The organism is Hyalangium versicolor (assembly GCF_020103695.1).
Classification (GTDB): Bacteria; Myxococcota; Myxococcia; order Myxococcales; family Myxococcaceae; genus Hyalangium; species Hyalangium versicolor.
In genome coordinates this window covers 125,790-183,460 of record NZ_JAHXBF010000016.1, presented here as the reverse complement: position 1 = coordinate 183,460, position 57,671 = coordinate 125,790, and the positions used below count along the sequence as shown (strand labels likewise).

Below are 57,671 nucleotides of genomic sequence, written 5' to 3'. Positions count from 1 at the left end.
CAGACGCTGCGGCAGTGGTGTCTACCGGGGCGGCCGTGGCGCGAGGTGCTGGGGATGTTCGTGGCGGCGGCGCGCGGGTTGGCCGCGGCGCATACGGCGGGGCTGGTGCACCGGGACTTCAAGCCGGAGAACGTGCTGGTGGGCAAGGATGGGCGCCCCCGCGTGACGGACTTCGGTCTGGCTCGAGCGGCCGCTCCTCCGCGCCTGGAGCCGGGGGCGGTGGTGCCGCAGAACACCGGCTCGGACACGGATCACGGGCTGATGGTGGGCACGCCCGCGTACATGGCGCCCGAGGTGTTGTCGGGCCAGCCGGTGGACGCGCGCAGCGATCTGTTCTCCTTCTGCGTGGCGCTCTACGAGGCGCTCTATCAGAAGCCCGCGTTCCCGGGCGACAGCATCGCCGAGCGCTGGGAGGCACAGCGTCAGGGGCACCTCAATCCTCCGCCCGAGACGTCGCCTGTTCCGGCTTGGGTCGCCGCGGTACTGCGGCGGGGCCTGAGCGTGGATCCGACGCAGCGGCATGCCTCCATGCAGGAGCTCATCACCGCGCTGGAGGCGGATCCCGAGCAGAAGCGGCGGGCCTTGCTGCGCGCGGTGGGGTTGGTGCTTGGGATGGGCGCGTTGGTGGCGCTGGCATTCACGTGGGGCACGCAGGAGCGGGTGGACTGTCAGCAGATGGAGCGGCGGTTGGCGGGAGTCTGGGACGCTCCGCTCCGGCAGCAGCTGCGCAAGGCGCTGCTGGCCACGGGGCTCTCGTATGCGGAGAGCACGGCGGAGCGCGTGCAGGCAGCACTGGATGGCTATGCCGGCGAGTGGAGCCGGCTGCGCACCGAGGTGTGCGAGGCCAGCCGGGGGAGTGACGAGGGGCAGCGCGATCTGATCACCTTGCAGGTGTCCTGCCTGGAGCGTCGGCGGGCCCAGCTCGGCTCGGTGGTGAAGTTGCTGTCGGCGGACTCCAGCCCGGAGATGTTGTCGCAGGCGGCGCAGGCGGTGCAGTTGCTGCCTCCGCTGGAGGAGTGCGCGAACGCGCAGGCGCTCACTACGGCGGTGCCCATGCCTCGCGAGCCTGAGGCGCGGGCTCGGGCCGAGGAGCTGCAGGCGAAGGTGGACCGGCTCGAGTCCATGTGGATGGCGGGCAAGTTCCAGGAGGGCTTGGAGTTGGGGCGGGAGGTGCTGCCCGAGGTGGAGGCGCTGGACCACGCGCCGCTGCGAGCCCAGGCCCTGTACCACCTGGGGCGGCTGCAGGGGGCGGGAGGCCACTTCGAGCAGGCGGACGCTCTGCTTCGGCAGGCGCTGGTGCAGGCCGCGCGCGCGAAGGATGACGTGCTGCTGGCGCGGCTGTGGAACATGCTGATCTGGAACTCCGAGGTCCGCATGTCGCGCAGCCCGAACGTGCTGGACACGGAGACGGTGCTGCTGGAGACGGCGGTGGAGCGCGCGGGGGACGATCTGGCGCGGGCCGAGTCGCTGCACATCCTGGGAGGCGTGCTCTACAAGGTGGGGCGGCTCGAGGATGCGCTCGGGCGGTTCCAGCAGGCGGCGGTGCTGATGGAGAAGGTGCTGGGGCCGGAGCACCCGTTCGTGGCCGCCATGCACAACAACGCGGGGGTGGTGCTGACGGAGTTGGGGCGCTTCGAGGAGGCACGTGCCAGCTACGATCGCGCCCTGCAGATGACGCAGAAGGCACTGGGACGGGATCACCCGGAGGTGGGCAATACGCTCACGGGCCTGGGCCGTGCGCTGGTGCGAGTGGGGCAGTTGGACGAGGCCGAGCAGCACCTTCGCAGGGGACTGAGCATCTCGGAGAAAGCGCTGGGGCCCCGGCATCCTCAGGTCGCCGAGGCCTTGTTGGGCCTGGGTGAGGTGGCCGTGGCGCGAGGCCGCCCCGCCGATGCGCTGGCGCCCCTGAGGCGGGCGCTGGATGAGGTGAATCCTCCCGAGCGGGCGGAACTCCAGTTCATGCTGGCGCGCGCATTGGAGGCGGCGGGGCAGGAGTCGGATCGGGCCCGGAGCCTGGCCAACGAGGCGTTGGCTCACTACCGCGCCATCGGGAACAAGCCTCGGAGCGAGGAGGTGTCTCGCTGGCTGGAAGAGCATTCCCGTATCAGCCTCCGGCGTCCGTGAGGCTCCATGAGCCGAGTTCCCTCCAGCCATCTCCTGGCGGCGCGGCATCGCTCGGCGGCGCGGCACAACCGCGCCATGATCTGGGCCTCGCTGGCGCTGAGCGTCATGGTTGTCTGGTGGATCATCATCCTGTCGAGCGGGCTCTACCGGCGCTTCACGTTGGGGGGCTGGCTGCTGTCACCTGGGCTGACGGCGTACGTGCTCTGGAGCCTCGTTCGAGGGATGCGTGCGGTGGTGCACCCGTCCATCGATGACTTCGAAGTGGGCGGGGATGCTTCGTCGGAGCTCGCCGCCGCGGGGAAGGCCAACAAGGACTCGCTCGAGGGGATCAATCGTGGACTGGAGTGGATCATGTCCGGTCCCCTGGGCATGGCACCGGCCTTTGCGCTGGTCCTCTTCGGCATCGTTTCTCTCTGCGTGCCCCTTGGGGTGCTGTTTGTCCTGTCGACGGAGGAGCAGCCGCTTCGTGTCCTCTGGCGGCTTGCGCGCGAGATTGTCCGGCTCGAGATCCCAGCCGTGTGGGGATTCCTGTTCGTGGGAGTGGGGATGCCGATGTTCGCGCTCGGAGTGGGAGGTGTCCTCTGGGGGCTCAACGACCTCTGGGAGCGAGCGCATCGTCGAGCCTCGCCCCGGTGGCGGGAGTGGCTCGTCGGGGCGCGTGAGGATGCGGGCAGGGCGCTCGTTTTCAGCACTTCGTGTCTGCTCCTCGTTGTTCTTCCCTGCGGGGTGCTGCTCTTCGCCGGCTTCGACTCCATCTCCGTTGCCATGCTCCTGAGCCTGGGGCTGATCCTGGGAGTCGGTGGGCTGGTCTGGGCGACACTCCGCCTGGGCTTCGGCACCGTGCGCCGGAGACTGAAGCGTGGCTGAGGGCGAGCTGGCGGTGCGAGACGCTTGCCGCTGCGTTCTCCCTCCCAGGGCGTTGGATTCTCCTATGCTGCTGGCGGGAGGTGTCGCATGCCGTTCTCCATCCGCGTGCAGGTGAGCCCGCAGGACCTCGATGAGCTCCAGCATGTGAGCAACGTGGTCTACATCCGCTGGCTCCAGGATGTGGCCCTGGCGCATTCGGCGTCGGTGGGGTTGAGCTTGGAGGCGTACCGGCAGTTGGGAGCCGTCTTCGTGGTGCGCCGACACGAGGTGGACTACCTGCGGCCCGCGCTCCTGGGGGACACGGTGGAGGTGGAGACGCGGGTGGTGGAACGGAGTGCGGTGACGGCGACGCGGCAGAACTTCATCCGTCGGGTGGCGGACGGGCAGGTGTTGGTGCAGGCGCGGACGCAGTGGGCGTACGTGTCCACGACGAACGGGAGGCCGGTGCGCATCCCTCCCGAGGTGGTGCAGCGCTTCGCGATAGAGCCCTTGTGAGCGGATGCTGTTCGGAGTTTCGCGGGAGGCTTCGCGGCCGGATGCATTCTCTTGGTGGAGTTCACGCTGGCGGCTACTTACGGAATGAGCCCTCGCGATATGCGAGGGGCCGCAAGGGGAGAGCGCATGGACAAGGTTGTCGTGATCACGGGAGCGAGTGGGGGAATCGGTGCGGAGCTGGCGCTCCAACTCGGAGCGAAGGGCGCGAAGCTGGTGCTGTCGGCGCGCCGGAAGCCAGAGCTGGAGGCGGTCGCGGCCCGCGCGGGGAGCGAGTCGCTCGTGGTCGTCGCGGATGCGACGGTGCGAGGGGACATGGAGAAGCTGCGCGATGCGGCGCTCCAGCGCTTCGGCCGGATCGACGTGTGGGTGAACAACGCTGGGCGAGGCATCACCCGCTCGGTGGCGGAGCTCACGGACGAGGACATCGACGTGATGATGCGCGACAACGTGAAGAGCGCGCTCTACGGGATCCAAGCCGTGCTGCCGCACTTCAAATCGCGCAACGCGGGGCAGATCGTGAACATCTCCAGTGGGCTGGCGCGATTGCCCCTGGCGGCGTTCCGTTCCGCGTACAGCGCGGCCAAGCATGCGCTCAACGCGCTCAGCGCGTGCCTTCGCCTGGAGTTGAAGCAGTCCCATCCTGGAATCACGGTGACGGTGGTGATGCCGGGCGTGGTGGCCACGGAGTTCGGTATCAACGCGTTGGGAGGTGGGCCTGACTCGCGCACGTTGCCGGGGGCGCAGAGCGTTGAGGACGCCACGAAGGCGATCGTCGATGTCATTGAGAGCCCACGGGCCGAGGCATACACGAACCCCGCCACGAAGGCGGATGTCGAGCGCTACTACCGGGACGTCGAGGCGTTCGAAACGGAAGTCGCCGCTCGTTTCCGGCGCTGAGAGGGAAGGGAACCCAAAAGATTGGAAGGGGCCAGAGGACCCAGGAGGTCCCCACACGGACTGAATGGCCGGTGGCATGGCTGATCCACTCCGAGCGTGGCTTCTCGGCTGTCAGAGGCTCGGGCTAGACCTGATGCTGCATGGGTCGCATGAAGCCACGTCCTCCGATGGATCTGCCCGCCACCGAAGCCGAGCAGGCGCTCTTCGAAGAGCGCGCCGCGATCCGGGAGTTCCTGGGCGGGATGTCGCGAGCAGAGGCGGAGGAGGCGGCTCGAGAGGATGTGAAGCGCATCCTGGCAGTGGAGCGAGAGCTCGACTCCGGCTGGCGGTCACGCATCAAGCCCTGACCCGTTCGCTGGCGGGGGGACCCGCGCCGAGACGAGGGGCCCGCGACCTGTCAGCCGAACGTCACCGTGGTTTCCTGGGCATTCCCATGGCGTGCTGCGTATATCCTCGCGGCTCCCATGGCCTACGACGACTTCAAGAGCCGGATCCGTGAAGGCTGGCAGGACACCCTGCACACCATCCTAGAGAAGGCCCGCTCGCTCGGTGCGGGAGCCGTGCTGGCCTTCGATCTGGACTCCACCCTGTTCGACAACCGCCCGCGCCAGGCGCGAATCCTTCGGGAATTCGGCGCGGCGCGCGGGCTGACACCACTCGGGGTGTGCATGGCCTCTCACTGGAACACTGGGTGGGACATGAAGAAGGCCATGCTCAATTGTGGCCTGGCGCCCGAGCAGGTGGAGGCCGTCTATGACGATGCCCGAGCCTTCTGGCTGGAGCGCTTCTTCACCAGTGAGTACTGCGTGGACGACGTGGCCATCGACGGAGCTGCCGCCTTCACCCACTCCGTGGCGGGCACCGGCGCCCAACTCGTCTACGTGACGGGCCGGCACGAGGGCATGCGGGATGGCACCATGGAGTGCATGCGCCGCCACGGCCTGGCGCTGCCGGGCGAGGGCTCCACCCAACTCCTCATGAAGCCCACGCCGCGCGAGAACGATGACGCCTTCAAGCGCGAGGCCCATGCGCGCCTGGGGCAGATGGGCCGGGTGATCGCTGCCTTCGACAACGAGCCCACCCACGTCAATGACTACCAGCACCGCTTCCCCGAGGCGACTGTCATTCATCTCGCCACCGATCACTCCGGCCGCCCCGTGCAGTTGCTGGAGGCCGTCATCTCCATTCCTCACTTCAACGGCGGAACTTGACGCGGTGCGTCCAATTGTCAGTTTGGCTTTGAACTCCACCTGCCGCGCGCTATGAGGCGCACGGCGTTTGGATTGCCCCAGTCGGGATTGGGGCAACGTCTTCAGGAGGCAGCTCTCGGTGGCCAGCCAGTACTCGAAGGACCTGCTGTTGACGATGTACCGGAAGATGTACCTCATCCGCCGCTTCGAGGAGCGCACGGACCAGCAATACAAGCAAGGCAAGATCGCCGGCTTCTGCCACCTCTATATCGGGCAAGAGGCCGTCGCCGTGGGTGTCACCGAGGCCATCCGCCCCGATGACTACATGCTCTCCGCCTACCGCGATCACGGCCAGCCCCTGGCGCGTGGCTCGGACGCGGGCATGGTGATGGCGGAGCTGTTCGGCCGCGGCACCGGCTACAGCAAGGGCAAGGGCGGCTCGATGCACATCTTCGACATCGAGCACCACTTCTACGGTGGCTACGGCATCGTCGGCGCGCAGATCCCCCTGGCCGCCGGCATGGCCTTCGCCAGCCGCTACCGCAACGAGGACCGCGTCACGGTCTGCTACTTCGGCGACGCGGCGGCCAACCAGGGCTCCTTCCACGAGACCTTCAACATGGCCGCCAAGTGGAAGCTCCCGGTCATCTACATCTGCGAGAACAACCGCTATGGCATGGGCACGGCCATCGGCCGCGTATCCGCCGAGCCGGAGATCCACAAGCGCGCCGCCGCCTACAACATGCGCGGCGAGGCCGTGGACGGCATGGACGTGCTGAAGATGTACGAGGCCATCAAGTCCGCCGCCGAGGACTGCCGCGCGGGCAAGGGCCCCGTGCTGCTCGAGGCCAACACCTACCGCTTCCGCGGTCACTCCGTCGTCGACCCCGCCACCTACCGCTCCAAGGAAGAGGTCGAGGAGGAGCGCAAGACGAACGACCCCATCCTCAAGGTCAAGGACTACACCCTCAAGAAGAAGCTGGCGACCGAGGCGGAGTTCGAGTCCATCGACGAGGAGATCAAGGCCCAGGTCGACGCGGCGGTGAAGTTCGCCGACGAGTCCCCCGAGCCCAGCCTGGACGAGCTGTGGCGCGACACCATCGTCGAGCCGGGTGAGGAGGACGTGCGCCCCCGCGAGCGCGTGCTGGGCCAGAAGGTGAAGTGGCCCTCGTACCCCTCCGGCCAGGAGCTGAAGGTGACGTGGGATCTGGAGCCGCGCGAGAAGGCCGAGCGCGAGGACAAGAAGGCGGGCCTGGCCCGCTAGCACGCCGTCTCCCAACCCTTTACTGAATACGAGCCCAGAGTCGGAGCCAACAACATGGCCGAGTTGATGTACCGCGAGGCGCTGAACCAGGCACTCGCCGAGGAGATGCAGCGCGACGCCAACGTCTTCCTGATTGGTGAGGAAGTCGGCCGCTACAACGGCGCATTCAAGGTGTCGCAAGGGCTTCTGGACAAGTTCGGCAGCGCTCGCATCATCGACGCGCCCATCTCCGAGCTGGGCTTCGCCGGCCTCGGCGTGGGCGCGGCGATGGTGGGCCTGCGGCCCATCGTGGAGATGATGACCTGGAACTTCGCCATCCTCGCGATGGACCAGATCGTCAACAACGCGGCCAAGCTGCGGCACATGTCCGGCGGCCAGCTGCGCTGCCCCATCGTGTTCCGCGGCCCGGGCGGCGCTGGCGGCCGGCTCTCCAGCCAGCACAGCCAGGCGCTCGAGGCCAACTACGCCCACTTCCCGGGCCTCAAGGTGATTGCCCCCGCTACCCCCGCGGACGCCAAGGGCCTGCTCAAGTCCGCCATCCGCGACGACAACCCCGTCATCATGTTCGAGGGCGAGCGCCTCTATGCCATCAAGGGTGAGGTGCCCGAGGGTGAGCACGTCGTCCCCATCGGCAAGGCGGACGTGAAGCGCGAGGGCAAGGACGTCTCCATCATCACCTGGAGCCGCATGTACTACTTCGCCGAGGAGGCCGCGAAGCAGCTCGAACAGGAGGGCATCTCCGCGGAGATCCTCGACCTGCGCACGCTGCGGCCGCTCGATGAGGAGGCCATCCTGGCCACGGTGCGCAAGACGAACCGCGTCGTCATCGTGGAGGAGGGCTGGGCCCTGGCCGGTGTCGGCGCCTCCGTGGTGGACATCATCCAGTCCAAGGCGTTCGACGACCTGGACGCGCCGATCGTGCGCGTGACGGGGCTCGATGTGAACATGTCCTATGCGGCGAACCTCGAGAACGCGACCCAGCCGGACGCGCCGAAGATCATCGCCGCCGTGAAGAAGGTCCTCTACCGAGAGGGAGCCTGAGAGGTATGTCCAACCCCATCCCGATGCCCTCGCTCTCCCCGACGATGAAGGAGGGGAAGATCGTCAAGTGGCTCAAGAAGGTAGGGGACAAGGTCTCGTCCGGTGAGGCAATCGCCGAGGTCGAGACCGACAAGTCCAACCTCGAGATCGAGGCCTACGACGACGGCGTGCTCCTGCAGATCGTCGTGGGCGAGGGAGAGATGGCCCTGGTGGGCGCTCCCATCGCCTACGTCGGCGCCAAGGGCGAGAAGGTCGAGGCCGGCAAGGCCCCCGCACCGGCTCCGTCCGCTCCCAAGGCCGCGACGCCCGCTCCCGCACCCGCCGCGGCGCCTGCTCCTGCTCCCGCCGCTGCTCCGGCGGGTGGAGGCGAGGGGATTCCGATCCCGATGCCTTCGCTCTCCCCGACGATGAAGGAAGGCAAGATCGTCAAGTGGGCGAAGAAGGTGGGCGACAAGGTCGCGTCCGGCGAGATCATCGCCGAGATCGAGACCGACAAGTCCAACCTCGAGATCGAGGCCTACGACGACGGCGTGCTGTCGAAGATCGTCGTGGGTGAAGGCCAGATGGCGCAGGTGGGCGCTCCCATCGCGTACATCACTGGCAAGGGCGGCAAGGCTCCGGCCGCGCCTGCTCCGTCCGCCCCGCAGGCTTCGGCTCCCAAGGCCGCTGCCCCCGCTCCGGCGGCTCCGCAGGCTCAGGCTCCCAAGGCCCCTGCTCCCGCTGGAGGCCGTCTCCGGGCCAGCCCGCTCGCCAGGAGGATGGCGAAGGACCGTGGCCTGGATCTCGCGGCGCTGCACGGCTCCGGTCCGCTGGGCCGCGTCGTCAAGCGCGACGTCGAGGCGGCGCTGGCCCAGGGCGCTCCGGCGGCCCAGAAGCCCGCGAAGGCTCCTGCCGCGGCAGCGCGCGCGGGCGTCCGTCCCGAGCCCCAGTCGGTGCCGATCTCGTCCATGCGCAAGGTCATTGCCCAGCGCATGAACGAGGTGAAGCCGGGCGTGCCCCACTTCTACCTGACGGTGGACGTGGAGATGGACGCGGCGATGAAGATCCGCGAGGAGGCCAAGGCGCTCGAGTCCAAGGTCTCCGTCAACGACATCATCGTGAAGGCGGCGGCCATCGCGCTGAAGCGCTACCCGAAGATCAACGTCTCGCTGCAGGGCGATCACGTCCTCCAGTTCGGGACGGCGGACGTGGGGATCGCCGTGGCGCTGGAGGAGGGGCTCATCACGCCCATCATCCGGGACGCGGATCAGAAGGGCCTGTCGGCGATCTCGGCCGAGTCCCGCGAGCTGGCCGAGCGTGCCCGCAAGCGCGCGCTCAAGCCGGACGAGTACACGGGCGGTTCGATCACCGTGTCCAACCTGGGCATGTACGGCATCGACCAGTTCGTCGCCGTGATCAACCCGCCGCAGTCGGCCATCCTCGCGGTGGGCGCGGTGGCGGACAAGGCGGTGGTGCGCGACGGGCAGATCGTCGTGCGCAAGATCCTCACGGTGACGCTGTCGGGTGACCACCGCGTCATCGACGGCGCCACCGGCGCGGAGTACCTGCGCGAGCTGAAGGCGCTGCTCGAGCACCCGATGCGGTTGCTGTTCTAGCCTCCACGAAGAGCCGCGCCTCGCTCCAGTGCACGGAGCGAGGCGGCGGCCCGCGGGTGGTTCAGGGGACCTCGGAAGTGCTCAGCTCCGGGGCTCCTTCTTCTCGTCCATCTCGTCCTCGAGCTTGCGCTGGGCCTCGGTGACGCCAGCCTGCGCCTCGCGCGGGGTACCGGTGGGCAGATCCTCCTCGTGATCCTTCGATCGGCCTGGAATGCCAGGCCACGGCTTCGGCCGGGTCGCCTCCGCGTGCCGGATGTGCTCCACGTAGCCCTTCTCCTTCTTCGCCATATCCGCCTCCTCTCGTGTCCGTGGAGATACGGTGAGGTGTGGAGGTGGAGGTAGCCATGAGTCAGCCAGCGCGGAGCCTGTTCACTTGCTTGCTTGGCAGGCGATGAAAAAAGCCCGCAAGAAGCCCGTCGCCTGCTTAACTTCCCTCCAAATGAACGACGACATGACACGGGCCCGGTCCATCGCTGGTGAAGGTGGGTCGGAGGCGCGTGCGAAGCCGCTTCCCTCGCTCGCATCCCTGGTGCGACAGGCGCTCCAAGGCGCGGTGTACCCGCTCTCCACGGAGCAGTTGAGCTGTGTGGCCCGGGAGAACGCTGCCCCTGCGGAGCTCCTCTCGCTGCTGGGTGCACTGCCTCGCGGAGAGTTCCGTTCGATCGACGCCGTGGAGTTCGCCCTCGAGGCCGAGGCGCAAGAGCGGTCCCGCGATCGATAGCGGGGTATGCCGGTCTTGAGACGCGGCGCGTCACGTCCAGGCCCGCTCGCTGAGCAGCTTCCCTTGGGATGAAGATGCGATGGCGCCGTGTGGCGTTATCCTGTCGGTATTCCAGGCCGCCTCCCTCCTCGGTCCGGAACCCTTGCCATGAGCCCGTACGATCTTCCTGCAGTGCTCTACTGTGACGACGACGCCCTCAACCTCCGGGTGTTCGACGCCAACTTCGGGCAGCGCTTCCGAATCTTCCGTTGCTCCTCGCCCAATGAAGCGCTGACGCTGCTGGAGCAGCGGCGCGGGGAGATCGGCGTCGTCATCTCCGACCAGCGCATGCCCGGCATGAGCGGCGTGGAGCTGCTGGAGCGCGCTCGCACGCTGGCGCCGGATGCCAAGCGCATGCTCGTCACCGCCTACGCGGATCTCCAGGCGGTGGTGGACGCCGTCAACCGCGGCCAGGTGACGCGCTACTTCGTCAAGCCGTGGGATCGCGCGGAGATGCTCGCCGCGCTCGAGGATGCGCTGAAGATCGCGCGCCTCGAGCTGAAGATCCGCGAGGTGGAGAGCCGGATGATGAAGGCCGAGCGTCTGGCCACCCTGGGCCAGGTGACGGCGGGCATCGCCCACGAGCTGATGGGCCCGGTGGGTTACCTCTCGCAGAACGTGGCCGCGCTGCGCCGGGACATCGAGGGCGTCATCGCCTACGTGAACAAGCACCTGGCGACGGATCCGGATCGGAACGTCAGCGAGACGGTGAAGGATCTGCCCGCGCTCATTGGAGACCTGGGCACGGGCACCGAGCACCTGCGGCAGGTGGCGCACGGGCTGAAGGCGCAGGCGCGCGGCGACGAGACGGAGCAGGCGGCGGAAGTCTCCGAAGTGGTGTCCTTCGCGGTGAAGCTGGCTCGCGCCGAGGTGCGTGACAGGGCGCGGCTCACCAGCAACGGCGATCCGGTGCGGGTGCTGTTCGGCCCGGTGAAGCTCTGCCAGGTGGTGCTCAACCTCGTCGTGAACGCGGCGCAGGCCATGGAGGGCATCGGCCGGCAGGGGAAGATCGACGTGCGCTGGACGACGAAGGACCACAACGTGGTGCTCACCGTCTCGGACAACGGCTGCGGCATTCCCGTGGAGCTGCAGGAGAAGGTGTTCCAGCCGCTCTTCACCACCAAGCCGGTGGGCATCGGCACGGGGCTGGGGCTGTCCATCTGCAAGGAGCTGGTGACGCAGTACGGCGGCAAGCTCAAGCTGACCTCCGTCCCCGGCGAGGGCACGGACATCGAGATCAGCCTGATTCGGGCGCCGATGCCTTGAGCCCGAAGGCGTTGTGGAGCATGCGCCACACGCGGTGGAGCGTCTCCGCCTCGTGGGGGCGGACCTGCTCCACCACCGCGGCGCGGCGCTCCTCCCGGTGCTCCGGGGGGCCCGCCTGCCAGGTGACGATGATGGCGTAGTGCCCGGAAGGGCGTTGGATCACCTGTACAGCCGTCACGTCGTTGAAGGAGATGGTCTCCGTCCGGGTGGCCGAGGGGGCCCAGCTCAGGCGCTCCAGCCGGAGCGTCTCCGTGGCGAAGTGCAGGACGAAGCGCCTGCGTCCCAGGTGGGCCTCCTGCCGCAGCGCGTACCCGACCAGGGCGGCCGCCGCCAGCGCCAGGACCGCTGGGGTCCCATAGTGACTGGGAGTGAGGATCAGCAGGGCGAGGCTGCCCACGCCACAGGCCGCCGCCAGCAGCAGGCACAGCTCCGGGATCAGGCGCTGGCCCAGGGCGGGGGGTAGGGACTCCCCGACCATGCGGCCCTCGTCGTACCTCAGGCGCACGTCTCCAACCCGCGGGGGGATGCGGTTCTCCACCAGGGCGTCGGCGAAGCTCACAGCCTACAGCATAGGCCGGCTCTTATCGTCCCTCGAAGTTACCTTCGAGCTGTGAGATCCTCCCCCCAAATGGATCTGCCGTTCGAGACCGAGGAGGGTGAGGAAGGAACGGGGGGGACGCTCGCCTCGACCCTATTGGTTGTGGATGACGAGCCCGTTGTCCTCGACGTGTGTGGCCGTTTGTTGGCGCGAGAGCCGGATCTCGTCGTCACCCAGGCCACCAGCGCCGAGGAGGCTCTGCCGTTGTTGCAGAACCAGCGCATCGACGTGCTCATCACGGACAAGAACCTGCCGCAGATGAGCGGCATCGAGCTCATCGCCGAGGCGCGGCGCCTGCAACCCGCGCTCGAGGCGATGATGATCACCGGCTACGCCAGCTCGGAGTCCGTGATCGCCGCCTTCGCGGCGGGGGCCAGCGACTACATCCTCAAGCCGTTCGATGATCTGCGCGTGCTCCGAGCCAAGGTGAGGGCCGCGCTGGAGCGGCGCTCCGGACGCATCAAGGGCCGCGAGCAGGCTCGGGATGTGGCCCGCCAGGCCGCCGCGCTGCTGGAGAGCGGACAGGATGCACCGGAGCCGGCTCACCAGGCGCTGGAAGACGAGCTGCGCAACTACGAGCAGACGGTGAAGAGCGGGGCGATGGCGGGACGCGTCGCCGTGGTCGGCAGCCCCGAGGCCGTGCAGGTGATGACGGCCGAGGGCTTCCAGGCCGTGGAGCTCCCGGCCACCTCACCGGAGCTGGAGCACTGCGACGTCGTCATCCTCGAGACGGGCGAGCCCCGCTGGCGGATGCTGGCGGAGATCCTCCAGGCCCGCTCGCCGGACGTGCTGCTGCTGGCCAACCCGCAGGCGGATCTCGCGGATCTGCTGGAGGCCATCGGCCTGAGGCTGGATCTCGTCGGCTTCGGATCGACTTCGGGAACCCAGGCGCTGCCGGAGCGGGTGCGGATGCTGCTGGCGAGCCGGAGCATCCAGCGGGCGCAGACGCGGCTGGCCAACGCGCTGCTGCTCTTCCACCGGAGCATCACCCGCCGCTGAGGCGGGGAGGGCCGTGGGCTTGGAGCCGACTCCGAGCCCGCAAAAGCGAAACGCCCGCTCTCTTTCGAGAGCGGGCGCCTCAGTGACCCTGCCGGGATTCGAACCCGAGTTTGTGCCGTGAGAGGGCACCGTCCTAACCGCTAGACGACAGGGCCGTTGCAACCGCGCTTCAAGTATCGCTTCGGGTGTCTCACGTCAACCGAAGTTTTTCAGCTGGGGAACTAGGATTCGAACCTAGATAAGCAGAGTCAGAGTCTGCTGTCCTGCCGTTAGACGATTCCCCAAGGACTGCGGTGCTGCGTGCTGCCGACTGCGTGACTTCTACTACCACAACTTCGCGGGGCTCGTGAACTACCGAGTTTTCTTCCCCGGCTTGGGCTCCGGTGCCTTCTTGTTGACAGGCTTGGCCGCGGGAGGCGGCGGTACCGGGACGATGTAGATGCGAACCTCTTCGTTCGCTTCATAAATGTTCAGCCCCTCGAAGTTCTTCCCCGAGGGGTTGACGATGTGCACGGCCTTCACGCCCGGCTGGTTGACGATCGGCTTCCGAGGATACGCCTGCGACGGATACACCGTCCGGTAGTACTTCAGCGTCTCCTCTAAGTCGCGCGGCGCCCGATACCGGTTCTCGCCCACCTTCTGTGCACCATCAGGCAGCTGTGCTCCGCTGGCCTGCTCTGCCCCCGCCGCCGTCCCCAACAGGACCGCCACCGCCGCCCAGAGCGGGCGCGCCTTATAGAAATGGCCTCTCTGGCTGTCAAGCGCTCGCGTCATGGGGCGACAAGATAGGGCCCGCGCTGGGAGCCGTCCACCGACTTCGCGTGGGCCCCGCCGAGGTGTCATCGCCGGGGTGTCAGCCACGAGCAAGAGCCGCATCCAGACGGCGCAGTGCCTCGTCCTTGCCCACCAGCAGGAGCGTCTCGCCGATGCCCGGGCTCGTCGTGTTCCCGGTGATGGCGACCCGGACGGGCTGGGCCACCTTGCCCATGCCCACGCCTGCCCGCTCGCTCACCGTCTTGATGACGGTGTCCAGGGCGGGCACGGTCCACTCGGGCAGGGCGGCCGCGTCGTCGCGCACCTGCCGGACGAGCTTGAGGGAGTCCGCGGTGAGGTGCTTGGCGGCGGCCTTCTCGTCAATCGCCACGCCCTGCTTGAGGTAGGGAACGGCCATGGCGGCCATCTCCACCAGCGTCTTGGCGCGCTCGCGGAAGGCGACGACGATGTGCTCCAGGCGCGGATCCTGGGCGGGGAGCGGAGAGCCCTGCTCGGCGAGGAAGGGCGCCAGCCGCGCGGCGATGTCCGAGGCCGGCAGCGTCTTGAGGTAGTGCTGGTTGAGCCACAGCAGCTTCTCGGGGTTCCACACGCCGGAGGTGCTGCCCACGTCCTTGAAGTCGAACCACTCGATCATCTGCTGGCGGGAGATGACTTCGTCGTTGCCGTGGCTCCAGCCCAGGCGGATGACGAAGTTGAGCAGGGCCTCCGGGAGGATCCCGTTGGCCTTGTGCAGCATGACGTCCGCCTCCTTGTGTTTGCGCTTGGACAGCTTCTCGCGGTCCGGGCCGAGGATGAGCGGCAGGTGGGCGAAGCGGGGCGGTTCCCAGCCGAACGCCTGGTAGAGCATCAGCTGCGGGAAGGTGGAGTTGACGTGCTCCTGGCCGCGCGCCACCAGGCTGATGTCCATCAGGTGGTCGTCGATGACGCAGCCGAAGTTGTAGAGGGGAATGCCGTCCGCGCGGAGCATGACCCAGTCATCCAGGTCCGAGTACTCCTTGGTGATCTTCCCCAGCACGAAGTCGTCGAAGGAGACCGAGCCCTCCTGGGAGGGCATCTTGAAGCGCACGACGGAGTGCTGGCCGGCGGGGACGTCCTTCCGGTCGCGGCAGGTGCCCTCGTACTTGTAGACGCCCGTGACTCCCGCCTCCTTCTCGGCGCGAGCGCGGCGCTCCTTGATCTCTTCTGGAGTGCAGTAGCAGCGGTAGGCCTTGCCGGCGGCGATGAGCTGCTCGGCATGCTGGCGGTATGTGTCCAGGCGCTGCGTCTGGAAGTAGGGCGGGTAGGGGCCACCTTTTTCAGGGCCCTCGTCCCAGCCGATGTCCAGCCACTTCAGGCCGTCGAGGATGGCCTGCAGCGAGGCCTCCGTGGAGCGCTCCTGGTCCGTGTCCTCGATGCGCAGAATGAAGGTGCCGCCGAAGCGGCGCGCATAGAGGTAGTTGAAGAGGGCGGTCCGGGCGCCTCCGATGTGGAGGTAGCCGGTAGGAGAGGGTGCGAAACGTACTCGGGGGGCAGAGGCCATGGACAGGGCGCGGGATAGCAAGGGGTGGATGGGTGGTCAACGCGAGTCGCGCACGAGCTTGGAGCGTCATCCAGGTCCGTGGGCTAGACTGACGGCAACCGAGGTGAACCGAATGATGTTGCGCTCCGCGCTCTCCGCAGTTCTGGCCGCTGCCCTCCTGATCGGGCTGCCGGCCGCCGCCACGACGATGCTCAAGATCGACCTGACCGGCCTGTCCCAGACCGCCGACGTCGTGGTGCACGGCACCGTGCGACGCACGGAGAGTCGCTGGAGCAGTGACCGCCGCCGCATCGTCACCGATGTGGAGATCGAGGTGACCGAGACGCTCAAGGGGCAGGCGGGCAGCACGGTGCTCATTACTCAACCGGGAGGCCGAGTGGACGGTATCGGACAGATCGTCCACGGGATGGCCACCTTCGCGACGGGCGAGGAAGTCGTCGTCTTCCTGGACCACCACGGGCCGCGCGCCTTCCACGTGACGGGGATGGCGCAGGGCAAGTATCAGGTGCGCCGCTCGGAGGACAGCCGGTCGGTGATGGCCGTCCCCGAGAGCACGGGGGATGCGCTCCTGCTGGATCCCACCACGCGCCAGCCCACGGGCTCCGGGCAGAAGGCGCTCACGCTGGATGAGCTGAAGGCCGCGATCCGCACGGCGCTCCAGCAGTCGGAGCAGGAGAAGCGCCAGTGAACATCGCGGCGTTGATGTTGGCCCTCACGCTGGGCCAGAGCTCGGCCCCCTATGTGCGCAGCCGGGTCGATGTGGAGGATTCCGGGAGCCAGTGCCTCTTCTGGACGGTTCCGAAGATCACCTGGTACCAGAGCAGCGCTGGCAACCCCGCGACGAAGCCGGCGGGCTCCGAGTTCGAGGCTGTCCGCCGCTCCTTCCAGAGCTGGCAGAACATCTTCTCCGAGTGCGGCAACCTCTCCTTCGAGGACGGTGGCCTCGTGGACGAGCGCTCGGTGGGCTACGAGGTCAACGGCACCAACCGCAACGTGGTGCTCTTCCGGACGCGGAGCTGCATGGCGGTCGTCCCGAACGGATCCAACAACGCGTGCATGACCGACGAGTCGTGCGAGAACGTCTATGACTGCTGGGACGACATCCCCAAGAAGAATGGCGGGAGCAAGTCAGGGACCATCGCCGTCACCCTGACCACGTACGACGAGAAGTCCGGGATCATCTACGACTCGGACATCGAGCTGAACTCGGTCTATTTCACCTTCACGACCGCGGATAGCCCCCCGTGCGGCCCGCTGGTGACCACCAACTGCGTGTCCACGGACGTGCAGAACACCATGACGCACGAGATCGGCCACTTCGTCGGGCTCGATCACACGGATGCCATCGGCTCGACGATGAACCCGAGGGCCAACACCGGCGAGGTGAGCAAGCGGACCATCGACTCGGGCTCGAGCGACTTCGTGTGCAACACGTATCCCAAGGGGGATGTCAGCAAGGCCTGCATCCACACCGCGGCGGATCCGGATCTCGGCAAGAAGGGCAAGTCCGGGTGTGCCACCGCGGGTGCCGAGGCCTGGCTGCCCGCGCTGGCCGGGTGGGCGCTCCTGCTGGCCCGTCGCAGGCGCGGAGAGCGTTCGTGAGCCACCGCGGGCTGCTCCTGCTGGCCGTTCTGTGCGTGGCGCCCACCGCGGGCGCCCAGAGCTATCGCCGCACCGTCGTGCCCGGGCAGCCCCTGTGTCTGAACTGGCTCAACCGCGATTTCGTCTACCACGTCAACGCGGCGGGCAGTCTCCGGACGCCTCGGGACACCGAGTTCTCCGCCATCGACGCCTCCTTCGACTCGTGGAGGACGCTGTCCGCCACGTGCAGCGACTTCACCTTCGTCCGCGGTGAGGACGTGAGCAACCCCACCGTGGGCTACAAGGTGGGGGAGGAGAACCAGAACATCGTCACCTTTCGGGAGAAGGCCTGCTCGGACGTGGTCCCCTATGAGGACCCCTGCATCGAAGCCGAGACGTGCGGCAACGACTACTCCTGTTGGGAGCATGGGGACCTGACGATCGGGCTGACCACGACGACGTTCAGCTTCAAGACTGGCGTCATCCTGGATGCGGACATCGAGCTCAACGCCTCGCAGCCCGGAGGCAACCTGGGCTTCCTCTTCACCACCGTCAGCTCGCCCATCTGCGAGGGGCTGCCCAGCCCCGAGTGTGTGGCCACGGACGTCCAGAACACGATGACGCACGAGATCGGCCACGCCATCGGGCTGGACCACGTGTTCGAGCCGTTCTCCACCATGGAGGCCTCCGCGCCCCTCGGAGAGACGCAGAAGCGCATCATCGACGCGGGCAGCGCCGCGGGCTTCTGTGACACGTACCCCCGAGGCCTGCCGCCCACCCAGTGCACCGAGGCCCTCGTGCCCAACCGGACCCTGTCCGGCCAGAATGCGGGAACGCGCTGCGCGGTGGCTCCGGGTTCACTCCTGCCCGGTGTGCTGGCGGCCCTGTGGCTGCTCCGGGCCCGGCGCGCTCGCCAGAGCCGCGTGTGAGGGAAACATGAGCGTCGCGTTCTTCGATCTCGATAAGACGCTCCTCGCGGTGAACTCCGGGACGCTGTGGGTCCGCCGCGAACTGGCCCTGGGCCACATCACCCGGGTTCAGGCGCTCCGCGCGAGCCTGTGGATCGCCCGCTACCACCTGGGCTTCGTGTCCATGCAGGACGCGGTGCTCGCGGCCATCGCCCACCTGGCGGGCACTTCCTCCCAGGCCATCCAGGAGCGGACCCATGCCTTCTATGAGGCGCAGGTTCGCCCTCTGTACCGCCCAGGAGCCCTGCGTGCGCTCGAGGAGCACCGCACCGCCGGGGAGCGGCTGGTGCTCCTCACGTCCTCCTCGGGCTATCTCTCCGAATTGGTGGCCCGGGATCTGCGCCTGGATGCCATCCTCTGCAACCGCTTCGAGGTGGATGCAGGGGGGCTGCACACCGGCCGCCCTCTGGGCGAGGTGTGTTTCGGGTTGGGCAAGCGGACCCATGCGGAGGGCTACGCGCGCGCGGCGGGCGTGTCTTTGTCCGCGTGCTCCTTCTACACGGACTCCTATTCGGATCTGCCCGTGATGGAGGTGGTGGGCCGGCCTGTGGCCGTGCACCCGGACTACCGCCTGCGCCGCGAGGCGGTGCGGCGTGGCTGGCCGGTAGTGGATTGGGGAGTGCCCTCGGCGGGCGCTCCGGCCGCCGGGTCGCCCGCGGCTCCCTGACTCAGGAGGCAGGCCCCGGCGCCGGAGGTGCGGCGCTCAGCGCCGCGGCAACTGCAGCTTGATGTTGAACACGTAGTCCACCGCGACGACCTGCCCCTTATAGAGGATGGGCTTGTAGCGGCGCGACTGCAGCGCCTCCACGACGGCCGACTCCATGTGCGGCAGCGGCTTGAGGATGCGGCAGTTCTCCACGCGGCCATCCTTGGTGATGGTGCACCGCACGAGCATCGTGCCCTGGATCTTGGCCGCCAGCGCCTCGCGGGTATAGGCGATCTCCTTGCCCTCGAGCTGCTCCGGCCGGCTCATGCCCTGGCCGTACGCCAGGGGCTTGCCCGCGGCGGCGATCACACCCACTGGCACCACCGGGACGGCGATGCTCCCTCCTGAGTCGGCGCCATCGTCCGCGGCCGCCGCTTTGGCCGCCGGCGGAGGAGAGGGCTCCAGGGACTCGGCAGGGTCGAACGACACGGACATGGAGGAGGCGGGCTCCAGGCGGCCATTGCGTGCGCTGGTGATCTCCACCTTTCCACCTCCGGGAGATCCGGGCCGGCGCTTCTGGAGCTTCTGCGAGAGCACCACGTCTCCCGAGCCACCCGTCATCACGGTCTCGGTCTGGTAGCCCTCGAGCGCGAAGGTGAGCTCCGCCGTCACGGTGCCGTCTCCGCCGGCGGGGATCTCCAGCAGGAACGGCGTCACGCCGCGCTCCTTGCCCTGGTAGTAGACGTGGGCGCCCGTGGGCTCGCTCATCAGCCGGAGGCGGACCATCTGCGGCGCGGCCTGCGCGGGCTCGGGCGCGGGAGGAGGAGGCGTCGCGGGCACCGGAGCCACGGTGGCCGTCTCGACCTTCACGGGGGCGGCGGGCGGCACCTCGCGCGAGCGCATCATGAAGACGGTGGCCACCAGTCCGACGACCACCGCGCCGGCCGCCAGTCCGCCCATCACCATCACCTTGCGGCGGCGCGTCTTGGCCACGGCCTCGGGCACCTCCACGCTGATGTCCAGCGCGAGGGTGGAGGCGTTGGTGTCGGGAGCTCCGGCCGTCGCGAAGGGGGGTGAGGCGTGAGGGCCCGTCGTGCCGCCACCGGGGCGCTTGAAGATGCCGCTGTGGCCGCCGGCCGCCATGTTGGCCGAGCGCATCGCCTCCAGCATCTCGTCCATCGACTGGAAGCGGCGCGCGGGATCCTTCTCCAGGCAGCGCATCACCACCGCCTCGATGTCGTGCGGCACGGGGATGTGCGGCCGCAGCGAGTTGAAGGGCGGAGGCGGCTCCTTGCAGTGCGAGAAGATCAGCTCCAGGTGATCCCGCGCGATGAAGGGCGGGCGCCCCTGCAGCATCTGGTACATCACCACGCCCAGCGAGTAGATGTCGCTGCGCGCGTCCGCCACGTTGCGCGCCTGCTCCGGCGCCATGTACTGCGGCGAACCCAGGAACGTGCCGCTCTGGGTGATCTCCGGGCTGAGCGGGGCCTCGCCCTCGTTCACCGGCGCAATGGACTTCACGAGGCCGAAGTCGAGGACCTTCACCAGATCCTGATCCGACTCGTTGAGCAGCATGATGTTGGCCGGCTTCAGGTCTCGGTGGACGATGCCCATCGCATGGGCTTCACGCAGAGAGCGGCACACCTGCTGGACGATCGAGATTACCCGGCTCCAGGGCAGGGGACCGGATTGGGCGAGCACCTGGGCCAGCGTCCTACCCTCCAGGTACTCCATGGCGATGTAGTAGATGCCATCGTCGGTCTGCCCGTAGTCGATCACCGTCACGGTGCTGGGGTGGCGGAGCTTGGACGTGAGCGAGGCCTCGCGCAGGAAGCGCTGCTGGAAGCCCGGGTCCTTGGTGCTGGGGAAGCTGGGATTGAGGACCTTCAGGGCCACCACGCGATCCAGCGGGGCCTGCATGGCGCGGTACACCTTGCCCATGCCTCCCACGCCGATCGGTTCGACGATGCTGAATCGGCCATTGAGATTGCGGCCGATAAGGGGGTCCCCCCCGGGGGTCCCAGATGCCTCAGGGCTCGGAGCATCGCTCTTGATCATTCCATTCCCCTGACTGCAAACGACATCCACGCCTCCATCCACATTCCCAGAGTGCATCAAACCACAACCAGAGAAAGTGAGCGATCGGAGCTGTGGACCCACCGTGTCAGGTCGGGCAGGCTTGTTCTCAGCAGGCGAGGAAGCAGCAAGGCACGTTCGCCCGCATTGACGGTCCTCCTTCGGAAAGATTACGGTTCCATCCAACCCGAGCGTGTGCGCCGGGGGGTCTCCCCGATGGCAGAAACTCCTACAACTCCGGCGGAAGCCCTGGCGCGTCGTGCGTCTGTCCAGCAGCGGCTGCTGACGCTGGAAAACGAACTGACGCGCCTGCGGCGTGAGCTGGTCCACCTGGGCGGTGAACACCGCCTGCCCGGGCTCTTCCTCACCGTGGAGGTGGCTGGCACACAAGTGCTGTTGCCCTCCGACTCGGTGCAGGAAGTGGTCCGGTTGGTCGAGATGCAGTTACTACCGAGCTCGCCTCCGCATGTCATGGGCGCCTTCACCTACCGAGGCGTGTCCGCCCTGGCGGTGGATCTGGCCGCGCTGATGGGCGTGCGCCGCGAACCTTCGCTGGACGCGCACCTGGTCGTCTGCGTGGGCAATCGCACCGTGGCGCTGCTGGTGGATCATGTGCAGGACATCGTCGAGTCGCCGCTCCTGGTGGATCGGGTGGGCGAGGGTGAGGAGCGCTCGCCCTGGGACAAGACGGGTCTGATGGCGGGCTTGTGCAAGACGCCGGACGGGGCGCTGCGGCCCCTGCTGCGCACCTCGGCCATCCTGGCGCTGTCGATCTCGGAGGAGACGTGAGCGAGGTCGCGCGAGCGGATGCGCTCGATGAAGCCACGCTCAGCCGGGTCGAGAACGTGCTGCGCGAGGCCAGCGGCATGACGCTCGCCTCGAGCGTGCGGCGCTCGTTGAGCACCGCGCTCACCCGGGCCGCCGAGGCTCGGGGTATGGAGATCCCCGCGTTCCTCCAGAAGTTGCTGGCGCGGGACGCGGCCACCGTCGAGCTGTTCATCGAGTACGCCGTCATTGGCGAGACGTACTTCTTCCGCCACCCCGAGCACCTGCGGGAGCTGGCTCGCGCGGCCACCCAGAAGGAAGAGGGGCTGATCCGCGTGTGGAGCGCGGGCTGCGCCACCGGCGAGGAGGCCTACAGCATCGCGATGACGCTGCTGGCCGCGGGAGTTCCGGTGGAGCGCGTCCGGGTGACGGCCAGTGACATCTCCGCCCGCTCGCTCCAGCGGGCCCGCGCCGCCACCTATGGTCCCTGGTCGGTGCGGCGCATCGAGCCGTCCATGGAGCGGCGCTTCCTCACCCCGCAGGGCGATCTGGTGATGGTCAACTCCCAGGCGCGAAGGCCGGTGGAGTTCCTGCGGCACAACCTGGTGATGGACGCGGCCCCGGTGGCCGATCTGGACGCCGTCTTCTGCCGCAACGTGCTCATCTACTTCCCGCCCGAGCTGGTGCGGCAGGTGCTCGCCAAGCTCGTCGCGGCCATCACTCCAGGTGGGTTGCTGTTCCTGGCGCCTGCGGAGATTCCCCTCACCAACGGGATGGGCCTGGAGCAGATCGACGTGCAGGGCTCGCCCGTGCTGCGCGTGCCTCGCGTGAAGCCGGCTCCGCCTCCGGAGCTGCCCGCCGAGCCGAAGACGGATCCGAACGCGGAGCTGCTGCGCAAGCTGAAGAGCGTCCCGCCTCCCCGCAAGCCCGCACCTCCACCGCCTCCTCGCGCGCCCGCGCCGCCCGCAGAAACCACGCCGCCTGCGGCTCCTCCGCCCAGTGCGAATTCTTCCAGTCCCACGGGCAATGATGACGTGTTGCGTCAGGCGCTGACGGCGGCGCGGGAGGGCAAGTTCGACAAGGCCGAGGAGTTGGGGCGGGAAGCGGCTCGGAAACTCTTCCCGGAGGCCTACCTGCTGCTGGCCATGGTGGCCGAGGCGCGGGGCAACATCAACGGGGCGGTGGATTTGGTCCGCAAGGCGCTGTATCTGGATCCCCAGATGGCGCTCGGCCACGCCACCCTGGTGACGCTCTATTCGCGGTTGAATCGGCGGGAAGAGGCGGAGCGTGCCCGGCAGAATGCGCTACGCGCACTCGATGGATTGGATGACGAGCATCAACTCCGGGGTGTGGAAACGATGACGGCGGGAGGCCTGAGACAGGCCCTGTCCGCGAGAAACCGGACGGGTTAGGGGCGCGGTAGGGAGCGCTCGCGATAGCTGGGAGGCAATGTGGAAGTCCAAGGCATCAAGCCGGCCGTGCCGGGGCGTCGGTCGGTGGGACGGCTCAGCCTGCGCACCAAGATCCTGTTGATCACAGGGCTGACGGGCGCCGTGGTGGCCGGCCTGCTGATCGCCGTGTTCACGGTGCAGATGCGCACTGCCCTGCGTGACGAATTGGCGTCGCGGGCGCGCGTGGTCAGCATCCAACTGGCCACGAACCTGGCGGCTCACACCGCCGCCAACTCCCAGGTCACCCTGCAGCAGGCGGCGGACGCCACGCTGCGGGACGTGCCGGAGGTGGCCTACGTCGTCGTCCGCGATCGCCAGGGAGAGGTGTTGGCGCTGGCCGCCGACAAGTCCTACACCGGGTCCGACAAGGTGGCCCCTTCCAAGTCGGCCCAGGCCGAGGGGCGCGAGCTGAGCGTGAGCGGCCGGCGGGTGCTGGAGACCTCGGCGCCCATCTACTTTGGCCGCGCCGAGGATCCTCGCCAGCCCGCGTCCGCCGACAAGCCGGCCCAGGTGGGCACGGTGCAGGTGGGCATCCAGTTGGAGCCCCTGGCCGCCGCGGTGCGTGAGAGTGCCATGCGAGGCGTGGGGATCGGCGTGGTGGCGCTGCTCGTCTGCATGATCGCCGCGGCCCTGCTGTCCCGGTTGGTGACGGTGCCGCTGGAGCGGCTGGCGCAGGCGGCCGCGGGCATCGCCGCCGGAGATCTCCGCCAGCAGATCGATGTGCGCTCCTCCGATGAGATTGGCGAGGTGGCGCTGAGCTTCGGGCAGATGGCGAAGACGGTGACGCACCTGGTGGCGGACTTGCGCGCCGCCGCGGCGGACATCGAGCGCGAGGCCAACAGCGCGCTGACCACCTCCTCGCAGCAGTCCGCCATGGCGCACGAGCAGGCCTCGGCCATCAGCGAGACGAGCACCACGGTGGCGGAGATCGCCCAGACGGCCAAGCAGGCCACCAGCTACGCGGACTCGGTGATCAGCGGCACCCAGCGCTCCGAGGCGCTGTCCACGGAAGGCCAGAAGGTGGTGGCCGAGAGCGTGGCCGGCATGGAGAAGCTGGGCGAGCAGGTGCGCGCCATCGCGGTGGCCATCACCGAGCTGAACGAGCGCACCCTGCAGATCAGCGACATCATCACCACGGTGCGCGACGTGGCCGAGCAGTCCAACCTGCTGGCGCTCAACGCCTCCATCGAGGCGGCCAAGGCCGGCGAGCACGGACGCGGCTTCGCGGTGGTGGCCATGGAGATGCGCGCCCTGGCCGAGCAGTCCAAGGTGGCCGCCAATCAGGTGCGCGGCCTGCTGGGTGAAGTGCAGAAGGGCACCAAGGCGGCGGTGGCGGCCACGGACGAGGGCAGCCGCAGAGCCCAGGCCGCCATGGCGCTGGCCCAGAGCGCGGGCTCGGCGATCCTCGGCCTGGCCGAGGTCATCAAGGAGTCCTCCGCCGCGGCCCGGCAGATCGCCGGCAACACGCGGCAGCAGACGATCGGCGTCGAACAGATCGCTACGGCAATGAGCGAGCTGTCGGTGGCCATGGCTGACAGCGTCAATGGGACGCGTCAGATTGAACAGGTCGCGGGTAACCTCTCGAACCTCTCCAAGAAGTTCTCGGAGCTCGTAGGTAGATATCAGCTATGAACACGGCCGGGACAAAGGGAGCGCCGTTGAAGGTCTTGATCGTCGAGGACACCAAGACGATCACGAACCTGCTACAGGTGTACCTGATGGGGTGGGGGCTCCAGTTCTTCGAAGCCGGCAACGGCGTTCAGGGGCTGGCCAAGGCGCGCGAGATCAAGCCCGACCTGGTCATCTCCGACGTGCAGATGCCGGAGATGGACGGATTCGCCCTCTGCGCGGCGGTGCGAGCGGACTCCACGCTCCACGCTACGCCCTTCCTGCTGCTGACCTCGCTCAAGGACGAGGCCAGTCGGCAGCGCGGGCGCTTGGTGGGCGCCAGCGCCTTCCTCAACAAGCCCGTCTCCGTGGACGAGCTGCGTGAGCGGGTGCGCGAGCTGCTCAAACTCCCTGTGAAGAGCCCCACGGGGCGCTGAGCATCGGATGGCCACGGAAGACGCCAAGGTCGAGATCGACTACTCCGGCCTGTTCCAGCGGCTCGATGATGCGCGGGCGTTGATCGAGAACGCGCAGGTCAGCCCGGAGAAGCGCCGCGAGGTGCTCTCCACGCGTGCGCGCGCGCTGGCTGGATCTCGTGAAGAGGTCCGTCCCGCGGTGATCACCGTGCTGACCTTTCGCGTGGGTGGCGAGCGCTATGCCGTCCCCATCGAGCAGGTGGACCACGTGCTGGAGTCTCGTGGGCTGTGCTCGCTGCCCGGGGCGCCGCGCCATGTGATGGGCGCGTTGGTGTCCCGCTCGCGCGTGGTTCCGGTGCTGGACCTGCGCCAGCTGCTGGGGCTCGAGGGCGGCGGCATGTCCGACCTGGGCAAGGTCGTCGTGGTCGATCTGCTGGGAGATGCCTTTGGGATCGCGGCCGAGCAGGTGGACGGGCGGCAGGAACTGCTGCGCGCCACCCTGTCTTCGCCACCGGCGGGCCCCTTCCTGCACCTGACGCCGGACCGGCTGACGGTGCTCGATGTGGCTCAGCTGGGCACTCCGTCCGCCGAGAGGCGAGGGTAGGCCGGGCGTATGGATCCGCAGCTGTTCCGCAGCATCTGGCCCATCTTCTCCGCGGAGACGCGAGAGCAAATCCAGGCCATCGGCACCAAGGTGCTCAGCCTGGAGGAAGAGCCCAACGGGCGGGACCCGGATCTGCTCCCGTCGCTGAAGCGGCTGGTGCACAGCCTGAAGGGCTCCGCCGCCAGCCTCGGGCTCTCGGAGATCGAGCAGGTCGTCCACGCCATCGAGGATGGGCTCGCGCGCTACCAGCCCCAGGATCGGCTGCCGCGCGAGGTGGTGGAGGTGACCCTGCGGGGCCTGTCCTCCATCGAGCTCGCGCTGGGGCTGGGAGATGCGGGCGAGGAGCCCGCCATCGAAGGGCTGGCCGGGCTGCTGGCGGCGCTCGGGCACAGCGAGGGGGCCGTCAAGGAGAAGCCTCGCCAGAGCGAGCGCTTCCGCAAGGACGCGCTGCAGGCGCTGGAGAAGCTCGAGGCGGCGCTGGTTTCGCTGGTCTCGCCGAACGTGCCGGAGCGCGAGAACACCGTGCGCACGGCGGTGGCGCTGGCGCGCTCGATCAAGATCGCGGCCGAGGCGGCCCAGGAGAACTCCGTCGCTCCGATCGCGGAGCGGACGGCGGTGGGCTTCTCGAAGATGGAGCAGCCAGGCGATGCCGCGAGCATTGCCGCATCAGAGCTCGCGGGGCTGCTGGTGGATCTCCGGGGAGCGCTCGCTCCCAAGACTCCCGTGGTCGAGGAGGAGGCGGAGGCTCACGCTCCGGCGCCCGCGGCTCCCGCAAAGGCACCTGTGCCCGAGTCGCCCCCCATGGCGACGAAGCAGGCCGCCCAGGCGCTGCGTGCGGCCAGCGAGGCGGCAGGAGCCCCCGCGGCCGCCGCCGAGCCCGTGGCAGGCGCCAGGGGTGGCGTCGATCAGGCGGTGCGCGTCTCGGTGAAGACGCTGGAGTCCCTGGGGCTCCAGGTGGAGCACCTGATCGCGGGCCGCTCCCAGCAGGCGCGCCGCACGGACGCGCTGAGGGATCTGCTCGACAGCACCCACGACACCATCGTCCACCTGGAGCGCTCCTCGTCGCAGCTGTCGCTGACGGGGGCCGGTGAGGCGCTGGAGTCGCTGCGGGCCGGAGTCACTGTCCTGCGCTCGATGCAGAAGCGCATCGTGGAGCTGCTGAAGGACTCCACCCGCGAGGGCGAGCAGCTCAACCTGGTGGCCCAGGTGGTGCGCGACGACCTGCGCGATCTGCGCATGGTGCCGGCGCTCCAGGTGCTCGAACCGCTCAAGCGCACGGTGCGCGAGGTGGGCGCCCGCCTCAGCAAGCAGGTGGACCTCTTCGTCATGGGCGGAGACGTGCGGCTGGATCGCCGCATCCTCGATGCACTGAAGGATCCGCTGCTGCACCTGGTGCGCAACGCCATCGACCACGGCATCGAGTCTCCGCAGGCCCGCCGCGAGGCTGGCAAGTCCGAGAGGGGCAAGCTCTGGGTGCGCGTGGAGTCCCGAGGCACCCGCATCGCCGTCATCGTGGAGGATGACGGTGGAGGCCTGTCACCCGCGAAGGTCCGCGCTACGGCCATCAAGCGCGGCCTGCTGTCGGCGGAGGCGGCGGCCAAGCTCTCGGATGCGCAGGCGGCGCGGCTCATCTTCCAGCCCGGCTTCTCCACCCGCGATCAGGTGACGGAGACCTCCGGGCGCGGCGTGGGCCTGGACGTGGTGCTCGCCACTGCCCAGCGGCTCCAGGGTGCGGTGGATGTGACGTACACGGAGGGGCAGGGGACGCGGTTCGTCATCGACCTGCCGCTGACGCTCGCCTCCGCGCTGGGGCTGCTGGTGCGCGTAGGCACTGCGGTCGTCGCCGTGCCCTCGGACATGGTGGAGCGCGTGTTCCGCCTCGCTCCGGCTGACGTGGGCACCGTGGCGGGCCGCGTGGTGGCCCGGGTGGATGACGAGCAGATCGTCTTCCTCTCGCTGGCGGAGGCCATTGGCCTGCCCCGGCTGCCGCTGGCGCTCGAGAACGGGAAGATGCAGACGGTGATGCTGCTCACGCTCGGCAAGGACCGGGTGTTGTTCGCCATCGACGAGGTGGTGGGGCAGCAGGAGATCGTCGTCCGCTCGCTGGGCCCGCACCTGAAGGGTGTGGCTCACCTGGCTGGCGCGGCCGTGCTGGATGACGGCCGCCTGGTGCCGGTGCTCAACGCGCCCGAGTTGCTGCGTGCCGCCTCGCCGAGCACGCGCTCCGTGGGTGGAGAGATCCGTCGGCCGCGCATCCTCGTGTGCGACGACGCGCTCACCACCCGCTTCGCCATGAAGTCGCTGCTGGAGATCGCCGGCTACCCGGTAGTCACCGCCTCGGACGGCGAAGAGGCCTGGGAGGTGCTGGAGCGCACGCCTTGCCAGCTCGTGGTCAGCGACTGGCAGATGCCTCGGCTGGATGGTGTGGGGCTCACGCGACGCATCCGCTCGCACCCCACGCTCAACCGGACGCCCGTCATCCTCGTCACCTCGCTCGACAGCCCCGAGGAGCGGGCCGAGGGCCTCGAGGCCGGCGCGGACGGCTACATCGTGAAGCGCGAAGTGGAGCGCGGCAAGCTGCTGGATCTCGTTCGCCAGCTGCTGCCCGGCTAATCAGATCGCCTCGACCGCCGTTGCCTGAACCCGAGGCTGCGAACGGTGGCTCGGGGCGAAGCTCACGGCGGGCAGGTGCACCCGCAGCTCGAATGGAGACTCGTCCTGGATGGACAGGGTGCCTCCCAGGCGGAGCACGAGGTGCTCCAGCCGAGCCACCTTGCGAGCCGGCAACGTGCGGTGCTTGTCCGTGGAGACGCGCAGCCTCCACATGCCCACCTTCTCATGAGCGTCGATGCTCAGGTTCACCTCGTGGGCCCGCGTGGCGCTCACGTCCCGAGCCAGCATCCGCGCCAATTGAGCCAGCACGGGCCCCGGGCCTCGCACCGGCACCGACTGCACCTCGCACTTCACGTTCAAGGTGACATGCTGGCTGCGCGCCAGCGGCTCGAAGGCATCCGTCAGCAGGCAGAGGAGATCCTCGGGAGCCCCACCGCGCGAGAGCTGCTGCACGATGAGCTCGTTCATGTCCTGGGCGGAGCGAGTCATTCGCTCCACGTAGCGCTCCATCGTGGGCGTGAGCGGACCTGTCATGCCCTTGCGCATCATCTCCAGGTATCCCTTGATGACGAGCAGGGGCGTCCGGAGATCGTGAGACGCCCGAGAGCGAGCGCACTCCCGATAGTTCAGCTCCCGCTCCAGTCGCTGCCGCTGCCTGACGAGTTGGACCTGACGGGCCTGCTGGGAGACCTCACGCCTGCGCGCCACGAGGAGCGTATTCGCCATGCGAGCGATCCGAGCGAGCAGCTCCTGCTGCTCCGCACCGGTCCGCTCCGAGAGAATCACGAGCGTCGCGCGCCCATCTCCCACGGGGTACACCTGCGAAGCGCGTGACTTGGAAGGAGGAGGAGGCCGCAGGCCCGCCTCCGCGATCCGCACACGCCCCTCATGCAGGGCAATGCCCGCCGCACCCGTGAGCTTCAGCGCTTCCTTGAGAAGCGCCTCCAGCCCCGCGCGTGCACCATTCCTGAGAGCATGCTCGGCCACAGCCGCCATCGCCCGCTCCGCCTCTGCGACCCCGAGCCCCTCGGGTCGCCGTCCAATCAACGCTCCGCCATGCACGCGGAGAGGAATGATCATGGATGGGGATTGGCGCAATGCTTCCCATTCAATGAATTGATCTGCACTTCACAACGAAGGAGGTTTCCCAAAGGAAACGCAGGCCCTGGATTTTTTACCGTCACCCAGCACCCCAGGGTGATCCAAGCCCAATGACTTCAACGGTTTTGCCGTGGCCGAGCGATTGCTAACGGGTGGGCAGGACGGTGGAAGGGGCGGATGGGGACTTTCGATTATTACTCGGCGCTGGTTCGGATGGCGCCGGCTGCGGTGGCTCGGAGCGCGGTGCGGCGGGTGCAGGGTGTGGCCCGCCAGGCACTGTACCGGCGCCGCTACCCGGTGGATGAGCTGAGGCTCCTCCAGGCGTATGGCGCCACCTCGGCGTCGGAGCTGGCCCGTCGGTTCCTGGACACTCGCAACACGGGTGTGTGGTGCGAGGGCCAGCATCGCCGCTCCGTGCTCCAGGCGCTCGCCTCCGTGCCCGGTGCGCGGGAGCGGGCCCGCGAGCGTGCTCGGACCGCGCTCCTTCAAGAGTTCATTGTCTTCGGAACACGCGTGGCCTTCGGTGAGGGGCGGCCGGTGGACTGGTCGCTGGATCCACTGAGCGGCTACCGCTACCCGCTGGAGCCGGTGGAGCAGCTCCGGCTGCTGCGGCCTGGCTCGGACCCGAAGTATCCATGGGTCCTCGGCCGGCTCGACAGCCTCGTGGCGCTCGGGCAGGGCTATTGGGTGGAGGAGGAGCCCGAGGCGCGTGCTCGCTTCGCGCGGGGCTTCGTCCTTCAGACGCTCGACTTCCTCCAGGCCAACCCGCTGGGGATGGGAGTGCACTGGGCGTGTCCCATGGAGGTGGCCCTGCGTGCGGCGAACCTCGCGCAGGCGCTCGCCATGTTCGCCGAGGCGCCCGAAGTCCAGCGGCCCGAGTTCCTCGTGCCCGTGCTGAGCGCGCTCGCCGAGCACTCCGAGTTCGTGGAGGCGCACCTCGAGGACAAGGGTGCTGTTCCCAACAACCACCTGGTCTCCAATTATGTGGGCCTGTTGGTGGTGGGCGTGCTGTTCCCGGAGTTGCCGGGCTCGCCGCGCCAGGTGGCGCTCGCGGTGAAGGGCCTTCGCGCGGAGATGGAGGCGCAGGTCCACCCGGAGGGCACCTCCTTCGAGGGCTCCACGCCATACCACCGGCTCGCGGTGGAGCTGTTCACCCTGGCTCACGTGGCGGCGCTCGGGGCGGGCGTAGAGCTGGGCAAGGCCTACGAGGAGCGGCTGGTCCGGATGTTCCAGGCCACGCACGCGTGGTGCTCGGAGCAGGGGTTGGCTCCGCAGATTGGAGACAATGACTCCGGCCGCGTCTTCCCGCTGCGGGACCGTGCGGATCTGGACCATGGCTATCTGTCGCCCCTGGGGGCTGCGCTCTTCGGTGAGCCTTCCCTGGCTGGTAGCGAGTTCCCCGATGAGGCGGCATGGCTGCTGGGCCAGCCGGGCTTGGAGAGTTTCCAGGCGTTGGGGCCTGCGTCGTCTCCTGGTTCAACAAGTTTCCAAGAAGGTGGCTTCCACGTGTTGCGCGGAGCCGAGGCCGTCATCACTGTCAGCGCGGGCCGGCAAGGCCAGCGGGGCGTGGGCGGTCACAGCCACAACGACAAGCTCTCATTCGAGCTGCACCTCAAGGGACAGCCTCTCATCGTGGACTCGGGGACGGGCACATACACGCGGGACGCGGCGGTGCGGAACGCCTTCCGGTCCACCGCGGCGCACAACACGCTCGAGCTGGATGGGGCAGAGCAGGTGGCCTTTGCCCAGGAGCGGCTCTTCGCGCTGCCCGAGGATGCGCGGGCCCGGGTGGAGGTGTTCCAGCCGGGAGCGCAGTTGGATCGGCTCACGGTGCGGCACGATGGATACCGGGTGCTCTCCTCTCCGGTGGGTGTGGAGCGGACCTTCTACCTGGACAAGCGCGAGCGGGCGCTCGCGGTGACGGATCGGCTGATCGGCACGGGGACGCACGATGCGGTGGGCCGGCTGCATCTGCCGGACATGAACGCGCGGATGAGGGCTCCCGAGCCCTCGGAGCTGGCGCGGGCCCTGCGGGTGCCGGATGCGCCTCGGGAGTTCGAGCCGCTCGCCGTGGAGTTGGGGCCCGAGGGTGAGGCGCGGGCACTGGTGCTCTTCGCCTCGGGGCTGGCGCCTCGGCTCGAGCCGTCTTCGTACTCGCCAGGGTACGGACAGGTGAAGCAGGCGTGCATGGTGATCTACGGGGCGCGGCATGTGCCCCCGGCGTGGTTGAGGTGGGTGGTTGTCTTTTTGTGAGGGTGACTGAAAGGCTTGAGGCGGTCCGTGATTCGCGGCGTCTCATTGGGAGGGTGTGGCAATGCGCGTGATGGTGAGCCCGCTGGTCGACATGATTCGCAAGCGGGAGGCGAAGGTGGGCGTGGTGGGTCTGGGTTACGTGGGGCTGCCGCTGGGCATGGCGTTCGCCGAGGCAGGCTTCCCGGTGACGGGGCTCGATATCGACCAGCGCAAGATCGACAAGATTGGCAAGGGGGAGAGCTACATCAAGCACATCCCCAGCGAGCCGCTGGCCAAGCTCAGCAGCGAGGGCAAGCTCAAGGCGACGACGGACTTCGCGAAGGCCACGGAGATGGACTGCATCGTCATCTGCGTGCCGACGCCGCTGACGGCCTCGCGTGAGCCGGACATGACGTACATCATCCAGACGGGCGAGGCGCTGGCGCCGTACGTGCGCCGCAACCAGCTCTTCGTGTTGGAGTCCACCACCTACCCGGGCACCACCGAGGAGGTGCTCAAGCCGCTGCTGGAGAAGAACGGCCTGAAGGCGGGCGTGGACTTCCACCTGGCCTTCAGCCCCGAGCGCGAGGATCCGGGCAACAAGAGCTTCAACACGAAGACAATCCCGAAGATCGTCGGTGGCTTCACGCCGGCGTGCCTCGAGGTGGCGCAGGCGCTGTACGCCAGCGCTCTGAAGGAGACGGTGCCGGTGTCCTCCACGCGGGTGGCGGAGCTCTCCAAGCTGCTGGAGAACATCTTCCGCTGCGTGAACATCGCCATGGTCAACGAGATGAAGATGCTCTGCGACCGGATGGGCATCGACGTGTGGGAGGTCATCCAGGCGGCGAGCACCAAGCCGTTCGGCTTCATGCCCTTCTACCCGGGCCCGGGCCTGGGCGGACACTGCATCCCGATCGATCCCTTCTATCTGACGTGGAAGGCGCGCGAGTACGAGTTCCACACCAAGTTCATCGAGCTGGCCGGCGAGGTGAACACGCAGATGCCGTACTACGTGGTGCAGCGCACCATGGAGGCGCTCAACCAGCACAAGAAGACGCTGAACGGCGCCAAGGTGCTGTGCATCGGCGCGGCGTACAAGAAGGACATCGACGACATGCGCGAGAGCCCGAGCCTCCGCGTCATCTCGCTGCTCAAGGAGAAGGGCGCCGAGGTCAGCTATCACGATCCGTACGTGCCGAAGCTGGAGAAGGGCCACGGCTTCAACTACGAGATGAGCTCCGTGCCGCTGAACGCGGAGACGCTGGGCGAGTACGACGCGGTGGTGATCCTCACGGACCACTCCAGCATCGACTACGCGGCGCTGGTGCAGAAGTCCCAGTGCGTCATCGACACGCGCAACGCCACGAAGCTGGTGGGCCCGGGCCGTGAGAAGGTGACCAAGGCCTAGCCGCACACGGCTCGATTGCCTTGCAGGCGAGGGTCCTCGCCGCTCCGGAAAGGGGGCGGTGAGGACCTTCGATGCATTGCGGGGTGGCTCGGGTACAGTGGGCGCGTGAGACTTCCCTGCCTGCCCGTCATCCCCCTGCTGGCTGCTTCCACCCTCCTGTTCGCCGCGGTTCCACCGGCTGATCCCCGTCAGAGCTTGATGGACGCGATGGTGACGGAGTTGACCCGCAACCAGCAGCAGCTCCAGCTCAAGGGACACGAGCCGCCGTACTTCATGAGCTATCAGCTCAAGGACTACGACCAGTACGCCATCGGGGCGCGGTATGGCGCGCTGTTCACGGATGGCACGAGCCACGACCGCCGGCTGTCCGCGGACGTCCGGGTAGGCTCGTACGAGTTCGACAGCTCGGTCCCCGAGGAGATGGACTTCCTGGTCTCCACCAAGGGCACCAGCTTCTTCGCGCGGCCGGATGGCCCCATCGACGACTCGCCGATGGCGCTGCGCACCGCGCTGTGGCTGCTGACGGACGAGAAGTACAAGTCGGCGCTCGCCCAGTTCCTCAAGAAGAAGGGCGAGGATGTGTACACGGTGGAGGACCCGAAGCGTCCGCCCTCCTTCTCCAAGGAGAAGCCGAACGTCCACGTGCAGGCGCCTGTTGCGTTCCCGTTCGATCGGGAGAAGTGGCGGAAGGTGGCTCGGACGCTGTCCGGACGGTTCAACGCGCACCCGGAGCTGTTCGACTCGGATGTGCGGATCACCGCGGACAAGGTGGTGCGCATCTTCGTGTCCTCCGAGGGCGGCCGCATCATCACCGAGGAAACGCTCTACGGGCTCCACATCACCGCGGTGACTCGCGCGGAAGATGGGCAGCTGCTGGATGACTCGCGAGACTTCTACTCGCCCACCGAGGCAGGGCTGCCGGACGATGCGAAGCTGGCCGAGGCCACGGACAAGGTGATCTCGGAGCTGCTGGAGCTGCGCAAGGCTCCCGCGATCGATCCATATACGGGGCCGGCCATCCTGGCGCCTGAGGCCTCCGGGGTGCTCTTCCACGAGGCCGTGGGCCACCGACTGGAGGGCCATCGGCAGGACGATGATCGGGAGGGGAAGACCTTCCGTGGGCAGGAGGGCAAGCAGGTGTTGCCGGGCTTCCTGTCCATCTTTGACGACCCGTCTACTCGGACAATGAGTGGCGAGCCGCTCAACGGCTACTACCTGTTTGACGAGGAGGGCGTGAAGGGGCAGCGGGTGACGCTGGTGGAGAAGGGCGTGCTGAGGAGCTACTTGCTGTCACGCCAGCCGGTGGAGGGCTTCCTGCTGTCGAATGGGCACGGTCGGAGCCAGGGCACGCAGAAGCCCGTGGCGCGCATGGCGAACCTGATCGTCGACTCGTCGAAGCAGGTGAGTGACGTCGAGTTGAAGCGGCAGCTCATCGCGGAGGCGAAGCGCCAGGGCAAGCCCTACGGACTGATCATCCGGGACATCACCGGGGGCAACACCAACACGGCCAGCTATGGCTACCAGGCGTTCAAGGGCGTGCCGCGGATGGTGTACCGGGTCGATGTGAAGGACGGAAAGGAGACGCTGGTGCGTGGGGTGGAGATCGTCGGCACTCCGCTGTCGGCGGTGAACCGGGTGCTCGCCACGGGCCAGAAGCAGGGCATCTTCAACGGCTTCTGCGGCGCGGAGAGCGGCATGGTGCCGGTGTCCACCGTGGCGCCCGCCGTGCTGCTCCAGGAGATCGAGCTGCAGCGCACGATGGAGGGCAAGGACCGGCCGCCGATCCTCACCAGCCCGTCGGCGGCCTCGCAGGCCTCGGCGAAGAACCAGTAGCAACCGGAACAGCCGGGGAAGGTCCCCTCTGGGCGGCAGCTGATCGAACCTGTCCACTAGGCAGACAGGTTTGGAATCGTCTCGCCCGGCAGGGCTCCTCGTGGCAGCAGGGGCCGCGCCCGTGAGCGGACGTAGCGCGAACTGGTACGACAGGTAGACCGGTTCGGATTCGCTTCGCCCGGCAGGGCTCCCTCGTTACCGCCGGGCCGGTTCGCCTGTGATGTAGCTGGTGTGGGAAACCAGTCCGAGCCCCTCGTTCCACAGGTGCAGCTGACAGGCGGGGGGCTCGTCGACGATGGCGAGGCGCCCCTCGCGGCGCAGGTCGAGCACCACCTGGTGGGCTGTGCTCGGGCAGGTGCTGGCCACCGTGTTCCCAAAGCGCTTCACGATGGGCCGGTGCAGGTGTCCGCAGAGGATGCGCTCGACCTGAGGGTGGCGGCGGACCACTTCGGCCATGCCCTCGCTCCCCTCGAGCCCCATCTCGTCCATGCGCTCGATGCCGGTGCGGAAGGGCGGGTGGTGCATCATCAACACGGTGGGCCGGTCGGGCGCCTCGGAGAGACGTGCATCGAGCCACGCGAGCCGCTCGGGGCAGAGCTGGCCGCCCGGAGCTCCCGGCACGTGGGTATCGAGCGCGATGAGCCGCAGCGGACCCAGGTCCACCGCGTAGTGCAGGAAGCCGTCTCGGGGCAGATAGCTGTGGCTGACGAAGGCCTTGCGAAGGTTCTCGCGGTGGTCGTGGTTGCCCGGCACCAGGTAGCAAGGCATGGGCAGTGCCGCCAGCATGGGGACGAGCACTGCGTATTCCTCCGGGCTTCCCTCATCGACCAGATCGCCCGTGCACAGCACCACATCCGGCAGCGGATCCATCCGGCACAGGTGCTGGACGGCCCTCGCGAGCTGGACGGTGGTGCGGCACTGAATGTCGACGTTCGAGCCAGGAACACCGACGTGAAGATCCGTGATTTGCGCCAGGAGCACGGAACGAAGCTATCAGACCCCTTGCGGAAGATCGCCGCCGGGTCTCCCCAGTGCATGATCAGGGCGAAGCGGAATCCGGGTTCTCCAGGAGAGGGGCTTCCGGAGGCTCTCCAGGGCCGTGCAGCAAGCGCCCTCCCCGGAATCCCCGGAGGCGGAGATAACGCGCGAAGTCTCGCAGGAAGGTGTCCGGGGGAATGCCCACAGTGAGGGTGAACGCGGACGGGAAGTCCGGGCCGCGGCTCATCTCCCTCAGGAGCGCCAGCACCGTGTGCTCCCCATACCGGTTCACCAGGAAGGTGAAGGCATGATGGGCGGCGCCGTAGACCACCGTGCTTTGATCCCGGTAGAGCGGCTCGGGCTGCATAAGGGGATCCCACGAGGGGTGCTCGTCCAGCGTTCGCGCGAGCTGCTCCAGCGTGGGGAGGCGGTATCCCTGCTCTGCCGTGTACGAGGCCATTCCCTCGCGGAACCACAAGGGGATCTCTTTCTGCCGCCAGCCCCCGAAGTCCGCCGCCGCTTGGAACATCACCGCGTGCGTCAACTCGTGGAGCATCGTCTCATCCAGGTCCCGCTGGGAGGCGGGCAGCGGACTCCAGCTGGCCGGGGTCTGCACATCCAGCACGTCGTAGCGCGTCCAGCCTCGCAGCCACCCATAGCCGGTGCCCGGTGCTGCCGCCTCCAGGGAGCCATGATCCGGGTGGATGCGCACCGTTACCGGCTGCTGGAGCCTGCCCCACTTCGCGAGCCGAGGCGCCGCCTTTTCGATGGAGGCTCGGACCATGGCGGCCCCTTGGAGATCCGTGGGTGGGTACTCCAGGTAGAACGCTCCTACCTCTGTCTGGACGGGCTCCACGTCCCGCTTCATCGCCACACGCGGAGAGATGCACCCCATCCCCAGCAGCAGCGCGAGCATCGCGCCGAGCCCCGCTCGCCTCTGGCTCCGACCCGCCATCACGCTCATCTCACTCCACGTTCAGCCAGCGCAGGACCGTGCGCCCCACGTCGGCCACGGTCGCCAGCGCTTCCACCTCCGGCGCCGGCGGACCGAAGTAGAGCACGGGCACGGGGTTGAGGGTGTGACTCCGTGTCGAGAGATCCTCCACGTTGCCATGATCGCTACAGATGAGCACCCGCGCGTCCGCGGGCCGGGTGGCCACCACGGCTCGGGCGAACGCGTCGAATGTGTCGAGCGCGTGAAATGCCGCCTCGAAGTCCCGGGCATGTCCGGCCTCGTCCGCCAGGTAGTGCTCGAAGAAGGTGAAGTCCGCCTCCTCGGCCACCCGCCAGAAGATCCCCGCCGCCTCCTCGGGCGTGCGCTGGGGCACCGACAGCCCTCGGGCCTTGGCGTGGGTGCCGATGATGTCGTGCGTGAGGCCGTCTCCCGCCCGAGCATCATCCAACGTACGCAGCGGCACGTCGCCCGCGGCGAAGGCCAGCGTGGACGCGGAGGGCTTCAGACGCCGCTTCATGCCCGGGGGGAAGGTGAACTCCGGAGGCGTGGTGGACTCGCGGCGGCGCAACTGGAGCGCATCCAGGTACGGTGCCGGGTAGCTGTTGGCGAAGGTGGCCCTGCGCCCCGAGGCCACCAGCCTCTTGACGAGCGAGCGCTCCGCCAGCAGTTCCCGCAGGGGCCGGTTGGGGTAGCCCAGCACGTGGCCCTGGATGAGGACTGGCGCGGGCTCGCCGGTGAGGATGGCCGTCTGGTTCGAGGCCGATTGGGGCCGTCCCTCGACTCCAAAGGTCGTGTCCACTGGGACACATCTCCCTCCCTCGGGCAGGGGGATTCCAGGGGCGTCCGAGAACTGGGAGAGCAGGTGGGACCGCCCGGCAAGCGGATTCACGGCCGGGTCCTTCCGGCCTACACCCACACCATCGATGAACAGGAGCGCGACGCGCACGGCTACTGACTGTATCCTTGAATTTCTGGAATCCGTCACCCATGGCCCTCCACGGCGATCTCTTCAGCTATCCGCTTCCTGAACTTCTGCAGTGGCTCGACGGCTCCCGCAAGACGGGGACGTTGCAACTCTCGTGGGAGGCGGGCGAGCGAAAGATCTTCGTCCTCTCCGGCCAGGTGATCGCCACCGCCAGCCGGGGGCTGCGCGAGCGCGTGGCCCGGTTGTTGGAACTGGCGAAGCTGTGCGCCGGCAGCCGCGTGCTCGCCTCCTTCGAGGAACTGCAACGCACTCCGGATGTGGAGCAGGCCTTCGCCTCGCACGGCGTGGATGTGCGGCTGGTGCGGGAGATGGGGCGCGAGGAGCTGTTCAGCTCGATGATGGACCTGACCATCGCGGGGCGCGGCTCGTTCCACTGGACGGAGGATGCGGACCGGACGGGCGAGGACTGGGTGCCCTCGGACATGAGCATCCGCGAGCTGCTCTTCGAGTCCCTGCGCTGGGTGGACGAGCACGGGGATGTGGAGCAGGCGCTGCCCATCGACGCCATGAGCGTGCGCGCGGTGGCCTCTCCCAGCCCGAGCCAGCCCCTGCTGCACCGGGTCATCCTCACTCTTTGCACCAATTCGCAGAACCTGGGGCGGCTGCGCCTGTCGATGGGCATGTCTCGCTCGGCCGTCACCCGGCGCGTGTTCGATCTGCTGCGCTCGAAGCAGGTGGAGGTGGAGGGCGCTCCGCAGGTGGAGGCGGATCCGGTGGCGGAGATGCTGGAGAAGGGCGGGGTGCTGGTGCGCGAGGGGCAGTACGACTCGGCGGGCATCATCTGCGCCTCGCTGCTGGCGAGCGATCCGGCGGACCGGCGCGTGCGTGAGTTCGCCCGCATGGTGCAGCGCGAGCACGTGGCGGCGCTCTATTCGGAGTTGCCTCCGGTGGCGGTGCCGGTGCCGGTGCATGATCCGGAGGGCATGGCACTGCTCAAGCCCGAGGAGCGGCAGATCGCCGGGCTGGTGAACGGCGGCTGGGATGTGTCCACGCTGGTGCTGGCGGTGCCGGCGCGCGAGCTGGACACGTTGCGCACGTTGGCGAAGCTGGTGCGCATGGGCCTGGTCCAGCTCACCATGCCGCTGCGCTGAGGCACGACGCCCGGCCGGGGCGGGACGTACTCTTTGGAGAGTACAGATTGTTGGTGCGGGCCACTGCATACCCTGCGCGCAGCGTTGAACGTGCTGGCGAGGGGCAGATAGTGAAGACTCGGCTTCTGACGTGGGTTTCAGTCTCTCTGGTGGTGGCCTGTTCTGGTAAGTCCGGTCCCGAGGGAGCAGATGGTCCCCCTGGGCCAGTGGGGCCTGCCGGGGCTCGGGGAGAGCAAGGATCTGCGGGGCCTGTGGGGCCCGCCGGGGCGGCGGGAGAGCAAGGACCTGCGGGAGAGCAAGGGCCTGCGGGGCCTCCCGGAGCAGCGGGGAGTTCTGTCACGAGTGAGGCTGTCGCCTCAGGCGATGCGAATTGTCCGAACGGAGGCGCGCGCTTCATCAGCGAGAGTGGCACCACGTGGGCGTGCAACGGAGCCCAGGGGCCCCAAGGGGCTGCAGCTCCTCCATTGCAGGTTGCGACCAGCGCAGGGCTCTCGGGCGCGGGGACGACGGCTGCGCCGCTCGCGGTTGCTTTTGGCGGCAACGGCAGTGCGAGCACGGCGGCCCGGAGCGATCACACGCATCCATCTCCGCCCGGTGATGGTGCGGACAACCCGGCCACGAGCTGCGCGGCGCTGCTCACGGCGCGTCCTGGCATCGCCAGCAACTTCTACTGGCTCAAGCCTTCGACGGCGGCGGTTGCCTTTCGCTCCTATTGCGACATGGTGACGGATGGGGGCGGCTGGACACTGCTGTGGAGCAACCTTCGGGGAGGCCGCGGCAAGCCGGTGACCGAGATCCCGTGGCATACCGCGATCAACACGCTCCCACTCTACAGCGGCACCCCGATCCCGAACCTGGAGTCCTTCACGGTCTACACGGGACTCAGTCACTGGTCTGCGCTGGCCCCCGGCAAGTTGCTTCGCTACTCGTGGGCGAACGACTACGGCAGTCCTGTCGATCAGTCCTACAAGTGCACGTTCGCGCTCACGGGAACGAATTACACCTTGGGGCTCTCCGCCTGTTCGCAGCTCGTGGGCAGCGTGGTCCCAGGCCTGGTCTCGTCCCACAACGGCCGACCCTTCTCGACCTACGACAAGGACAATGACTCGGATCCGAGCAACAACTGCGCGGCTTGGTATACGAATACACCCTTCTGGTACTTCAATTGCTGGAGCGGGAGCATCAACGGTGGTGGAGAAGGAAGTACTTCAGGCCACCAGAATGGCGCTCACTGGTCAGGCTCCACCACAGGATGGGGCACCGACAATGGTCTGGGGGCCGGTAACGGCTGGATGTTCGTGAAGTAGCCCAGAGCCGCTACGGCATCTGTTGCTGCGCGGTGCTCGGAGCGAGTGAGCGCAGGGGGGCATCGCGGCCCAGCGAGATGAAGGGCGCCCAGAAGTGCGGATGGGGTCGAGCCTCACGCAGGGTCCGCATGGCATCCCGCAGCGCCGCTGAGCGCCCCTGGCCGGCCAGCAGGTTGCGGTAGTACCGCTCCATCAGCATGCGCGTGGTCTCGTCATTCACCTTCCACAGGCTCATGACGATGGTCTCCGCGCCAGCCACCACGAGCGCGCGCCGCAGGCCGGAGACACCCTGTCCGAGCTTGATGTCTCCCCGGCCCGTGTCGCAGGCCGCCAGGACCACCAACTCCGTACCCCACAGATCGAGCCCCGCCAGCTCCAGCGCCGTCACCAGGGACTCACTGGGCTGGGAGCCCGTATCGTCCCCAGGCTTCGCTGCCACCTCCTGCGAACGTCCAAGCACCAGGCCGGAGCGCAACAGCGGATCGGCCGGAAGCTGTGCGCCCGTGTTCTGCCCCAGAGGCTCGATGCCGCCGATGGCCCGGGACCCAGGAGCCGGAGTGGAGTCCTCGAGGAAGTAGCCATGCGTGGCGATGTGAAGGACTCCGGGCGCCGTGAGCTGGAGGAGCCGATCCTTGGTGGCCTCCCGGCCGAGGAAGAGCTGCGCATGGGGCACCAGTTGCTGGATGTCCATCGCTTCCTGGCGAGTGCCGGGCAGGGGAGGCCAGCTCTGATCGAGCAGCCCCGCGCGAGACGTCGGCATGGAACGCGTGGTTCTGGAGGGGCTGGCCTTCGGCGTTCCGAAGTCCGGATCCGCGAGGACGACGAGCTCACGGGACGGAGTGATGTCCTGCGAGCGCGGCAACAGCTCCTTGCCCGAGGTGAGATAGGTGACGTCGAAGGACTCGATGAGGAAGCGCTGCCCGTCGTGGAGCGCCGCGAATGAGGTGAGGTTCAGCTCCCCATCGGGCGCCACGAAGAGGCGGTGGACGCTAGAGGGAAGTGGCATCAGCGGCTTGATCGCGAGGGAATAGAGCTCCTGCGAAGAGGCCCGATAGTCGACGTCACTGGAGGCCAGCGCGTCCCGGAATCGAGCGGCCGCACTGTCGAGGGTGGTGGCAAGGCCGAGGTCGAAAGCGCGGCTGCTCCCGTCCGCGAAGAGCACCAGCGCCAGGTAGCGCAGATGGCCCGGCCGCTGGGCCGTCTCCGGCTCACCGGGGCTGGGAACGAGCGGACCGTCCGTATAGGCGACAAACTCGACCAGCGCTCCATCTCGGGGAAGCGCAGCGGCCACACGGCCCACGATCTCGTTCGGAGCCGGCAGTGCGGCGAGCGCCCGGAGCGGGGCAGAGCGTGTGGCGAGAGCCGCCTCCAGGGCATCGCCCTGCTCGCCAAGCTTCTTCAGGCGCTCCTGGTACTCGCCGGGGGCCAGGCGCCCAGGACCATCGAGCGACAGGCGGGCACGCTGCGAGCGCAGGCTGCGCAGCAGATCGAATCCCTCGCGATCCTCCTCGCCGAGGCTGCGGTAGATCGTCCGCGAGGTGTTGGCTGTCTCCTCGACCGAGCGCCCCTTGCGCAGCAGCACGGTGGCGAGCGCCAGGCGCTGGACGCGCGGATCGTTCAGGTGGGCGCGCAGCAGGGCATAGATGCGCTCCTCGTCGGCACGGAGGAACTGGAGGAAGCCAGCCATGTGCGACTCGGAGAGATCGAGCGCCTCGTGGCGGAACATTTCCTCGGAGATCCTGAAGGCGCGGGTGAACAGATGCACGGCCTCGGGGAGGCGCCGCTGGGCGATGCGGATCCGGGCGAGTTTGTTGAGCGTAATGGCCACCTCGGGATGGCTCTTGCCCAGCGATACTTCCTGGATGGCGAGCGCACGCAGATAGAGCCGCGCGGCCCGCTTGAGCGAGCCCTGCTCCTGTGCCAGGTCGGCCAGATCGATGAGCGAGAGGGCGACGTCGGGATGGGTGCCGCCCAGGGTCGACTCCCGGAGGGTGAGCGCACGTTCGAAGAGCGGGGCCGCGCGCCGGTGGTCGCGCTGGTGCACGTAGGTGATACCGAGTTCGGTGAGAGACGAGGCGACGTCCGGGTGGTTCCTGCCCAGGGATGCCTCCCAGATGGAGAGAGCGCGCTTCTGGAGCGGCTCGGCCTGGGCATACATCCCCTGGCTCGCATAGAGGGAGGCGAGATGGTTGAGCGAGGCAGCCACCTGGGGATGGTGTGGGCCCATCGTCTCCTCCTGGATGGAGAGCGCCCGCTGGACGAGCGGCACCGCCCGGCCATGCAAACCGAGCTCTTGATAGAACCCGGCGGTCCGGAATAGCACCGTGGCTACATCCGGGTTGCTCTTCCCGAGCGCTCCTTCGTAGACGGCGAGCGCACGCGTGAGGATCGGCTCCATCTGGCTCACTGTGTTCGGGTCGGCGAGCAACGCGCCGCTCTGGCGCGAGGTGACGATGCGGGAGCGGTTCCTGCCCAGAGAAGTCTCCTCGCTGACGGCGAGGGCACGCTCGTACAGGGGCTCGATGCGTCCTCCGAGGTGGATGAGCAGGGAGGCTGCCTCGGCATCCTCCTTGCCCAGGGCCATTGCCAGGATGCCGACCGCGCGGTCGTAGAGCGCCTCGGACTCGCCGTACAGTCCCTGGCTGTCATGGAGCTGGCCGAGGGCGTAGAGCAGGTCGAAGGCCTTCGGGTGTTCCTGGCCCAGAGCCGCCTCGAAGACGGTGAGCGAGCGCTGATAGAACTGCCCGGCGCGGTCGTACTTCCCCTCGTCCTGGTACAGGTAGGCGAGGTTTCCGAGCGAATAGGCCTCATAGATGGCGTTGTTGCCGGGCGCCGACTGGTAGGCGGCGAGGGCGCGCTCGTAGAAGGACTCTGCCTGGCTGTATCGCCCCTGCAGTTGGTAGATGGTGGCGATGCTGTTCAGCGAGGCGGCGACATCGGGGTGGGTGCTGCCGAGTGCCGCTTCGCGAACGGCGAGGGCTCTCGCATAGAGGGGCTCGGCCCAGTGGTACCGCCCTTGGAACTGGTAGAGGCGGGCGAGGTGGTGCAGCGAGGTGGCGACATCGGGGTGGGTGCCGCCGAGTGCCTTCTCGCGAATGGCGAGGGCGCGCTCATAGAGAGGCTGGGCGCGGTCATAGAACCCCAGATCCGCATAGAGGTTGCCCAGCGCGTCCAGCGAGGCAGCGACGTCCGGGTGCTTCCTGCCGAGCACGGCCTCACGGATGGCGAGCGAGCGCTTCAGAGGAGGCTCCGCGAGTGTCCGCTGCCCATGCCACCAATGAAGAACGCCGATGACGTTCAGACTGGTGGCGACATCCGGGTGCATGCCGCCGAGCGCGGCTTCACGGAGGGCCAGGGCGTGCTCGGCCCGAGCCAGGGCCGCGTCGTACTGGTTGGCCTCCGCGAGGCTCGCCGCCTCGTCCAGGGAGACTCGAGCCTCCACCAGCCTCGTATCCGAGGGGGCTTCGGACGCCGGCACATCCGCCCCGCAGCAAAGGACGACCACGACTGTCCATCCAATCACTCGCCACATGGGACACCTCCTGGGAGCTGGGGCTGCGGGGCAGGGAACGGAGAGGACTCGCAGGGCTACGGGTTGCGGGCCTGGGTGGCCGTGCCGTGGAGAGCGCCGTAGGAGCGGTTGCGCAGCAGGTACGTCTCGGGGCTCACGCTCACGCGCTGCACGACGCAGCGATCGCCATCTCCCAGGTCCGCCGCCACCGTACGGAAGCGTCCCGGGCACTCCTGGAGGACTGTCTCCAGGGCGCGTCCGTCGCGGGTACGCGCCAGGCACGTCGCGCCATCTGGCGCCCAGGCCGCCTCGAAGGAAGCACGATTCGGATCCCAGTCCACCGAGGTCTGCGTCGTCCGCACGAGCATGCCGTACCGGTCATACATGTCGATGGTGGTGCCATCGTGGGTGTGGCTGCGGCCGTCTCCGCAGTAATCGGCGCGAGCCATGCGCGTGCAGGCCTGGTGGACCGAGGCCAGCGACAGCCCGTCGCGGGTGGCCCAGGGCTTGTAACCCCAGGTGATGCACTTGCTGATCACGCCATTCTCGCATGCCAGGGTGAAGCGGCCCTGCGCGTCATGGTGCGCTCCGCTCACATCCCAGACGCCGCTCACTGCCAGGGCTCGGGGATCTGGCACGCGTGGGGTGGCCACGCAGGGGTTTTCCCACTCCTGGGCCACTGGGTTCCACGCCTCGATGCGGTACCAGACCATCGAGGGATCCTCCGCGGAGGGCTCAGCGCCGCACAGCGCCACCTCCACGGGCTTGCCGTCACTGGAAATCCCCTTGAGGACGGTGCCCACCAGGGGGATGGAGGGCTGCGGAGAAGCCTCCAGATGCCCCTTGTCCAGCCGCAGGGCCGTGATGGAGGGATTGGCCTTGCTCACCTCTCCTCCGAGGTCGACTGAGACGAGCACGCTGCTCCCCGCATGGCCATCTTGGGCCCCTTCACGCCACGTCTGCCGGGTACCCCACAGGAGGGTCCCTTGGGGCTGGATGCCGCGGTCGGGAGTATGGCCCTGGCACCGGTGCGCGTAGTGCTTGGCGTCCGGCGGGGAAGCGGCGGCCGAGTCTTGCTTCGGAGAGGCACGGCCTGTGGCGAATGCCGGCGTGGCGAGCAGGATGCACATCCAGGAGAGCACAGACCTGTTCAGCGCGTTCATCGAGGCACCTCGTTCATTGGTGGACATGGCTAGGAGTACCAACGGGAGGCCCGAGGACGAGGTGAGCGTGTTCTCAGGTTTTCTGTGAAGCCGTTCACTCCCCGGTCGAGCTACCGGGAGAGAACGAAGCGCAGACGCGCACACCAATCGTTGCGTCGCGTTGGGTAGGCTCGCTGGCTGCGCGGTTCGCGGAGAGCGCGACAACCTGATCGTAGTACCAGGCTCCTCCCCGCAGGACGATGCGCCCGAGCTCGGGAGTCACTGGCCGTGTGATCTCGAACGCGTTGCCCGACGTATCGAGCAGTCCGAAGGGACTTGCCGAGGCTGGGTGGGAACCGACCATGTCGGGCCCGAAGTCCATGGGCTGCCGATCGTACGTCGTGTCGATATTGGCATCATCGGGCTGCAGAACGTCCCCATGTGGGTAGGAGCGACCGTCGGCGCCTCGCGCCGCGTGCTCCCACTCATATTCGTTGCACAGGCGTGCTCCAGGCAGGCGTCCTGAGCGGTCCAACCAATAGAAGAATCCCTTGAGATCCTCCGCGGAGACGCCAGACAGGGGGAAGCGACGCCAGTCAGCGGTGGTGCGCTGGGATCTGGTGGGATAACGGAAGGGTTCTTTCTCTCGTGCTGTGAGGACGTCTTCGCGCGTGTGATGAAGGGAAAAGACCCAGCCGGTGCCGGGCTGGTTCCGCAAAGTGATCGCCCCTGCGGCCCCCAGATGTGGCTCGTCCAGAAGGTGCCTTGCCCGTGCGTTTGGGGGCAACGTGTCGAGATAGGTCACCCAGTCATCGAAGGTCACTTCGGTCTTCCCGATCAGGTATCCCTCGGAAATGCAGTACCGGTGGAGGGGCGATGTGCGGAGGAACCACCGCACCTTCTCTGGCTCGGCGGTTCCCAGGAGGAAGCAGCCGGGGGGGACGTAGGCATATCCGGAAGGCACTGTGACAGGGAGCGCGAGCGGGACCTTCTCGTGTTCTCCCCGTGAGAGGAGCAGGGGGAGATCGACCGGTGCGCGGCCAGGATGGGTGATGTGGAGGAGGTAGGAGCCCGCGGGTAGGACTTCGTTGCGGATGGGAGTGGGGCCGGCCTGCCGGATCGGCTCTAGCTTCAGCACACCTCGAGCGTTCGGGCTGTACTGGCTGATCTGGATCTGTGCCCCGGGCGGATCGGTGATGAGGTCGAGCTGGGCGGGTGCCGACAGCTGCTGCTTCCACATTGCACTCTCGGTCCCGTTGTCCAGCAATTGCTCCAGACGAGCCTGCAGCTCATCGCGTGGGCGCTGCTGGTGAAAGTCTTCGGCGAGGCGCAGCCGCTCATAGGCGATCTGGATGCGTAGCCATCGCGCGTTCACATGGTGTCGATCCCGATCGAGGGCGCTCTCGAGATGCTGGTCGGCCTGGGCGTATTTCTCATTGGCCTGATCGAGCGTTTCGAGCGCGCCACTCCACAGCTGGTCCGCCGTAGCCCAAGGCGACTGAAGGCTCGAGGACTTGCCGGGCCTGGAACTCTCGGGGATCCGATTGTCGAAGAGTACGAGAGCCTCTTTGCGAAGTCTGCGGGCCTGCTCTCCGTGCGTGTTGCCGTCGGCCAGGAGGTTCTTGGCCGTGGCAACCTGGCTCTCGACGATCTGCTTCTCTTCGAGGTACTCGCTCAGGCGGAGCCCGCCGTAGACGATGGCCAGCCCGCCCAGCACCGCGAGTCCCGCGAGATATCGCCCCCACCGCTGCAGCCTCAAGGCCCGGTGGGAAGCCGCCAGGAATGCGCGTGCACGAGGAGTCAGGGTGTTGGGATCGAGTGGCCGCGCCTCGTCGACCTGCCGCTGACTCCACAGCACCTCCCGGGCGTGGGACAGGCGCTCCCACTCGGTGCTCGCCGCCTCGACGCGCTGTCTCACCGCCCGATGGCCGATGTCGTCGTCCAGCCAGTTGCGCAGCGTGCCCCAGCTCACCATCAGCGCGTCGTGGGCGATCTCGTATCGAGCCTTGCCTCCCTCGGTGTGGACGTGGAGGAGTCGTCCCTCGGCGAGCGTGTGGAGGGCGGCTCGTGAATCCGCGACGGGGGTCCCGAGCAGCTCCTCCTCGCTCCGCAGGACACGCATGCCTCCGGTCGTCACGAGTTGGACGAGGATCCGCCGCGCGGCCTGCTGCTCGGCCGGACTCATCCGCGCGAGCACTCCATCCGCGTGCCGGGACAACGCCCCCGCCACGCCTCCCATCTCCGAGAGAGACAGCCGGGTGATGGTGGCGTGCGCCGGATCTCTTCGCTGCCACAGCTCGGCGAGCGCGAACTGGAGGAGGGGCAGGCTGCCCGCGCCATGCAGCGTGGAGGCGATGAGCGTCTGGATGAAGTCCTCGGATTCGAAGACGACGCCTCGACTGCGCGCCGGGCCGATGATGGCCTCGCGGACTCCCTCAGGCTGCATCGGCTGGAGGAGGTAGAGCGCCCGCTCGATCTCGTTCGCCAGGCCGGGCAGCGCGCCCACACTCGTCAGGAAGTTGCCGCGCATGGCCAGCAGCACGCGCACGCCCTCGGAGGGCAGGGCGAGCTCTCCCAGGAAAAGAGCGAAGCTGGCAGCCTGGGCAGGCTCTGCCAGGGTGATGAGCTCCTCGAGCTGATCGATGAAGAGCAGCAGGCCTCGCCGCCCCGGAAAGGCCTCGCGCAGCGCCTGTGCCACCCAGGTGGGAGTGTCCGTCAGCGCCTGCACCAACTCGGCTTCCTTCCGGTCCAGCAGCGGCGCGAGCGCCGAGGCCAGGGCGCGCAGCGGCCTTCGGCCGGGCCAGAGGGTGACGGTGGTGACGTCCCGGCCCTCGTCCTGGGTCTCGGCTTTCACCCGGGGCAGCACGCCCGCGCGGCACAGCGAGGACTTGCCCACCCCGGGATCTCCCACCACGAGGACCAGGGGCTGGCGGCGCAGGCGATCGAGCACCGCGCGAGCGTCTCCGCCACGTCCGAAGAAGAGCTCCCGGTGCTCGGCCTCGTACGGAGCCATGCCGCGGTAGGGATTGGTGGCGGAGAGCGACCTGGAGACGTGGGGTTGCTCGAGGCGCTCCAGGGCCTCGCACAGCAGGTGGGCCGAGGCAAAACGCTCGGCCGGGTCCGGAGCCAGGCAGCACATGATCAGCGCGGCCAGATCTGGATCGACATGCGCCTCGCGCGGGATGGGTGGAGGCGTGTCCTCGGCGGAGGGGGCGGCCACGGAGACGCGAGGGGGCGCCTCCTCGGGCATCCTCTGCGCCAGCGCGTGGGGCGGCAGGCGGCCTGAGCACAGCTCATACAGGGTGAGGCCCAGCGAATAGAGATCGCTCTGCGGAGTCGCCGGAGCGCCCCGAAGCAGCTCCGGAGCCATGTAGCGCGGCGTGCCCGCCAGCGTCTGCTTCCCCAAGGAGCGCAGGGACAGGCTGCGATCGATGCGCTCGGCCAGACCGAAGTCCAGCAGCTTCACCTCGCTACTCTCGGTGATGATCACGTTGGACGGCTTGACGTCCCGGTGGAGGATGCCCTGGCGATGCGCCGCCGCGAGCCCCCGCGCCAGGCCCAGGGCGATGCTGAGGACCCGCCGCCACGGCAGCGGCCGGGGCAGCTGCGACAGGCTCCGGCCGACCACGTACTCGGAGACGATATAGGGGTGGCCGCCCACCGAGCCCACGCGGAACACGGTGACGACGTTGGGATGCTGCAGCCGGGCGATGGTCCGCGCCTCGGTGTCGAAGTACTCGAGCACCGTGGGATCGGGCTCGCTCGAAGCGAGGAACTTCACCGCGACGGAGCGGCCCAGGGAGACATCCTGCGCCAGATAGACGATGCCCATGCCTCCCTGGCCGAGGAGCTTCTCGAGGCGGAACTCGTCGAACTCCATGGGAGGAGTCCAGGGCGTTTCGTGCTTGGAGGCCTTGGGGGTAGGAGAGGCGGCTGCGGCTGGAGCGGCCCCGGGCGCTGTCTGGGTGTTGTCCTCGGGGCGGATCTCGGGCCCGGCGGGAGAGGCTGCGGGGTCCTCCGGTCCACCGCGCTCGGCCATGGGTTGGCTCAGGCCGTTTCGGGCAAGCCCGCCGCGTTCAAGCGGATGAATACCTGCATGACGAAGTAGAGCGCGAAGGCCGCGTCATCCACCCGCGCGGTGTCTACCTTGTTGGAGAGCCCCTGGAGCCGCAGAAGGTCGGCGCCGTCCACCCGCAGCAGGAAGCCCTGCTGAGCCAACGTGCCCTCACCCGCGAAGGCCAGGGCCCGGCGCACCGCGTCCATGCAGGCCGTCACGCACGGGCCGTACTGGCCGCTGGCGAAGGCCGTCTCCGCGGCGCGGGCATGATCGAAGAGATCGCCCGGAGAGAGCGCCGTCGCCGGACCGAACACGCGCTGGCCCACCGTGCGAGGCACCGAGGTGCCCGTGGGCGTCAGCTCCATCCGGGAGGGAGGCACCGCCGCGGCCGCCGGGGCGGGCACCGCGGGCATGGAGCTAGACGGAGGATTGTGCCGGGGCGTCATCGCCGGAGGCTGCACCGTGGGCAGCGTCTGGGACTGCCGCGTCGGCAGGTGCTGGCTCAGCTGCGCCTCCAGCCCTGCTCCCGGAGCCACCGGGGCGGGCGTGGCCCTGGGCGCGGGGACGATGCGCTTGGCGCGCAGATCCTTGATCACCAGCCGGGTGATGGCCTTGAGCGCATCCAGCACGCCCCGGCCGCTGGTGGCGGAGGTCTCGAACTCGGGGGACCCGCGCGAGTTCAGCGTGGCCCGGAGCTGCTCCACGGGCAGGGCCTTGTCGATGTCCCGCTTGTTCCACTGCATCACCAGCGGGAAGCGGTCCAGGCGGATGCCCTGCTCGAGCAGGTTCTCCTCCAGGTTCTGGAGGGACTCGCGGTTGGAGTCCAGGGCCTCCGGCTGGGAGTCGGCGACGAACACCACGCCGTCGGCGCCCTGGAGCACCAGCTTGCGCGTGGCGTTGTAGAAGACCTGACCGGGCACGGTGTACAGGGCCAGCCGCACCGAGCAGTCGTTGACTCGCTCCACCTTGACGGGGAGGAAGTCGAAGAAGAGCGTCCGGTCTCCCTCGGTGGCGATGGACATCATCTCGCCGCGGTGGGCCGGCCGGACCGTCTCGTAGATCTTCCGCAGGGTCGTCGTCTTCCCCGACAGGCCCGGTCCGTAGAAAACGATCTTCGCGGCCACTTCGCGGGCCAACAGGTTCACGCTGCTCACGGTGTGAGCTTACCTAGAACGACTTGGCGCCTCGCGCCAGTTGCAGACGGAACATTCGAAGGGGTCCCCACCAGGTGCTCGGCCGCCAGAAGGGCGAAACAGGCCGCCTCCTTGGCCCCCTCCGGGAAGCCCAGGACGTCCAGAGTCCTCACGGGGAGGGGGGCCAGACGGGCGGTAAACCGCTCCATCAGGGCGGGATTCCGGCTCCCACCTCCAGAGACGTACACCGCCTCCAAGGACTTGAAACGGGGCAGGACGTAGGCCTCGTAGGCCCGGGCGGTGGCCTCCACGGTGAAGGCCAGGGCGGTGGCGACGAGATCCTCGGGCTTGTCCGGGCGCTGCTCCCAGAGGAAGGAGACGAGCGCCTCGCCAAACCCCTCGCGCCCGGCGCTCCGAGGAGGGGGCAGGGCGAAGAAGGGGTGCATGAGCAATTCCGCCAGCAGCGAAGGGATGACGGTGCCCTTTCGGGAGAGCTGTCCGTCCAGGTCGCACTGGAGCCTTCCGCCCGTCATCCGGCGGGCCAGCCCGTCCAGGATCATGTTGCCCGGCCCGGTGTCGAAGGCGAGCACGTCGTCGAGACGCTCGCCCACGACGCTCACGTTGGCGATGCCGCCGATGTTCTGGAACGCGCGCACCGCACCGCGTTGTCGGAACGCCGCCCAGTCGAAGTAGGGCACCAGCGGCGCGCCCTGGCCCCCCGCGGCCATGTCTCGTGTACGGAAGTCACTTACCACAGGCAGGCCGGTGCGCTCGGCGATGACAGAGGGTTCGCCGAGTTGGAGGGTGGAGGGAGTGGTGGAGAGGCTGGTGGGGAGGTGCGCCACGGTCTGCCCGTGCGAGCCGATGACATCCACGTCCCCGGAGCGCAGGCCGGCGCGGGCGATGACGGCCTGGGCGGCCTCGGCGAAGCGCTCGCCCAGCTCGAAGTTGAGTTCGCAGAGGCTGCGCGCGTCCTGGGGGCCGAGGACGCGTTGGATGAACTCGGGAGGGAAGGGGCGGGTGACGTGGGCCAGCAACTGGAGCTGCACCGAGGGGCCTGTGCCTTCGATCTTGCAGAGCACGGCCTCCACCGCGTCCACGCTGGTGCCGGAGATCAACCCGACGCAGAGGCGGGGACGGCTCGGATCCACTCGGATGAAGGGGCGGGGGCTCATGCCTTGGAGTGTAAGCCGTTGGGCCCACGGTCGCCCGGGTGAGTGTGAGGGGCAGGGAGGGACCCACCGTGGCATGCTCGGGCCATGCGTCTCCTTCGTGCCGTCGATGCCCGCTCCGTGCTCGTCCTGGCGTGGGTGGCCCTGACTCCTCTGGCGCTCGCCGGTGGCAAGCCGAGCGCCGCGCCTGCCGCTCCTGCCGCGCCCGCCGGGAACACCTTCCCGAGGGCTCAACTGCGTGCCTCGGAGTTCACCTACTCGTGGCTGCTGTTCCACCCCGTGGCGCCCAAGGGAGACGTGGCCGCGGGGGCGCGCAAGCTGATGGCGTCCAAGTACCCGCGCCTCAATGCCTCGCCGGGGCCTGGAAAGCCCCGAGCCGAGGCCGTGGTGCAGGCGGCCTCGGACAAGGATCTCGATCCCATCGATGAGGACTCGCTGACCTACTTCGCCCGGACGTTGACGGGCGAGGAGCGCAAGAGCCTCATGGGGTCACGGCAGGCCACGCTGCTCTCGTTCCGGGTGCCTTTCGAGCAGCGCAATGAGGTGCTGCTGGACGCCACGCGCTTTGCCCACGAGCTGGCGACGGAGCACGGTGCCTTCCTGTGGGATGCCGAGACGCGGCAGTACTTCTCTCCTCGAAGCTGGAAGGAGGCGCGGCTGGATGGGTGGAGCGGGGGCGTGCCTTTCGTGCCCGCTCACGTCACGTTCCATGTCTACCGGGCAGGAGACGGGGACGCGCTGCGGATGATCAGCCTGGGGATGGGGAAGCTGGGCCTACCGGATCTCGTGGTGGAGCAGGTGCCGCAGTCGCTCACGCAGGACATGGGACGGTTCGCCAACCTCGTGGCGCAGTTGCTGGCCGAGGGGCTCTCGCCCTCCGCCGACGGCACGCTGGAGGTGGATTTGGCGAAGCTGAAGGATGCGAGGCTGCAGAAGCAGCTGGAGGCGCGCGTGCAGAAGGGCGCGGCCCGGCGCGTGAAGCTGCGGGCGCTCGCGGGCCAGCGAGACGGAGGCGATCCGGACAACGTGCTGATGGAGCTGGGCTTCCCGGGCAGCGGGGATGTGCACGTGCGGCACGTGGCGGCCCTGGATGCGGTGTTCGGGCCGCAGGCGGACGGGATTGTCCCGGTGGCGCCCGGGGATCCAGAGCTGGAGGCGGTGGCGCGCAAGGCTCGGGCCCGGCTCATCGATCTGCGCGCGCGTGCGGAACGCGGGCTGCGTCCGCCTGAGGAGCTGGTGCTCAAGGCGGGTTTCCGCACGGATGACGGCGGCACCGAGTTCATGTGGCTGGAAGTCACCGGTTGGGCGGCCGGGAAGTGGCGCGGCACACTGGCCAACGAGCCGGACAACGTGAGCCGCCTGCGCGTGGGCTCGCCCGTGGAGATGCCCGAGGCCGAGGTGGTCGACTATCTGTACGTGAGCCCCGAGGGCAAGCAGGAGGGCGGAGAGAGCAGCCGCATCCTGATGCGCCGCGGGGGCCAGTAGAGCCGGATCAGCGCGGACGCCTCTGGAGTTCGCGCAAGGAGGTGCCTTGGAGTTGCTCCAGGGCCTCCTGACGGTCCAGTCCCGCGAAGTGCATCGCGAGAGCCACCTTCACCGAACCGTCCGCTGCGTTCAGCAGCCGCCGAGCCTTCGCCACGGGCAGCTCCGTCAGCTCCGACACCATGCGCGTTGCTCTGGCTCGGAGCTTCGCGTTCGCGGGGTGCATGTCCACCATCCGCCCGCGGTACACCTTGCCCAGCGAGACGAAGGCCGCCGTGGTGAGGGCATTGAGGATCAGCTTGGTGGCCGTGCCCGCCTTCAGCCGCGTGGAGCCCGCAACCAGCTCTGGACCCGTGGGCGCCAGGATCAGGATGTCCACCTTCGTTCGAGGCCTGGGAGGGTTGCAGCACACGAGCACCGTGCGCGCCTTCCGCTTCCGCGCCTCGGCCAGTGCTCCGAGGACATAAGGAGTGGAGGCGCTGGCGGAGATGCCGCACACCACGTCCTTGGGAGCGGCCCGGAATCGGCGCACGGCCGCGGCCCCGGCAGCCTTGTCGTCCTCGGCACCCTCCACGGCGCGAGTCAGCGCACGCCGGCCTCCGGCGATCACGGCCTGGATCTGGGAAGGAGGAACTCCAAAGGTGGGCGGGCACTCGCTGGCATCGAGCACGCCGAGCCGCCCGCTGGTGCCGGCGCCCACGTAGAGCAACCGGCCACCTGCCCGCAACGCATTCGCCACGGCCCGAGCCGCTTCCGCCACGAAGGGGAGCGCGGTGTGGACCGCTCGAACGGCAGCCAGGTCTTCCTGATGCATCCGGTGGATGACCGCCTCGACGGAGAGGAGGTCCAGGTCATCCGCCCGGGGATGAAGCCGCTCGGTGGGCGGGGGCGCGGGCGGTAACGAACGCGGCCTTCCCACCCTCGAGCGCCTACGGATCAGGCGGCCTTGGTGATCTTCCCCGCCTTGATGCAGCGGGTGCAGGCCAGGACGCGCTCGGTGCGGCCGGAGACGTTGGCCCGGATCTTCTGGAGGTTCGGCAGCGTCCGCTTCTTGGTCTTGTTGTTCGCGTGGGAGACGTTGTTGCCCACGAGCGGCCGCTTTCCACAGATGTCACACTTCCACGCCATGACAGCCAACTCCTTGAAAACAGGGGCTTTCCTGGCTCTGCCCCGAAAAGAGCGGCGGAACCTACCAGAAATCCCCTGAAAATCCACCCCGGTTTTGGATCAGCCCTTGAGGGGGTTCTTCTTCTTCAACATCTCCTGCACGAGCCGCGCGGCGCGCATCCCCGCCAGGAACTCGCCCTCCAGGCCCAGGCCGGGGAGCACCTCGCGGCCGGCGAGCAGGATGTTCTTCGCCGGGGTGCGCTGCTTCAAACCCGTGACGCCCAGGAAGGCTTCCGACTCGAAGGTGTACAGGGGGTGGGGCATCAGCCTGCTGCCTCGCACGCCCCCGGCATCCAGGTAGGGCGCAGAGCGCAGCACCCGCTTGTCCCGGGTGAAGGGCATCAACGTGTCCAGCTGCGCGTCGATGCGCTGCGCCAGCGCCTGCATGTGCTCCTCGCCGAGATCCCTCACGCTGGCGGGCACGAAGGCTCCCGCGCAGACGATGCGCAGGGACTCGTCCTCCTTGCCTCCCGGCATGCGCGCGGGGTGCACCTGGATCAGCAGGGGCTTGAGCTCGGCGTCCTCGGTCTCCACCAGGAGCAGCTCGCCCATGCCGCGGGGCAGGGCGTCCACGGGGACCACCCAGTTCACCGAGAAGAGGAGGGACTTCGCGGTGGAGGCATCGAGCTGCTCGAGCAGACCTCGGTGCCGCTTGCGGTCCGTGACGAGCCGCCGCAGCGCCCCGGAGTCCATGGCCGCCACCATGCACGATGCTCGATAGATGACATCCGAGCGCACCAGCTTCACCCCGGCGAAGCGGGCTCCGTCGAAGGAGATCTCCTCCACGACGAAGCTCTCGGAGTTCTCACGGGTGAGCACGTCGCCGCCGAGCTCCGTCAGACGGCGGACGAGCATCTCGCGCAGGCCCTCGTTGCCGCCGGGGAAGCGCTGAGGCGCCTGGAGGGCCTGGGACAGCGGCCGGGCGAGGGCCAGGGGCGAGGAGGCCTCGTCCAGGTAGATGAGGAAGGGCAGCAGCCCGCGCAGGAGGGCTCCAGGCGGGGTGTTGTTGGACAGGCGTGGGTGGGTCTCCAGACCCGGGTGCTCGCCGATCTTCTTCTTCAGGCGCCAGCCCTCGAAGAAGCCGTCGGGAGGAAGCTCCGGCTGCTCCTTGAAGAAGGCGTCCGTGGCCTCGTGCTGGGAGGAGGTGGCGTTGAGCGCCGAGAGCAGGCCCTCGGCGGTGTCGCCGAACTCGCGCGCCAGCTCGGTGCGGCGGCGCGTGGTGTCGGAGTGCAGGTCCACCCGGTGGCGCGGGAGGATGAGCTGCAGCTCGGGCACGTGGGGCCGCAGGGCGCGCTGGACGGTGGTGGTGAGGCCCAGCTCAGTGAAGGCCTCCTCCACCGAGGGCATCGTCTTGAGCGCCGGGGAGATGGAGGGGGCGTAGGGGAGCACGAAGCCGCCGTGCTCATAGCCGGTGCCGGTGCCGTCATGGTCGATAAGGAGCACCCGGTGGTTGCGTTTGGCCAGGAGCGCGGCTGTGAGCGCGCCTCCGATCTGACCGCCCAGGATGATCACGTCATACACGTGCCGGGAGGGACCCGAGGGGAGCTGGAGTCTGGCGGCTTGGGTGGCCATGCGCGAGGCGAACACTACACAACGTGGCGGCTCCTGGCGCCTTTCTGGTGCGAGGGGCGAGCGGGGAGAGGGGATTCCGTCCGGATTGAGGCGGTTGCGTCAGCGGGTAGGTGTGACCAGGAGCCGGGCTTCCAGCTCGGGAGGGAGCGTGGCGAAGTCTGGAGCCACGAAGTGGGCACCGGCCTCGCGAAGCACCTCGGGAGGCGTAGTCGAGGTGATTCCCACCGCGATCATCCCCGCCGCGCGCGCCGCGAGGATGCCGTTGATCGCGTCCTCGAAGACGACGCAGGCGGAGGGCTCCACCTCGAGGAAGCGCGCGGCGGCGAGGAAGATGTCCGGAGCGGGCTTGCCTCGAACCACCTCCTCGGCCCCGACGACACGGGAGAAGAGGGAGCGGACGCCCAGGCCATCGAGCACGAGCGTGCGGTTCTCGGGAGGCGCGGCGGTGGCGATGGCCAGGCGGGCCCCGGCACCGCGCAGGCGCGCAATGAAGGCCTCCGCCCCGCGTATGAGTGAGAGATGCGGGGAGTAGAGCCGCCGGTAGTGCGACTCCTTCTCCTCGGCCAGCAGGGACAGTTCCTCGGCGGTCAGCGGTCGGCCCAGGAGGAGGGGGAGGATCTCGTCGTTCTTCTTTCCGGCGAACTCGCGCTCGAAGCGCTCCGCGGTGGCGTCGATGCCCAGGCGCCGCGAGAGGGCCACCCAGGCCTCGGAGTGGTAGCGCATGTTGTCAACGAGGGTTCCGTCCATGTCGAAGATGGCGGCGTGCAGGAGCGCGGGCAGGGTCATGACCCCGCATTACCGCGTCTGCTGCCTCGCGTGGGACCCGGATGCACCCGGCCCCCGTCCATTGAGTGTGGAAAAAGCGACCATTCTTGAAAAAAGAGCCATCGCTGTCTAAAGAGCGAAAGCCGAATTACCCGCAGGGGATTTTGACCCTTTCAGAACGGTCGGGGGACTCAATGAACGGATGTCATCGAAGAGCACTGTTGGGTGGTGTGCTGCTGCTGGGAGTCGTCGGCTGTGGAGCGCCGGAGGGGACGCCGGAAGGGCGGAGTGGCGCGAAGGTATCGCTCCAAGGGCTGAGCACGGCTCCGGACTTCGTGGTGACGAAGGTGACGGCACCCGCGAGCAGCATGCCTGAGAACTCGTTCCAGACGACCGTGGAGGTCTGCAACCGAGGTGGGACGGGGAGCGGGACGGATGTGAACCTGTACTTCTCGGATGACGACGTCATTACCCCGGACGACTTCTGGGCCGAGACCCTGTACGTGGGTTACCTGTCGCCCGGGCAGTGCGAGAGCCAGAGCGTGTGGCTGACGGCGTCGGTGCCCACACCCGGGCCCTGGTACGTGGGGGCGTACGCGGATCCCTACGGCAGCCAGCTCGAGAGCGACGAGGGCAACAACGGTCTGGCCAGCCCGGTCATGGGCATTGGCATGGGAGCGGACTTCGTCGTCACCTCGGTGAAGGGGCCGGCCAGCGCGGAGAGTGGCCAGTACATCACCACGCAGGTGACGGTGTGCAACCGCGGTACGCAGGGGGGCTCCGTGGATGTGGAGGTGTACCTGTCCGCGGACGAGTTCATCCACCCCAACACGTCCCCTGGCGTGTCCGAGGACTCGTATGTGGGCTCTGCCTTTTCCGAGTACCTCACGCCCGGGCAGTGCAGGACGGTGCCGGTGAGCGGCAGTGCCCAGAGCCCAGAGCCGGGCTCAGAGGGGGCGTACTACGTGGGCGCGGTGGCGGATCCTCATGAAGGCCGGCCGGAGCTGATCGAGGACAACAACGCGCTGGCGGGTTACCGCATGGGCGTGGGGTACGGGCCGGACTTCGTGATCACCTCGGTGACGGGCTCGGCCAGTGCGGAGGAGGGTCAGCGCATGACCGCGCAGGTGACGGTCTGCAACCGCGGTACGCGGGGGAGCTACACGGACGTGGAGGTGTACCTGTCCGCGGATGACGTCATCAACTTCGACACGTCGCCGGGCCCTGGCGAGGACTCGTATGTGGGCAGTGCCTATATCGACTACCTCTCCCCTGGCCGGTGCACCACGGTGCCGGTCGAGGGCAACGTCTCCCTGCCCGCGCCAGGCTTCGAGGGTCCGTACTACGTGGGCGCCGTGGCCGATCCGCACGGCAACCGGGAGGAGCTGATCGAGGACAACAACACGCTGGCCGGTTACCGCATGGGCGTGGGGTACGGGCCGGACTTCGTGGTCACCTCGGTGACAGGCCCGGCCGGTGCGGAGAGCGGGCAGCACATCATCACGCAGGTGACGGTGTGCAACCGCGGCACGCGGGTGCGCTATGCCGAGGTGGCGGTGTACCTGTCGACGGATGCGGACATCCGGGCCAGCGTGACGCCCGACCCTGCTGGTGACTCCATGTTGGGCTCGGCTCCTATCGACTACCTGGCCCCGGGGCAGTG

The 57,671-nt window shown here is 68.2% G+C and carries 47 protein-coding genes and 2 tRNA genes (1 of these 49 only partly in view); 29 read left to right on the top strand and 20 right to left on the bottom strand.

Going from position 1 to position 57,671, the window contains the following annotated elements:
• From KY501_RS53730 to KY501_RS31080, 9 genes are all read left to right on the top strand, one after another.
• Positions 1-2,124, top strand: the 3' portion of a protein-coding gene (locus KY501_RS53730) for a tetratricopeptide repeat protein (RefSeq protein ID WP_309243010.1). It extends 438 nt beyond the left edge of the window; 2,124 of the gene's 2,562 nt are visible here — the last part of the coding sequence; its start codon lies beyond the left edge, outside the window; its stop codon occupies positions 2,122-2,124.
• Between the two features lie 6 nt (positions 2,125-2,130).
• Positions 2,131-2,991 carry a hypothetical protein gene (locus KY501_RS31115; RefSeq protein ID WP_224367262.1) on the top strand — a complete coding sequence of 287 codons (861 nt, stop codon included), beginning with the start codon at positions 2,131-2,133 and terminating at the stop codon, positions 2,989-2,991.
• A gap of 87 nt (positions 2,992-3,078) precedes the next feature.
• Positions 3,079-3,486 (top strand): acyl-CoA thioesterase, encoded by a 408-nt coding sequence (locus KY501_RS31110; protein ID WP_224367261.1) that lies wholly within the window; start codon positions 3,079-3,081, stop codon positions 3,484-3,486.
• Positions 3,487-3,612: 126 nt separating this feature from the next.
• Positions 3,613-4,383: an SDR family NAD(P)-dependent oxidoreductase gene (locus tag KY501_RS31105; RefSeq protein ID WP_224367260.1), complete on the top strand. Its 771-nt coding sequence runs from the start codon at positions 3,613-3,615 to the stop codon at positions 4,381-4,383.
• 149 nt (positions 4,384-4,532) lie between these two features.
• A complete protein-coding gene (locus KY501_RS31100; protein ID WP_224367259.1) occupies positions 4,533-4,730 on the top strand; it encodes a hypothetical protein in 198 nt (65 codons plus the stop codon).
• Positions 4,731-4,847: 117 nt separating this feature from the next.
• Positions 4,848-5,594 carry an HAD family hydrolase gene (locus KY501_RS31095; RefSeq protein ID WP_224367258.1) on the top strand — a complete coding sequence of 249 codons (747 nt, stop codon included), beginning with the start codon at positions 4,848-4,850 and terminating at the stop codon, positions 5,592-5,594.
• A gap of 118 nt (positions 5,595-5,712) precedes the next feature.
• A complete protein-coding gene (gene pdhA / locus KY501_RS31090; protein ID WP_224367379.1) occupies positions 5,713-6,837 on the top strand; it encodes a pyruvate dehydrogenase (acetyl-transferring) E1 component subunit alpha in 1,125 nt (374 codons plus the stop codon).
• A gap of 54 nt (positions 6,838-6,891) precedes the next feature.
• Positions 6,892-7,878 carry a pyruvate dehydrogenase complex E1 component subunit beta gene (locus KY501_RS31085; RefSeq protein ID WP_224367257.1) on the top strand — a complete coding sequence of 329 codons (987 nt, stop codon included), beginning with the start codon at positions 6,892-6,894 and terminating at the stop codon, positions 7,876-7,878.
• Between the two features lie 5 nt (positions 7,879-7,883).
• Complete coding sequence (locus KY501_RS31080) at positions 7,884-9,473, top strand: pyruvate dehydrogenase complex dihydrolipoamide acetyltransferase (RefSeq protein ID WP_224367256.1); 1,590 nt, start codon at positions 7,884-7,886, stop codon at positions 9,471-9,473.
• Positions 9,474-9,554: 81 nt separating this feature from the next.
• Here the strand turns inward: KY501_RS31080 and KY501_RS31075 are convergent, their stop codons facing one another.
• The gene (locus KY501_RS31075; protein WP_224367255.1) at positions 9,555-9,761 is read right to left on the bottom strand and encodes a hypothetical protein; all 207 of its coding nucleotides are present in this window, start codon (positions 9,759-9,761) and stop codon (positions 9,555-9,557) included.
• 163 nt (positions 9,762-9,924) lie between these two features.
• Here KY501_RS31075 and KY501_RS31070 point away from each other — a divergent pair, with 163 nt between their 5' ends.
• On the top strand, positions 9,925-10,194 hold the full coding sequence (locus KY501_RS31070; RefSeq protein WP_224367254.1) for a DUF2795 domain-containing protein: 270 nt from the start codon (positions 9,925-9,927) through the stop codon (positions 10,192-10,194).
• Between the two features lie 147 nt (positions 10,195-10,341).
• Positions 10,342-11,499, top strand: a complete 1,158-nt coding sequence (locus tag KY501_RS31065) for a sensor histidine kinase (protein WP_224367253.1) — start codon at positions 10,342-10,344, stop codon at positions 11,497-11,499.
• Here the strand turns inward: KY501_RS31065 and KY501_RS31060 are convergent.
• Entirely contained in the window at positions 11,471-12,058 is a 588-nt protein-coding gene (locus KY501_RS31060; protein ID WP_224367252.1) for a hypothetical protein, read from the bottom strand. The genes KY501_RS31065 and KY501_RS31060 overlap by 29 nt on opposite strands.
• Positions 12,059-12,127: 69 nt before the next feature.
• On the opposite strand from KY501_RS31060, the gene KY501_RS31055 reads away from it, so the two are divergent.
• Positions 12,128-13,096, top strand: coding sequence for a response regulator (locus KY501_RS31055; RefSeq protein ID WP_224367251.1), 969 nt, complete (start codon positions 12,128-12,130; stop codon positions 13,094-13,096).
• 83 nt (positions 13,097-13,179) lie between these two features.
• Here KY501_RS31055 and KY501_RS31050 read toward each other — a convergent pair.
• The 4 genes from KY501_RS31050 to gltX form a co-directional block, all read right to left on the bottom strand.
• Positions 13,180-13,251, bottom strand: a tRNA-Glu gene (locus KY501_RS31050).
• A 58-nt stretch (positions 13,252-13,309) separates the two neighbouring features.
• Positions 13,310-13,380, bottom strand: a tRNA-Gln gene (locus KY501_RS31045).
• Between the two features lie 67 nt (positions 13,381-13,447).
• Entirely contained in the window at positions 13,448-13,870 is a 423-nt protein-coding gene (locus KY501_RS31040) for a hypothetical protein (RefSeq protein ID WP_224367250.1), read from the bottom strand.
• 79 nt (positions 13,871-13,949) lie between these two features.
• A complete protein-coding gene (gltX, locus tag KY501_RS31035; RefSeq protein WP_224367249.1) occupies positions 13,950-15,389 on the bottom strand; it encodes a glutamate--tRNA ligase in 1,440 nt (479 codons plus the stop codon).
• Positions 15,390-15,501: 112 nt separating this feature from the next.
• Between gltX and KY501_RS31030 the strand changes: the two genes are divergently transcribed.
• The 4 genes from KY501_RS31030 to KY501_RS31015 are packed head-to-tail and all read left to right on the top strand — an operon-like array spanning position 15,502 to position 18,605.
• Entirely contained in the window at positions 15,502-16,077 is a 576-nt protein-coding gene (locus KY501_RS31030; RefSeq protein ID WP_224367248.1) for a hypothetical protein, read from the top strand.
• A complete protein-coding gene (locus tag KY501_RS31025; protein WP_309243009.1) occupies positions 16,074-16,991 on the top strand; it encodes a myxosortase-dependent metalloprotease, MXAN_2677/MXAN_2678 family in 918 nt (305 codons plus the stop codon). Before KY501_RS31030 ends, KY501_RS31025 begins: the two co-directional genes overlap by 4 nt.
• On the top strand, positions 16,988-17,899 hold the full coding sequence (locus tag KY501_RS31020) for a myxosortase-dependent metalloprotease, MXAN_2677/MXAN_2678 family (protein ID WP_224367247.1): 912 nt from the start codon (positions 16,988-16,990) through the stop codon (positions 17,897-17,899). The genes KY501_RS31025 and KY501_RS31020 overlap by 4 nt, the downstream gene beginning before the upstream one ends.
• Before the next feature lie 7 nt (positions 17,900-17,906).
• On the top strand, positions 17,907-18,605 hold the full coding sequence (locus tag KY501_RS31015) for an HAD family hydrolase (protein ID WP_224367246.1): 699 nt from the start codon (positions 17,907-17,909) through the stop codon (positions 18,603-18,605).
• A gap of 36 nt (positions 18,606-18,641) precedes the next feature.
• On the opposite strand, the gene KY501_RS31010 is transcribed toward KY501_RS31015, so the two are convergent.
• Positions 18,642-20,642 (bottom strand): TonB family protein, encoded by a 2,001-nt coding sequence (locus KY501_RS31010; protein WP_224367245.1) that lies wholly within the window; start codon positions 20,640-20,642, stop codon positions 18,642-18,644.
• A 234-nt stretch (positions 20,643-20,876) separates the two neighbouring features.
• Between KY501_RS31010 and KY501_RS31005 the strand changes: the two genes are divergently transcribed.
• From KY501_RS31005 to KY501_RS30980, 6 genes are read left to right on the top strand one after another with little or no spacing between them, the layout of a single operon-like run.
• Complete coding sequence (locus KY501_RS31005; protein WP_224367244.1) at positions 20,877-21,449, top strand: chemotaxis protein CheW; 573 nt, start codon at positions 20,877-20,879, stop codon at positions 21,447-21,449.
• A complete protein-coding gene (locus tag KY501_RS31000) occupies positions 21,446-22,837 on the top strand; it encodes a CheR family methyltransferase (protein WP_224367243.1) in 1,392 nt (463 codons plus the stop codon). The genes KY501_RS31005 and KY501_RS31000 overlap by 4 nt, the downstream gene beginning before the upstream one ends.
• Before the next feature lie 39 nt (positions 22,838-22,876).
• Positions 22,877-24,508: a methyl-accepting chemotaxis protein gene (locus KY501_RS30995; RefSeq protein WP_224367242.1), complete on the top strand. Its 1,632-nt coding sequence runs from the start codon at positions 22,877-22,879 to the stop codon at positions 24,506-24,508.
• On the top strand, positions 24,505-24,921 hold the full coding sequence (locus tag KY501_RS30990) for a response regulator (RefSeq protein WP_224367241.1): 417 nt from the start codon (positions 24,505-24,507) through the stop codon (positions 24,919-24,921). Before KY501_RS30995 ends, KY501_RS30990 begins: the two co-directional genes overlap by 4 nt.
• A gap of 7 nt (positions 24,922-24,928) precedes the next feature.
• Complete coding sequence (locus tag KY501_RS30985; protein ID WP_224367240.1) at positions 24,929-25,504, top strand: chemotaxis protein CheW; 576 nt, start codon at positions 24,929-24,931, stop codon at positions 25,502-25,504.
• Positions 25,505-25,513: 9 nt separating this feature from the next.
• Positions 25,514-28,117: a hybrid sensor histidine kinase/response regulator gene (locus tag KY501_RS30980; protein ID WP_224367239.1), complete on the top strand. Its 2,604-nt coding sequence runs from the start codon at positions 25,514-25,516 to the stop codon at positions 28,115-28,117.
• On the opposite strand, the gene KY501_RS30975 is transcribed toward KY501_RS30980, so the two are convergent.
• A complete protein-coding gene (locus tag KY501_RS30975) occupies positions 28,118-29,197 on the bottom strand; it encodes a histidine kinase dimerization/phospho-acceptor domain-containing protein (protein ID WP_224367238.1) in 1,080 nt (359 codons plus the stop codon).
• A gap of 198 nt (positions 29,198-29,395) precedes the next feature.
• Here KY501_RS30975 and KY501_RS30970 point away from each other — a divergent pair, with 198 nt between their 5' ends.
• The 3 genes from KY501_RS30970 to KY501_RS30960 all read left to right on the top strand — a co-directional run bounded on the left by KY501_RS30970 (position 29,396) and on the right by KY501_RS30960 (position 34,691).
• Positions 29,396-31,471 carry a heparinase II/III family protein gene (locus tag KY501_RS30970; protein ID WP_224367237.1) on the top strand — a complete coding sequence of 692 codons (2,076 nt, stop codon included), beginning with the start codon at positions 29,396-29,398 and terminating at the stop codon, positions 31,469-31,471.
• Between the two features lie 61 nt (positions 31,472-31,532).
• Positions 31,533-32,858 (top strand): nucleotide sugar dehydrogenase, encoded by a 1,326-nt coding sequence (locus KY501_RS30965; RefSeq protein ID WP_224367236.1) that lies wholly within the window; start codon positions 31,533-31,535, stop codon positions 32,856-32,858.
• A gap of 105 nt (positions 32,859-32,963) precedes the next feature.
• Positions 32,964-34,691, top strand: a complete 1,728-nt coding sequence (locus tag KY501_RS30960) for a TldD/PmbA family protein (RefSeq protein ID WP_224367235.1) — start codon at positions 32,964-32,966, stop codon at positions 34,689-34,691.
• A 195-nt stretch (positions 34,692-34,886) separates the two neighbouring features.
• On the opposite strand, the gene KY501_RS30955 is transcribed toward KY501_RS30960, so the two are convergent.
• The 3 genes from KY501_RS30955 to KY501_RS30945 are packed head-to-tail and all read right to left on the bottom strand — an operon-like array spanning position 34,887 to position 37,570.
• Positions 34,887-35,672: a phosphodiesterase gene (locus tag KY501_RS30955; protein ID WP_224367234.1), complete on the bottom strand. Its 786-nt coding sequence runs from the start codon at positions 35,670-35,672 to the stop codon at positions 34,887-34,889.
• 58 nt (positions 35,673-35,730) lie between these two features.
• On the bottom strand, positions 35,731-36,624 hold the full coding sequence (locus tag KY501_RS30950) for a gluzincin family metallopeptidase (RefSeq protein ID WP_224367233.1): 894 nt from the start codon (positions 36,622-36,624) through the stop codon (positions 35,731-35,733).
• 10 nt (positions 36,625-36,634) lie between these two features.
• Positions 36,635-37,570, bottom strand: coding sequence for an alkaline phosphatase family protein (locus KY501_RS30945; protein WP_224367232.1), 936 nt, complete (start codon positions 37,568-37,570; stop codon positions 36,635-36,637).
• 41 nt (positions 37,571-37,611) lie between these two features.
• On the opposite strand from KY501_RS30945, the gene KY501_RS30940 reads away from it, so the two are divergent.
• Positions 37,612-38,700 carry a DUF4388 domain-containing protein gene (locus KY501_RS30940; protein WP_224367231.1) on the top strand — a complete coding sequence of 363 codons (1,089 nt, stop codon included), beginning with the start codon at positions 37,612-37,614 and terminating at the stop codon, positions 38,698-38,700.
• Between the two features lie 464 nt (positions 38,701-39,164).
• Positions 39,165-40,007: a fibrinogen-related protein gene (locus KY501_RS30930; protein WP_224367377.1), complete on the top strand. Its 843-nt coding sequence runs from the start codon at positions 39,165-39,167 to the stop codon at positions 40,005-40,007.
• Between the two features lie 10 nt (positions 40,008-40,017).
• Here KY501_RS30930 and KY501_RS30925 read toward each other — a convergent pair whose 3' ends face one another.
• From KY501_RS30925 to KY501_RS30905, 5 genes are all read right to left on the bottom strand, one after another.
• Positions 40,018-43,539 carry a CHAT domain-containing tetratricopeptide repeat protein gene (locus KY501_RS30925; RefSeq protein ID WP_224367230.1) on the bottom strand — a complete coding sequence of 1,174 codons (3,522 nt, stop codon included), beginning with the start codon at positions 43,537-43,539 and terminating at the stop codon, positions 40,018-40,020.
• Positions 43,540-43,595: 56 nt separating this feature from the next.
• Positions 43,596-44,681, bottom strand: a complete 1,086-nt coding sequence (locus KY501_RS30920) for an ADYC domain-containing protein (protein ID WP_224367229.1) — start codon at positions 44,679-44,681, stop codon at positions 43,596-43,598.
• A gap of 94 nt (positions 44,682-44,775) precedes the next feature.
• The gene (locus KY501_RS30915) at positions 44,776-48,699 is read right to left on the bottom strand and encodes a bifunctional serine/threonine-protein kinase/formylglycine-generating enzyme family protein (protein ID WP_224367228.1); all 3,924 of its coding nucleotides are present in this window, start codon (positions 48,697-48,699) and stop codon (positions 44,776-44,778) included.
• A gap of 8 nt (positions 48,700-48,707) precedes the next feature.
• On the bottom strand, positions 48,708-49,871 hold the full coding sequence (locus tag KY501_RS30910; protein WP_224367227.1) for a GTP-binding protein: 1,164 nt from the start codon (positions 49,869-49,871) through the stop codon (positions 48,708-48,710).
• Positions 49,868-51,025, bottom strand: a complete 1,158-nt coding sequence (locus KY501_RS30905; protein WP_224367226.1) for an anhydro-N-acetylmuramic acid kinase — start codon at positions 51,023-51,025, stop codon at positions 49,868-49,870. The genes KY501_RS30910 and KY501_RS30905 overlap by 4 nt, the downstream gene beginning before the upstream one ends.
• 84 nt (positions 51,026-51,109) lie before the next feature.
• Here KY501_RS30905 and KY501_RS30900 point away from each other — a divergent pair, with 84 nt between their 5' ends.
• Complete coding sequence (locus tag KY501_RS30900; RefSeq protein ID WP_224367225.1) at positions 51,110-52,507, top strand: DUF2314 domain-containing protein; 1,398 nt, start codon at positions 51,110-51,112, stop codon at positions 52,505-52,507.
• 7 nt (positions 52,508-52,514) lie between these two features.
• On the opposite strand, the gene KY501_RS30895 is transcribed toward KY501_RS30900, so the two are convergent.
• The 4 genes from KY501_RS30895 to KY501_RS30880 form a co-directional block, all read right to left on the bottom strand.
• Positions 52,515-53,423, bottom strand: a complete 909-nt coding sequence (locus tag KY501_RS30895; protein WP_224367224.1) for an N-acetylmuramic acid 6-phosphate etherase — start codon at positions 53,421-53,423, stop codon at positions 52,515-52,517.
• A gap of 17 nt (positions 53,424-53,440) precedes the next feature.
• Positions 53,441-53,632, bottom strand: coding sequence for a 50S ribosomal protein L28 (rpmB, locus tag KY501_RS30890; protein WP_224367223.1), 192 nt, complete (start codon positions 53,630-53,632; stop codon positions 53,441-53,443).
• 99 nt (positions 53,633-53,731) lie between these two features.
• Entirely contained in the window at positions 53,732-55,243 is a 1,512-nt protein-coding gene (locus KY501_RS30885; protein WP_224367222.1) for a phytoene desaturase family protein, read from the bottom strand.
• A 99-nt stretch (positions 55,244-55,342) separates the two neighbouring features.
• Positions 55,343-56,029 carry an HAD family hydrolase gene (locus tag KY501_RS30880; protein WP_224367221.1) on the bottom strand — a complete coding sequence of 229 codons (687 nt, stop codon included), beginning with the start codon at positions 56,027-56,029 and terminating at the stop codon, positions 55,343-55,345.
• Between the two features lie 209 nt (positions 56,030-56,238).
• Here KY501_RS30880 and KY501_RS30875 point away from each other — a divergent pair.
• Positions 56,239-57,671: CARDB domain-containing protein (locus KY501_RS30875; protein WP_309243013.1), on the top strand; the 1,433-nt coding region annotated here is incomplete at its 3' end.

Bases quoted from the DNA above. Each gene is read 5' to 3' on its own strand.
- gltX (WP_224367249.1), bottom strand. From the start codon at position 15,389: ATGGCCTCTGCCCCCCGAGTACGTTTCGCACCCTCTCCTACCGGCTAC.
- KY501_RS30965 (WP_224367236.1), top strand. From the start codon at position 31,533: ATGCGCGTGATGGTGAGCCCGCTGGTCGACATGATTCGCAAGCGGGAG.
- KY501_RS30885 (WP_224367222.1), bottom strand. From the start codon at position 55,243: ATGGCCACCCAAGCCGCCAGACTCCAGCTCCCCTCGGGTCCCTCCCGG.
- KY501_RS31110 (WP_224367261.1), top strand. From the start codon at position 3,079: ATGCCGTTCTCCATCCGCGTGCAGGTGAGCCCGCAGGACCTCGATGAG.
- KY501_RS30970 (WP_224367237.1), top strand. From the start codon at position 29,396: ATGGGGACTTTCGATTATTACTCGGCGCTGGTTCGGATGGCGCCGGCT.
- KY501_RS31100 (WP_224367259.1), top strand. From the start codon at position 4,533: ATGAAGCCACGTCCTCCGATGGATCTGCCCGCCACCGAAGCCGAGCAG.
- KY501_RS30990 (WP_224367241.1), top strand. From the start codon at position 24,505: ATGAACACGGCCGGGACAAAGGGAGCGCCGTTGAAGGTCTTGATCGTC.
- KY501_RS31115 (WP_224367262.1), top strand. From the start codon at position 2,131: ATGAGCCGAGTTCCCTCCAGCCATCTCCTGGCGGCGCGGCATCGCTCG.
- KY501_RS31095 (WP_224367258.1), top strand. From the start codon at position 4,848: ATGGCCTACGACGACTTCAAGAGCCGGATCCGTGAAGGCTGGCAGGAC.
- KY501_RS31055 (WP_224367251.1), top strand. From the start codon at position 12,128: ATGGATCTGCCGTTCGAGACCGAGGAGGGTGAGGAAGGAACGGGGGGG.
- KY501_RS30905 (WP_224367226.1), bottom strand. From the start codon at position 51,025: ATGAGCCCCCGCCCCTTCATCCGAGTGGATCCGAGCCGTCCCCGCCTC.
- KY501_RS31030 (WP_224367248.1), top strand. From the start codon at position 15,502: ATGATGTTGCGCTCCGCGCTCTCCGCAGTTCTGGCCGCTGCCCTCCTG.
- KY501_RS31015 (WP_224367246.1), top strand. From the start codon at position 17,907: ATGAGCGTCGCGTTCTTCGATCTCGATAAGACGCTCCTCGCGGTGAAC.
- KY501_RS31005 (WP_224367244.1), top strand. From the start codon at position 20,877: ATGGCAGAAACTCCTACAACTCCGGCGGAAGCCCTGGCGCGTCGTGCG.
- KY501_RS31085 (WP_224367257.1), top strand. From the start codon at position 6,892: ATGGCCGAGTTGATGTACCGCGAGGCGCTGAACCAGGCACTCGCCGAG.
- KY501_RS31010 (WP_224367245.1), bottom strand. From the start codon at position 20,642: ATGATCAAGAGCGATGCTCCGAGCCCTGAGGCATCTGGGACCCCCGGG.
- KY501_RS31105 (WP_224367260.1), top strand. From the start codon at position 3,613: ATGGACAAGGTTGTCGTGATCACGGGAGCGAGTGGGGGAATCGGTGCG.
- KY501_RS30950 (WP_224367233.1), bottom strand. From the start codon at position 36,624: ATGGCGGGTCGGAGCCAGAGGCGAGCGGGGCTCGGCGCGATGCTCGCG.
- KY501_RS30880 (WP_224367221.1), bottom strand. From the start codon at position 56,029: ATGACCCTGCCCGCGCTCCTGCACGCCGCCATCTTCGACATGGACGGA.
- KY501_RS30980 (WP_224367239.1), top strand. From the start codon at position 25,514: ATGGATCCGCAGCTGTTCCGCAGCATCTGGCCCATCTTCTCCGCGGAG.
- KY501_RS31040 (WP_224367250.1), bottom strand. From the start codon at position 13,870: ATGACGCGAGCGCTTGACAGCCAGAGAGGCCATTTCTATAAGGCGCGC.
- KY501_RS30940 (WP_224367231.1), top strand. From the start codon at position 37,612: ATGGCCCTCCACGGCGATCTCTTCAGCTATCCGCTTCCTGAACTTCTG.
- KY501_RS30925 (WP_224367230.1), bottom strand. From the start codon at position 43,539: ATGTGGCGAGTGATTGGATGGACAGTCGTGGTCGTCCTTTGCTGCGGG.
- KY501_RS31075 (WP_224367255.1), bottom strand. From the start codon at position 9,761: ATGGCGAAGAAGGAGAAGGGCTACGTGGAGCACATCCGGCACGCGGAG.
- KY501_RS30975 (WP_224367238.1), bottom strand. From the start codon at position 29,197: ATGATCATTCCTCTCCGCGTGCATGGCGGAGCGTTGATTGGACGGCGA.
- KY501_RS30920 (WP_224367229.1), bottom strand. From the start codon at position 44,681: ATGAACGCGCTGAACAGGTCTGTGCTCTCCTGGATGTGCATCCTGCTC.
- rpmB (WP_224367223.1), bottom strand. From the start codon at position 53,632: ATGGCGTGGAAGTGTGACATCTGTGGAAAGCGGCCGCTCGTGGGCAAC.
- KY501_RS30985 (WP_224367240.1), top strand. From the start codon at position 24,929: ATGGCCACGGAAGACGCCAAGGTCGAGATCGACTACTCCGGCCTGTTC.
- KY501_RS30915 (WP_224367228.1), bottom strand. From the start codon at position 48,699: ATGGCCGAGCGCGGTGGACCGGAGGACCCCGCAGCCTCTCCCGCCGGG.
- KY501_RS31070 (WP_224367254.1), top strand. From the start codon at position 9,925: ATGACACGGGCCCGGTCCATCGCTGGTGAAGGTGGGTCGGAGGCGCGT.
- KY501_RS30900 (WP_224367225.1), top strand. From the start codon at position 51,110: ATGCGTCTCCTTCGTGCCGTCGATGCCCGCTCCGTGCTCGTCCTGGCG.
- KY501_RS31080 (WP_224367256.1), top strand. From the start codon at position 7,884: ATGTCCAACCCCATCCCGATGCCCTCGCTCTCCCCGACGATGAAGGAG.
- KY501_RS31065 (WP_224367253.1), top strand. From the start codon at position 10,342: ATGAGCCCGTACGATCTTCCTGCAGTGCTCTACTGTGACGACGACGCC.